The organism is Clostridium sp. CS001, assembly GCF_020443565.1.
GTDB lineage: Bacteria > Bacillota > Clostridia > Clostridiales > Clostridiaceae > Clostridium_AD.
Window position 1 is genome coordinate 1 of sequence record NZ_JAIZZN010000002.1, and the last position, 57671, is coordinate 57671.

Annotated in this window: 64 protein-coding genes and 5 pseudogenes (1 of these 69 running past the window's edge); 57 read left to right on the forward strand and 12 right to left on the reverse strand. The window is 32.5% G+C overall.

Going from position 1 to position 57671, the window contains the following annotated elements:
- Positions 1 to 226 (reverse strand): annotated as a pseudogene (locus LGK97_RS01680) (helix-turn-helix domain-containing protein); the annotation flags it as partial.
- A 121-nt stretch (positions 227 to 347) separates the two neighbouring features.
- Here LGK97_RS01680 and LGK97_RS01685 point away from each other — a divergent pair.
- Both LGK97_RS01685 and LGK97_RS01690 read left to right on the forward strand, forming a co-directional pair.
- On the forward strand, positions 348 to 635 hold the full coding sequence (locus LGK97_RS01685; RefSeq protein WP_226258216.1) for a winged helix-turn-helix transcriptional regulator: 288 nt from the start codon (positions 348 to 350) through the stop codon (positions 633 to 635).
- Positions 636 to 920: 285 nt separating this feature from the next.
- The gene (locus LGK97_RS01690; RefSeq protein WP_226258011.1) at positions 921 to 1265 is read left to right on the forward strand and encodes a hypothetical protein; all 345 of its coding nucleotides are present in this window, start codon (positions 921 to 923) and stop codon (positions 1263 to 1265) included.
- Between the two features lie 313 nt (positions 1266 to 1578).
- Here LGK97_RS01690 and LGK97_RS01695 read toward each other — a convergent pair whose 3' ends face one another.
- On the reverse strand, positions 1579 to 1818 hold the full coding sequence (locus LGK97_RS01695) for a hypothetical protein (protein ID WP_226258012.1): 240 nt from the start codon (positions 1816 to 1818) through the stop codon (positions 1579 to 1581).
- Positions 1819 to 1991: 173 nt separating this feature from the next.
- On the opposite strand from LGK97_RS01695, the gene LGK97_RS01700 reads away from it, so the two are divergent.
- The 28 genes and pseudogenes from LGK97_RS01700 to LGK97_RS01830 all read left to right on the forward strand — a co-directional run bounded on the left by LGK97_RS01700 (position 1992) and on the right by LGK97_RS01830 (position 25369).
- Positions 1992 to 2540: a hypothetical protein gene (locus LGK97_RS01700; RefSeq protein WP_226258013.1), complete on the forward strand. Its 549-nt coding sequence runs from the start codon at positions 1992 to 1994 to the stop codon at positions 2538 to 2540.
- A 38-nt stretch (positions 2541 to 2578) separates the two neighbouring features.
- Positions 2579 to 2635: pseudogene (locus LGK97_RS20010) on the forward strand (hypothetical protein); the annotation flags it as partial.
- A gap of 66 nt (positions 2636 to 2701) precedes the next feature.
- Entirely contained in the window at positions 2702 to 2995 is a 294-nt protein-coding gene (locus tag LGK97_RS01710; protein WP_226258014.1) for a hypothetical protein, read from the forward strand.
- Positions 2996 to 3318: 323 nt separating this feature from the next.
- On the forward strand, positions 3319 to 3765 hold the full coding sequence (locus LGK97_RS01715) for a hemerythrin domain-containing protein (RefSeq protein WP_226258015.1): 447 nt from the start codon (positions 3319 to 3321) through the stop codon (positions 3763 to 3765).
- 230 nt (positions 3766 to 3995) lie between these two features.
- On the forward strand, positions 3996 to 4475 hold the full coding sequence (locus tag LGK97_RS01720) for a hypothetical protein (protein ID WP_226258016.1): 480 nt from the start codon (positions 3996 to 3998) through the stop codon (positions 4473 to 4475).
- 125 nt (positions 4476 to 4600) lie between these two features.
- Positions 4601 to 4750 (forward strand): lmo0937 family membrane protein, encoded by a 150-nt coding sequence (locus LGK97_RS01725; protein WP_226258017.1) that lies wholly within the window; start codon positions 4601 to 4603, stop codon positions 4748 to 4750.
- Between the two features lie 350 nt (positions 4751 to 5100).
- Positions 5101 to 5595, forward strand: a complete 495-nt coding sequence (locus tag LGK97_RS01730) for a hypothetical protein (protein ID WP_226258018.1) — start codon at positions 5101 to 5103, stop codon at positions 5593 to 5595.
- Positions 5596 to 6254: 659 nt separating this feature from the next.
- On the forward strand, positions 6255 to 7907 hold the full coding sequence (locus LGK97_RS01735) for an ATP-dependent DNA helicase (RefSeq protein ID WP_226258019.1): 1653 nt from the start codon (positions 6255 to 6257) through the stop codon (positions 7905 to 7907).
- A gap of 93 nt (positions 7908 to 8000) precedes the next feature.
- Positions 8001 to 8261, forward strand: coding sequence for a hypothetical protein (locus LGK97_RS01740; RefSeq protein ID WP_226258020.1), 261 nt, complete (start codon positions 8001 to 8003; stop codon positions 8259 to 8261).
- A 183-nt stretch (positions 8262 to 8444) separates the two neighbouring features.
- Entirely contained in the window at positions 8445 to 8786 is a 342-nt protein-coding gene (locus tag LGK97_RS01745) for a hypothetical protein (protein WP_226258021.1), read from the forward strand.
- Between the two features lie 169 nt (positions 8787 to 8955).
- Positions 8956 to 9507 carry a Uma2 family endonuclease gene (locus tag LGK97_RS01750; RefSeq protein ID WP_226258022.1) on the forward strand — a complete coding sequence of 184 codons (552 nt, stop codon included), beginning with the start codon at positions 8956 to 8958 and terminating at the stop codon, positions 9505 to 9507.
- A 657-nt stretch (positions 9508 to 10164) separates the two neighbouring features.
- Complete coding sequence (locus LGK97_RS01755; protein ID WP_226258023.1) at positions 10165 to 10308, forward strand: hypothetical protein; 144 nt, start codon at positions 10165 to 10167, stop codon at positions 10306 to 10308.
- 333 nt (positions 10309 to 10641) lie between these two features.
- Positions 10642 to 10764: a hypothetical protein gene (locus LGK97_RS19730; protein ID WP_264174951.1), complete on the forward strand. Its 123-nt coding sequence runs from the start codon at positions 10642 to 10644 to the stop codon at positions 10762 to 10764.
- A 241-nt stretch (positions 10765 to 11005) separates the two neighbouring features.
- Positions 11006 to 11416 carry a peptide deformylase gene (locus tag LGK97_RS01760; protein WP_226258024.1) on the forward strand — a complete coding sequence of 137 codons (411 nt, stop codon included), beginning with the start codon at positions 11006 to 11008 and terminating at the stop codon, positions 11414 to 11416.
- An 84-nt stretch (positions 11417 to 11500) separates the two neighbouring features.
- Positions 11501 to 12055: a GH3 auxin-responsive promoter family protein gene (locus LGK97_RS01765; RefSeq protein WP_226258217.1), complete on the forward strand. Its 555-nt coding sequence runs from the start codon at positions 11501 to 11503 to the stop codon at positions 12053 to 12055.
- A gap of 184 nt (positions 12056 to 12239) precedes the next feature.
- The gene (locus tag LGK97_RS01770; protein ID WP_226258025.1) at positions 12240 to 13262 is read left to right on the forward strand and encodes a pirin family protein; all 1023 of its coding nucleotides are present in this window, start codon (positions 12240 to 12242) and stop codon (positions 13260 to 13262) included.
- 58 nt (positions 13263 to 13320) lie between these two features.
- Positions 13321 to 14427 carry an MBL fold metallo-hydrolase gene (locus LGK97_RS01775; protein WP_226258218.1) on the forward strand — a complete coding sequence of 369 codons (1107 nt, stop codon included), beginning with the start codon at positions 13321 to 13323 and terminating at the stop codon, positions 14425 to 14427.
- 931 nt (positions 14428 to 15358) lie between these two features.
- Positions 15359 to 16825: an Ig-like domain-containing protein gene (locus tag LGK97_RS01780; protein WP_226258026.1), complete on the forward strand. Its 1467-nt coding sequence runs from the start codon at positions 15359 to 15361 to the stop codon at positions 16823 to 16825.
- A gap of 256 nt (positions 16826 to 17081) precedes the next feature.
- Positions 17082 to 17324, forward strand: coding sequence for a hypothetical protein (locus LGK97_RS01785; protein ID WP_226258027.1), 243 nt, complete (start codon positions 17082 to 17084; stop codon positions 17322 to 17324).
- Between the two features lie 19 nt (positions 17325 to 17343).
- Positions 17344 to 18024, forward strand: a complete 681-nt coding sequence (locus LGK97_RS01790) for a response regulator transcription factor (protein WP_226258028.1) — start codon at positions 17344 to 17346, stop codon at positions 18022 to 18024.
- Entirely contained in the window at positions 18014 to 19057 is a 1044-nt protein-coding gene (locus LGK97_RS01795) for a sensor histidine kinase (protein WP_226258029.1), read from the forward strand. Before LGK97_RS01790 ends, LGK97_RS01795 begins: the two co-directional genes overlap by 11 nt.
- Positions 19058 to 19204: 147 nt before the next feature.
- Entirely contained in the window at positions 19205 to 20296 is a 1092-nt protein-coding gene (locus tag LGK97_RS01800; RefSeq protein ID WP_226258030.1) for an ABC transporter permease, read from the forward strand.
- Positions 20296 to 21048: an ABC transporter ATP-binding protein gene (locus LGK97_RS01805; protein ID WP_226258031.1), complete on the forward strand. Its 753-nt coding sequence runs from the start codon at positions 20296 to 20298 to the stop codon at positions 21046 to 21048. Before LGK97_RS01800 ends, LGK97_RS01805 begins: the two co-directional genes overlap by 1 nt.
- Before the next feature lie 181 nt (positions 21049 to 21229).
- Positions 21230 to 21550 carry a (2Fe-2S)-binding protein gene (locus LGK97_RS01810; RefSeq protein ID WP_226258032.1) on the forward strand — a complete coding sequence of 107 codons (321 nt, stop codon included), beginning with the start codon at positions 21230 to 21232 and terminating at the stop codon, positions 21548 to 21550.
- Between the two features lie 195 nt (positions 21551 to 21745).
- Entirely contained in the window at positions 21746 to 21910 is a 165-nt protein-coding gene (locus LGK97_RS01815; protein ID WP_226258033.1) for a hypothetical protein, read from the forward strand.
- Between the two features lie 376 nt (positions 21911 to 22286).
- Positions 22287 to 23147, forward strand: a complete 861-nt coding sequence (locus LGK97_RS01820; RefSeq protein ID WP_226258034.1) for a damage-control phosphatase ARMT1 family protein — start codon at positions 22287 to 22289, stop codon at positions 23145 to 23147.
- Positions 23148 to 23256: 109 nt separating this feature from the next.
- Positions 23257 to 23466, forward strand: a pseudogene (locus tag LGK97_RS01825) (peptide deformylase); the annotation flags it as partial.
- Positions 23467 to 23506: 40 nt separating this feature from the next.
- A complete protein-coding gene (locus LGK97_RS01830; RefSeq protein ID WP_319001542.1) occupies positions 23507 to 25369 on the forward strand; it encodes an ABC transporter ATP-binding protein in 1863 nt (620 codons plus the stop codon).
- Positions 25370 to 25420: 51 nt separating this feature from the next.
- Here the strand turns inward: LGK97_RS01830 and LGK97_RS01835 are convergent, their stop codons facing one another.
- Positions 25421 to 26356, reverse strand: coding sequence for an EamA family transporter (locus LGK97_RS01835; protein ID WP_226258035.1), 936 nt, complete (start codon positions 26354 to 26356; stop codon positions 25421 to 25423).
- A gap of 50 nt (positions 26357 to 26406) precedes the next feature.
- A complete protein-coding gene (locus LGK97_RS01840; protein WP_226258036.1) occupies positions 26407 to 26802 on the reverse strand; it encodes a hypothetical protein in 396 nt (131 codons plus the stop codon).
- 219 nt (positions 26803 to 27021) lie between these two features.
- On the opposite strand from LGK97_RS01840, the gene LGK97_RS01845 reads away from it, so the two are divergent.
- The 3 genes from LGK97_RS01845 to LGK97_RS01855 all read left to right on the forward strand — a co-directional run bounded on the left by LGK97_RS01845 (position 27022) and on the right by LGK97_RS01855 (position 30361).
- Positions 27022 to 29361 carry a YcdB/YcdC domain-containing protein gene (locus tag LGK97_RS01845; protein WP_226258037.1) on the forward strand — a complete coding sequence of 780 codons (2340 nt, stop codon included), beginning with the start codon at positions 27022 to 27024 and terminating at the stop codon, positions 29359 to 29361.
- A 504-nt stretch (positions 29362 to 29865) separates the two neighbouring features.
- Positions 29866 to 30120 carry a hypothetical protein gene (locus LGK97_RS01850; protein WP_226258038.1) on the forward strand — a complete coding sequence of 85 codons (255 nt, stop codon included), beginning with the start codon at positions 29866 to 29868 and terminating at the stop codon, positions 30118 to 30120.
- A gap of 13 nt (positions 30121 to 30133) precedes the next feature.
- Positions 30134 to 30361 carry a type II toxin-antitoxin system RelE family toxin gene (locus LGK97_RS01855; protein WP_264174952.1) on the forward strand — a complete coding sequence of 76 codons (228 nt, stop codon included), beginning with the start codon at positions 30134 to 30136 and terminating at the stop codon, positions 30359 to 30361.
- Positions 30362 to 30652: 291 nt separating this feature from the next.
- Here LGK97_RS01855 and LGK97_RS01860 read toward each other — a convergent pair whose 3' ends face one another.
- A complete protein-coding gene (locus LGK97_RS01860) occupies positions 30653 to 30919 on the reverse strand; it encodes an Ig-like domain-containing protein (RefSeq protein ID WP_226258040.1) in 267 nt (88 codons plus the stop codon).
- 421 nt (positions 30920 to 31340) lie between these two features.
- Here LGK97_RS01860 and LGK97_RS01865 point away from each other — a divergent pair, with 421 nt between their 5' ends.
- The 3 genes from LGK97_RS01865 (at position 31341) to LGK97_RS01875 (ending at position 33731) form a co-directional block, all read left to right on the forward strand.
- Positions 31341 to 32327, forward strand: coding sequence for an ASKHA domain-containing protein (locus tag LGK97_RS01865; RefSeq protein WP_413228411.1), 987 nt, complete (start codon positions 31341 to 31343; stop codon positions 32325 to 32327).
- Between the two features lie 178 nt (positions 32328 to 32505).
- Positions 32506 to 32856, forward strand: coding sequence for a DUF2200 domain-containing protein (locus LGK97_RS01870; RefSeq protein WP_226258041.1), 351 nt, complete (start codon positions 32506 to 32508; stop codon positions 32854 to 32856).
- A gap of 62 nt (positions 32857 to 32918) precedes the next feature.
- The gene (locus tag LGK97_RS01875; protein ID WP_226258042.1) at positions 32919 to 33731 is read left to right on the forward strand and encodes a DODA-type extradiol aromatic ring-opening family dioxygenase; all 813 of its coding nucleotides are present in this window, start codon (positions 32919 to 32921) and stop codon (positions 33729 to 33731) included.
- Positions 33732 to 33775: 44 nt separating this feature from the next.
- Here the strand turns inward: LGK97_RS01875 and LGK97_RS01880 are convergent, their stop codons facing one another.
- Positions 33776 to 35005, reverse strand: a complete 1230-nt coding sequence (locus LGK97_RS01880; RefSeq protein WP_319001543.1) for an MFS transporter — start codon at positions 35003 to 35005, stop codon at positions 33776 to 33778.
- Positions 35006 to 35214: 209 nt separating this feature from the next.
- Here LGK97_RS01880 and LGK97_RS01885 point away from each other — a divergent pair, with 209 nt between their 5' ends.
- The 5 genes from LGK97_RS01885 to LGK97_RS19905 are packed head-to-tail and all read left to right on the forward strand — an operon-like array spanning position 35215 to position 37143.
- Complete coding sequence (locus LGK97_RS01885; protein WP_226258043.1) at positions 35215 to 35763, forward strand: ribonuclease domain-containing protein; 549 nt, start codon at positions 35215 to 35217, stop codon at positions 35761 to 35763.
- Positions 35764 to 35776: 13 nt separating this feature from the next.
- The gene (locus LGK97_RS01890) at positions 35777 to 36061 is read left to right on the forward strand and encodes a barstar family protein (protein ID WP_226258044.1); all 285 of its coding nucleotides are present in this window, start codon (positions 35777 to 35779) and stop codon (positions 36059 to 36061) included.
- A 50-nt stretch (positions 36062 to 36111) separates the two neighbouring features.
- Positions 36112 to 36744, forward strand: coding sequence for a DsbA family protein (locus tag LGK97_RS01895; protein ID WP_226258045.1), 633 nt, complete (start codon positions 36112 to 36114; stop codon positions 36742 to 36744).
- 19 nt (positions 36745 to 36763) lie between these two features.
- Positions 36764 to 36934 (forward strand): response regulator, encoded by a 171-nt coding sequence (locus LGK97_RS19900; RefSeq protein ID WP_319001544.1) that lies wholly within the window; start codon positions 36764 to 36766, stop codon positions 36932 to 36934.
- Positions 36935 to 36942: 8 nt separating this feature from the next.
- Positions 36943 to 37143 carry a helix-turn-helix domain-containing protein gene (locus tag LGK97_RS19905; protein WP_319001545.1) on the forward strand — a complete coding sequence of 67 codons (201 nt, stop codon included), beginning with the start codon at positions 36943 to 36945 and terminating at the stop codon, positions 37141 to 37143.
- Positions 37144 to 37205: 62 nt separating this feature from the next.
- Here the strand turns inward: LGK97_RS19905 and LGK97_RS01905 are convergent, their stop codons facing one another.
- Complete coding sequence (locus LGK97_RS01905; protein WP_226258046.1) at positions 37206 to 38477, reverse strand: RidA family protein; 1272 nt, start codon at positions 38475 to 38477, stop codon at positions 37206 to 37208.
- Positions 38478 to 38961: 484 nt separating this feature from the next.
- Between LGK97_RS01905 and LGK97_RS01910 the strand changes: the two genes are divergently transcribed.
- From LGK97_RS01910 to LGK97_RS01930, 5 genes and pseudogenes are all read left to right on the forward strand, one after another.
- Positions 38962 to 39300 (forward strand): cupin domain-containing protein, encoded by a 339-nt coding sequence (locus tag LGK97_RS01910; RefSeq protein WP_226258047.1) that lies wholly within the window; start codon positions 38962 to 38964, stop codon positions 39298 to 39300.
- 3 nt (positions 39301 to 39303) lie between these two features.
- A complete protein-coding gene (locus tag LGK97_RS01915) occupies positions 39304 to 39639 on the forward strand; it encodes a cupin (protein WP_226258048.1) in 336 nt (111 codons plus the stop codon).
- Positions 39640 to 39915: 276 nt separating this feature from the next.
- Positions 39916 to 40137 carry a hypothetical protein gene (locus LGK97_RS01920; protein ID WP_226258049.1) on the forward strand — a complete coding sequence of 74 codons (222 nt, stop codon included), beginning with the start codon at positions 39916 to 39918 and terminating at the stop codon, positions 40135 to 40137.
- A gap of 152 nt (positions 40138 to 40289) precedes the next feature.
- Positions 40290 to 40454 (forward strand): annotated as a pseudogene (locus tag LGK97_RS20015) (FMN-dependent NADH-azoreductase); the annotation flags it as partial.
- A 203-nt stretch (positions 40455 to 40657) separates the two neighbouring features.
- On the forward strand, positions 40658 to 41530 hold the full coding sequence (locus tag LGK97_RS01930) for a DUF4351 domain-containing protein (RefSeq protein ID WP_226258050.1): 873 nt from the start codon (positions 40658 to 40660) through the stop codon (positions 41528 to 41530).
- A 274-nt stretch (positions 41531 to 41804) separates the two neighbouring features.
- On the opposite strand, the gene LGK97_RS01935 is transcribed toward LGK97_RS01930, so the two are convergent.
- Positions 41805 to 42305, reverse strand: coding sequence for a hypothetical protein (locus LGK97_RS01935; protein ID WP_226258051.1), 501 nt, complete (start codon positions 42303 to 42305; stop codon positions 41805 to 41807).
- Positions 42306 to 42470: 165 nt separating this feature from the next.
- On the opposite strand from LGK97_RS01935, the gene LGK97_RS01940 reads away from it, so the two are divergent.
- From LGK97_RS01940 to LGK97_RS01955, 4 genes and pseudogenes are all read left to right on the forward strand, one after another.
- Positions 42471 to 43877, forward strand: coding sequence for a PQQ-dependent sugar dehydrogenase (locus LGK97_RS01940; protein ID WP_226258052.1), 1407 nt, complete (start codon positions 42471 to 42473; stop codon positions 43875 to 43877).
- A 244-nt stretch (positions 43878 to 44121) separates the two neighbouring features.
- Positions 44122 to 44695 (forward strand): annotated as a pseudogene (locus LGK97_RS01945) (IS607 family transposase).
- A 45-nt stretch (positions 44696 to 44740) separates the two neighbouring features.
- A complete protein-coding gene (locus tag LGK97_RS01950) occupies positions 44741 to 46030 on the forward strand; it encodes an RNA-guided endonuclease InsQ/TnpB family protein (RefSeq protein ID WP_226258053.1) in 1290 nt (429 codons plus the stop codon).
- Between the two features lie 313 nt (positions 46031 to 46343).
- Entirely contained in the window at positions 46344 to 46811 is a 468-nt protein-coding gene (locus tag LGK97_RS01955; protein ID WP_226258054.1) for a ferritin family protein, read from the forward strand.
- A 185-nt stretch (positions 46812 to 46996) separates the two neighbouring features.
- Here LGK97_RS01955 and LGK97_RS01960 read toward each other — a convergent pair whose 3' ends face one another.
- Positions 46997 to 47704 (reverse strand): FTR1 family protein, encoded by a 708-nt coding sequence (locus tag LGK97_RS01960; protein ID WP_226258055.1) that lies wholly within the window; start codon positions 47702 to 47704, stop codon positions 46997 to 46999.
- Positions 47705 to 47952: 248 nt separating this feature from the next.
- On the opposite strand from LGK97_RS01960, the gene LGK97_RS01965 reads away from it, so the two are divergent.
- The 3 genes from LGK97_RS01965 (at position 47953) to LGK97_RS01975 (ending at position 50690) form a co-directional block, all read left to right on the forward strand.
- Positions 47953 to 48405: a MarR family winged helix-turn-helix transcriptional regulator gene (locus LGK97_RS01965; RefSeq protein ID WP_226258056.1), complete on the forward strand. Its 453-nt coding sequence runs from the start codon at positions 47953 to 47955 to the stop codon at positions 48403 to 48405.
- Positions 48406 to 48456: 51 nt separating this feature from the next.
- Positions 48457 to 49329, forward strand: coding sequence for a DUF6544 family protein (locus tag LGK97_RS01970; protein WP_226258057.1), 873 nt, complete (start codon positions 48457 to 48459; stop codon positions 49327 to 49329).
- A 179-nt stretch (positions 49330 to 49508) separates the two neighbouring features.
- Positions 49509 to 50690: a pyridoxal phosphate-dependent aminotransferase gene (locus tag LGK97_RS01975; protein WP_226258058.1), complete on the forward strand. Its 1182-nt coding sequence runs from the start codon at positions 49509 to 49511 to the stop codon at positions 50688 to 50690.
- A gap of 219 nt (positions 50691 to 50909) precedes the next feature.
- Here the strand turns inward: LGK97_RS01975 and LGK97_RS01980 are convergent, their stop codons facing one another.
- Positions 50910 to 51887 carry a diaminopimelate dehydrogenase gene (locus LGK97_RS01980; protein WP_226258059.1) on the reverse strand — a complete coding sequence of 326 codons (978 nt, stop codon included), beginning with the start codon at positions 51885 to 51887 and terminating at the stop codon, positions 50910 to 50912.
- A 277-nt stretch (positions 51888 to 52164) separates the two neighbouring features.
- On the opposite strand from LGK97_RS01980, the gene LGK97_RS01985 reads away from it, so the two are divergent.
- From LGK97_RS01985 to LGK97_RS01995, 3 genes are all read left to right on the forward strand, one after another.
- The gene (locus LGK97_RS01985; protein ID WP_226258060.1) at positions 52165 to 52911 is read left to right on the forward strand and encodes an NAD-dependent protein deacylase; all 747 of its coding nucleotides are present in this window, start codon (positions 52165 to 52167) and stop codon (positions 52909 to 52911) included.
- A gap of 246 nt (positions 52912 to 53157) precedes the next feature.
- Entirely contained in the window at positions 53158 to 54072 is a 915-nt protein-coding gene (locus tag LGK97_RS01990) for an ATP-binding cassette domain-containing protein (protein WP_226258061.1), read from the forward strand.
- Positions 54073 to 54079: 7 nt separating this feature from the next.
- Complete coding sequence (locus LGK97_RS01995; protein WP_226258062.1) at positions 54080 to 54916, forward strand: ABC transporter permease; 837 nt, start codon at positions 54080 to 54082, stop codon at positions 54914 to 54916.
- A 58-nt stretch (positions 54917 to 54974) separates the two neighbouring features.
- Here LGK97_RS01995 and LGK97_RS02000 read toward each other — a convergent pair whose 3' ends face one another.
- Entirely contained in the window at positions 54975 to 55910 is a 936-nt protein-coding gene (locus LGK97_RS02000; protein WP_226258063.1) for a GNAT family N-acetyltransferase, read from the reverse strand.
- 137 nt (positions 55911 to 56047) lie between these two features.
- The gene (locus tag LGK97_RS02005; RefSeq protein ID WP_226258064.1) at positions 56048 to 56317 is read right to left on the reverse strand and encodes a CD3324 family protein; all 270 of its coding nucleotides are present in this window, start codon (positions 56315 to 56317) and stop codon (positions 56048 to 56050) included.
- 506 nt (positions 56318 to 56823) lie between these two features.
- Between LGK97_RS02005 and LGK97_RS02010 the strand changes: the two genes are divergently transcribed.
- Positions 56824 to 57671 carry the 5' portion of a type II TA system antitoxin MqsA family protein gene (locus tag LGK97_RS02010; RefSeq protein WP_226258065.1) on the forward strand. Its footprint extends 157 nt past the window's final position, so only the first 848 of its 1005 coding nucleotides appear in the window; its start codon is at positions 56824 to 56826; its stop codon lies off the right edge, out of view.

Genomic DNA, 57671 nt, shown 5'->3' on the forward strand with positions numbered 1-57671 from the left:
TTAAACACTTATATTTAGGTCTCTCAACAATAATACTCTGAAGTTCCCTTATATCTTCAATTTGTCCTTCAAAGTTTAAAATCTCTTGTTTTGTCAATTCATATTCTTTAAGATATTTTCTAATAGTTTTTCTATCAATTCCAGTCTCTCTTGCTATGCACCTTTGAGACTTTCCGTTTAGATGTGCCGATATTATGATGTGCTGTTTTTCACTCAATTTGATCATCTCCATTCCCCCTCTTATGATGTTCTATCATAAGAAAGTTTACATTAAAGTGGAGGAGTTTTCAATTAGAATGGTGGGGTACTTTTAGATTAACATATACACTATATTCCGTGCATTAAAAATAGTAGGACCTAAGTGGAAGCTACCTATATTATGGAAATTAGCGAATACTGATGGACTGCATTATAATGAGTTAAAAAGAAAGGTAAATGGTATAACAAACACAATGCTTACAAAATGCTTAAAAGAATTGGAAAAGGATGGAATAGTATTACGTCATAATTTTAAAACAATTCCTCCCTCAGTAAAATATAATTTAACAAAATCAGGAGAAGAATTACTTCCAACTCTTAATGAATTGTATAAATGGGGAGAAAAACAAAAATGGAATAAGTTAGAAGAACTATAAACAATCTCCGGGGTCTGTGTGGTAGTGGAACAGAAAATTGCCCGGAGCTGAATGTGTTAAGCTAGTCATATTTTATGTCATTTTCCACTCTTCCTTTAATGTACCATAGCTAATAGAATCATATTATAGTTCTTCATTGCTAATTAGAGATATAAGGCCTATTAATGCTGTATTAATGGACTCTATAACTCAGGAGCAAGAAGAAACTGTTTCCAGTTTCTTCTATGGGGTCTGACCCAATTCCAAAGATAAATTAATTAATATAAATAAGGTGTGGATATATATATGCCAACTATTAAAACCATGATTGAAAAGTTTACTGAAAGCAATAAATATGATGGTGAGTATAAAAATCTTGAAAAGATTTTACTTGGAGATAAAAAATATTCCTTAGTTATGCAGGATGAAATGATTAAAATACTTGATAAGAATGTTATTAAGACCACTAATAAAACAGATTTAAATAGTATTATTTCCGAAGCAATAAATGTATCAATGGATAATATAAAAGTTTTTAATGATAAAGTTTCTGGTAAGAAAATTTATAAAGAGCTAGCTCTCAAGTTAAATACTGATTATGGTTTTAAAATTGATATAAGCAGCTTAGATAATGATGGCTATGGTACCTGAACCCTTACAAAAACTGGGACAGTTTTTGTTGCTATTCACCTGCTGCTTTTGCTGACATATCCCCTTTGTCCTTCATGAGAATGGCTTATCTACTAGGCTTCATGTGTTTTTGGGACAATGTGGACAAGATTCTCTTACGCGCTTATACGTATTAGGCATACACACCCTTATTATTCTACCTAATTTACATACCTCTATATACAATTTTTGTCCCGTTTGTCCCAATGGTGTCCTAAACCCTGTTTCCATAAGGGATTAGGTTGCGGGACAAGGTATAGGACAGGCATGGGACAACAATAATACTTGTCCCACACTATGCTACTGATTTCCTTATAAAAGCCCTTTGCCTTCCGTAAATAGGTAAGTAAACTCTACTGTTAGTGTTCTCCCACCCCTCAATTTTTCTCATTATTCCACCAATCTCATGAGAATCTATTTTTCTTATTGTACTTGCCTCTTTTTCAAAGAGTTCGCACCACACCTCTATTGTAGAAACCTGTTGCCGCATTTCTGTTCCAATGGCATTTGCACCTAATTCACCCTCGCCCCTCAAAAAATCTCTCCTATCATTTAAGCTCATATCCTTCCATCTACTCAGCAACAAAAATCGCTCACTACGTTTCCAATTTTTGAAAGGTGCCTGACCACTTATAAAAACTGGAACAGTTTTTGTTGCTTTTATCTAATTAACCCATTGGGGAATAAGAATTTATGGAGGTATGTTATATGTTAACTAAATTTCAAAGACCAGAAAAGTGTGCAAAGCATGGAAGAGTGTTAGGTGAATATATTATTAAAATGGAGGAAGTTTTAGATAAGTTATCCATAGGTACAGCAAATCTTGAAAAAGTAAAGGAGTTCATTTCTTCACTTATTAAAGAGCAGGATGAAAAAGGTTTTTTTGCTCTTATACCAAGTCCAGAAGTACCTTCAGATATTAGAGTTCTTTACTGGTACGAGCCAACCTATATAGGTGCAGCTATTATGATGAAGTTTTATATGCAGCATAAAAATGAATGCAGCACTATTGAAGGTTTTGACAATGCTTTGAAAATGGCATTAGTGGCCTCTACTGGAAGAGGGCTAAAGGGTCACGGCCATGATGATATAAAAGGAAGATTAAGCGCACTTCAAATATTTTCAAAAGGTGAAGTTATGGAGTTTGTTAGAAACTACCCTGAAATGTCACCTGAGTTCTCAAGAATGATTGGAGATATAACTACTTGGCTAGAGGATGCTGTAATGATAGATAAAACAAAGATAATAAAACCTTAAGGAAACTAGATAGGCTTGAGGGAGAAGAAAGTTTATATATAAGAAAGCTGATTAGTGTTGTTAATGATAGTAATGAGTTTCAAGATGCTTATACCTATATTTATAATCAAGAAGTTTCAAGAAAAGCTAAAATAGGATTTGAAAATCAACCTTGGGGTATTATGAAAAAAGCGGATTATGTTTGGTATGCTAGCTATGGATCTAACCTGCTTTATGAAAGGTTTATATCTTATATAAAGGGCGGTGAATGTAAATTTAACGGGGTGACGTATCCAGGCTGTAGGGATAAATCACTGCCAAAAGATAGTAGAGCTATAACTATTCCATATAAAATGTACTATAGTAACAAAAGCTCTTCTTGTGGAAATGCTGGGGTTTCAGGAGGGAATTTAAGTGAGGACCAAGATAAAAATGCTAATACAAATATTCACGACACTTACTTATATATTATATAAAGAAGATTTTGCTTTTAAAAACATAATAATAACATAGGAAACATAAACTTCCGATAGATCATCCTATATTTGTTTATTTATGTACTCTAAATTATTTAGACGCTATCCAAGTAGGAGGGCTATTAAGTGCATGTCAATTATAAGTGCATATCATTATAAATAGTGTGGATTTATTAAAATAATAAACAATATCACAGATGAATAGTCCATAAAATTTTTAACAATTACCAAAGAATAATATGTTAATTAACAGTAATTACCATTGACAGAATATTATGATATGGTAATATATAATAAAAAAATGTATAAGGAGGGAATTAAAAATGAATATTTTTGATATTATTATCGAAGAACATAAAAACTTTAGAAAAGTAGCTAATAAACTAGAGGAAATGACAAGTAGAGCAATAAAAACAAGAACAGAGTTGTTTACTTCCCTTAAGAAAGAATTAGAGTCTCATCATGAAGCAGAAGAAAAGTCATTATTTTCTGAATTGTACAAGCATAAGGAGACAAAAGAGTTATCTTTAGAATGTATTGAAGAACACAATGTTATAAAGTATTTAATAGGTGAGCTAGAATCTTTAAATGTTGACCATGAAAGTTGGGGACCTAAATTTAAAGTTTTTAAAGAGATGCTTGAACATCATCTTGATGAAGAAGAGAAAGAAGTATTTATTGAAGCCAGGAAAATCTTAGATAAAGATACTTGTGAAGAACTTGGAGAAAAATTTAAAAAAGTAGAGGAAGCTATTGAGAATTCAAATTAAACTAAAATTATATATAAAGCTAGATAAATATATTGTGATTAGAGAAGATGAGGACTCATTGAGAAGGGCTTTATATCTTAATACATGGAACAACTGCTGTTTAGCTATAAGGACAGAAAAATAAATAATTATTAATTAATAATTATTATCGAATAATAAAATATATTGTGTTATAATATAAATATTATAAAGCAGAAATTAAATTTATTAGAATATGGGAGGGTAAATATATGATTAAAGTTAAAGATGTATTTAAAACTATAAATAAGAAAAAACAAAAGGACAAAGTTAGAAATTTAACTTTAGCAACTACTCTAGGAGCAACTGCAGGAGCTGCAATGGCAATAGCTATTTCCCAAAACAGTGATAGTATTAATAATTCAATTAATAAAGCTAAAAAAAAGGTGTCAGAAGCTATAGAAACAAGTAAAGAAAAAGTATCAGATACTTTAGAAATAGGTAAAAAGAAAGTAGAAAAAGTTGTAGATACAGGTAAAGATAAAATAGAAGAAGCTATAGAAATAGGTAAAGATAAGGTAGAAGAGACTGTTATGGAAGGTAAATCCAAAGTGGAAGAAGTAAAAAGTGGTGTAGAAGATAACATAAAAGAGGGAAAGCAGAAATTAGAGGATGTTAAGATTGATATTAAGAAAGAAAAGGACAACCTTAAGGACACAAAAAATAATATAAAAAATAATCTCAAAGGATAGAAATTAGGAAATATTCTACCGTTTATGATTTTCATTATTGGTATAATTTCATTTGTGTATTTAAGTATTGTAATAAGTGATATAAATAATATATTAAAAGGAGAGGAAAGAAAGGAGAGATTTAAATGGGATTCTTAAGATGGTTAGGCGGAATAGTAGTATTTTTCTGGTTGTTAGGTTTTTTATTAAAAATAGGTGGCAATTTAGTGCATGTATTATTAATAGTAGCAGCAATTGTATTTATATTCGACTATGTTACTGGTAGAGGAAGATAAAATATAGAGGAAGATAGAATATAAAAGAAGTGGCGTAAGCTACTTCTTTTATTGCTCTAAGCATGGGGCATGATAAAGGGACTTTATCACTTGTCTTATATCCTTTGAATTAAAGATTACTTAGAATAGCTATTGGTACTCAATTTATTCAACGACCACAGGGTAACGTCACAGCCTTTATTTATTGAATAAATTCTGTTGTATGCATTTATAGCAACCACCTCATGGGTGCAAATTTTAGTAAGCATTGTCAGCAGTTTTACCAGATCAGTGAAATAGTTTTAAAGATGAAAGGTTTATAAATTCTAGAATCTGATAATAATTAAAGATAATAATAGGGTGGTGATAATATGGCTGGATTTTTAAATTTATGTATTTGTATGGATGGAAAAATAATAAAGGTTCCAAATGTAAAATGGGATAATATCAAACCTATACCTGAACTTTCACAGCAAGAGGTTCTTCATGTTCATATTGCTTATGAAATTAAAGAAAGAAATCCAAACATGATAATAGGTGTATGGTTTGATAGATTGCTGTTAGATGAGCTCGGTAGATATTCTATAAATAAAAACCACCCTTCATTGCAGAATTTTATACAATACGCATTTGTAAGTGCAGAGGAATTATGTGAGAGAGATGAACCATTAACTATCCCTGCAGCTCCTATTGTGCCTACTCAATTTGAAAAAGAAGCTTTAAATACATACTTGAAGAATAAATATCCTGTTCTTTTGAAAAATAGTCCTCAGGCAATAGAATTAACAATTAATAGGCTGAATGAACAACATAGGAAATACACTGATTTAATTAAAAAAGCAAATTCACTACGGAGAATAAAGTAAGAAGTTCCAAAACGCGGATAATTAACAAGCATCAGGACTCATAACGATAAATTTATCTCATTGTGTATTCAATGCGCATTTCTATTATCCCAGAGTATTAGTAATAAATACCTATTTCTTGTTTATGAAATTCTAGGAAATTGACTAGACTTTGTGTAATATAAATTAGAATTATTAAAAGATGTAATTTTTTTCTCCATTGTTAATGTTATAATACTTATTGAAAAAGTTTAAAATGTAAGGATGGTTATGTTTAGTGTATAAAGAAAAACTATGTGCATGTACATAACTGACAGTAAATTTTCGCATAACACTTTCTATGGTATTTCATAGGTTAACAGGAGGATAAAATTTTGTATAAGAAAATAGGGACCACCTTTGATTATAAAACAAAAAAAGAGTTTAAAGGTAAGTTGATGGATTGGATTGGTGATGTTTTTTACGATATTCTTCCAAAGCACGGATATGAGATACGTGATGAACAAATATATACTGCGTTTCAGCTTGCTGATGCTGTTTGTAATAAAAAAGTTCATCTGGCTGAGGCTGAGGTCGGTACCGGAAAGACCTTCGCCTACTTACTCACTGCAATTGCCTACGCTGGTTTTAGCGGAAAGCCTGTAGTAATTGCATGTGCAAAAGCAGCACTTCAGGAACAATTGGCAGGGGCAAAAGGAGATATTCAAACGCTTTCACGAATACTGGGACTTGAAATAGATGCGCCAATGGCAAAGGATCCTCGTCAGTATGTTTGTGATGAGAAAGTTAGTGGAATGGGTGGAGTATTTGGCGATAGAGCAGCCTCTGATGAGATTAATCAATGGTTAGCCAGGACTACAAAAGGTGAACGCTCAGAAATGCCGCATATATCCGATAGTGTGTGGAGACAGATTGGATGGGATGAGACTATGCCCTGTGATGCTTGTACCAGAAGAGGCTTTTGTAAGCTTGTTAAGGTGAGGGAACATTACAGATCTTCCAAGGATTTAATTATTGCTGATCATAGTATCTTTTTTCAGGACCTGTGGACAAGGGATGAAAGAATTGCAGATGGTAAAATGCCTATTCTTCCAGATTACTCGCTGGTGATTTTTGATGAAGGCCATAAAGTCATACTGCCAGCAGCAATGGGTGCTGGAAGACAAATTTATAAAGAGGATATTGATAATATTATCCTTTCCATGGAGGAAATTCAGGGAGCAAGAACTTCACTAGTTGTAAGTGTAATTGCCTTGGACCAGGCAACTTCCAACTTTTTCGAAAAACTTAATCAAAACGTAATAGATGATGAGCAATCAGAGCGTCTGGCGGTTCGCATCGATGATATACTTCTGAAAGCAGCAGATACTTTTCATAAGGCACTAGATCGCTTGCTCTTTGAGATTCAAATTGAGGAAGAGCTATACATAGACGGGCTACCGGAAAGCACGTTACATACTTTTGAAATTCAAATAGAACTATCAATTACAGCCTTAGCTAGGTTTGGTAGGAATAAAGGTAGAGAGGTTATTACTTGGGTAGATAGGGCAGACGGTAGCTTTTGTGTAGTTCCTCGGAATTTGAGCAATATGCTTGATAAACATTTATTTTCAAAAAAATTGCCTGTGGTGTTTACTTCAGGTACTTTAAGTGACGAGGGTGATTTTGGTTACCTTATGAGGACTCTTGGTTTAAAAGATCCATCAATATCAATGGTTGGAAGTCCATTTGATATTGAGCAGCAGGTGGTGGTTTATTTAAATGAGCCATCCTTTGAAGCTACTTCTAGTGCCAAGTTTTCACATAAAATTAAACAATTGATATGTTTGCTGAAAGAAAATGGAGGGAGAGCGCTGATACTTGCGAGCTCTTTGAAGGAAGTTAAAAAAATAAGAAAAGCAATTAGCGGATACGCGCTACCTTTTGAAGTTTTATGGGAGGATAAAGGTGAGCGAGGATATCTTGTCAAAAAGTTTCGTGCGGAAGTTACATCTGTATTAGTAGGTTCTACCTTTTGGGAGGGAATTGATGTGCCCGGGGAGTCTTTATCTCTCGTTGTAGTTTGGCAACTTCCCTTTCCTTCCCTAGACCCTTTGATTGAAATGAGGCGCAAAGAGGCAGAAGAAGAGGGGCTGAATCCACTTATAACCGTTGATTACCCTGAAATGGGATTGAAGTTAAAACAAGGTTGTGGCAGATTAATTAGAACAAAAGATGACCGTGGAGCAATAGCTGTCATGGATCAAGTAATAGGAACCCCATGGGAAAAGGTGGTTATGAGAGCTCTGCCTAGAGGAGCGAAAATCAAAACGTTGGAACATAGGGAGATTTAAAGTGAGGTTTTTAATGATTAAGGATACTGTTATTTAGAAGCATAGTATATACTTGGTTTGAAGATAAATAGATATTATATGGAGGGTGAAAAAATGCAGCAGTTTTATAAAGCAATAGATGAAAAGATAAGAAAGTCAGGATATCCTGGAGAAGTAAGTGGCGAAGAAATCTACGCTGAAATAAGTGATGAGGCCGAGGAGCAAGAGGAAGGAAGTTACTTATTCATGAAGAAGCAAAATGATGATATCATGTTCGAATACAGAGTGGATATTTTAGAGGAAAATATTAATTTAGCAACTCTCACCATACATACACCAGAGAGAAAGTACTTTATTGATTTTGATGCTAAGTAGATAGACATGCTGGGGATGAAGATGAAAATGGTAATTTTGAAGCAAAAAATTGAAATCTATAAATTTGATTATTAAATTTTCTAAATTATTTATGTGGGAATACATGCATTAAATTAGTTTCAAGTATATACTAAAATAGGACAAAGTGAACTGAGGCAGTTATTAATTAAGGGGGCTTTTATCGTGGCTAAAAGTGGGGGTAAATATAAACTCCAAGATATTATTCCATTACAAACTATCATAGATACTGTAAATTCTACTACAGATAATGTTCTTTTGGAAATAGGTAGAGCAGTTGCCTCAAAGGAATATGCAGTTAGATTTTTTAATGATAGGGAACAACCCAAATTTTATAAGAATGAAGTACGGCTTCTATATACAGTACAAAAGGCAATTCTTATAAGTTCATTCAAGCAATGGGATGATGTAATTGATATTCTTTACAAAAATAATGAACTAAAGCTAGATGAGGATCAATGCAGTTTACTTAATGAAAAATTATATGGCAATACTCCTGTGAGATAGTTATTCACTAACATAGAAATAGATTTATACTTAAATTATTTTCTTTCTGTTAAAAGGGAATTTACAGGTATTAAGATATGATATAATACTATTAAATAACTACATATCCTATATTCATAAGTATAAATTGTGAGGATAGCACATCTTATTATGAAAGGGAGAATAATATATGGAACCAAATAAACTAGAATTTATTACATGTGATGAATATGAGAAATTACAAAGTATATACGAATGTAAAACTGAATATAGTAATGGTATAATAATTATGCATTCAGATACCTCCATTGAACATAATGATATTGTTTTAAATATTGCTAGTTCCTTAAAACAGTTCCTAAAAGGTAGTAAATGTAAAGTTCAAACTGAGCAAATTGAGGTTATATTTGAAAATGATAAAGAAGAATTCAAGTATAAGCCTGATGTATTCATAATATGTGAAGACGCTACAAGAAAAGGTCAAAGTTATACATCTGCCCCTAAAATAATTTTTGAAGTGGTATCAAAAGGTACTTCTAGTCATGATTACATAACTAAATTAATTGTATATCAAAAATTTGGTGTTCTTGAATATAATATTGTTGAACCAAACGGACACATTGTTCAATATTCACTTCAAGATGGCCAACTTAGAATATCAAATACTTTTAAAGACAATGATAATTATATAAGCACAGTGTTTCCTGAATTGACAATAAAATTAAAAAATATATTTGATTAGAAGCAACAGGGCTTGTTTCTAGGGGAACTTTGACTTGTGAAGAATACTGAAAAAATTAGTTGGAATTTAAAATGAGCATCAGTGGCTGGAGTGATAGCTATTGGTGCTCATTTCAATAGCAAACAGAAGTTATTCCTTTAGAAAATGAAACATTTAATGTGAAAGAGGCATTTTATAATTTAACGGAGAAAGAGATTATTTAATAATGATAAAAAATAAGTATTGTTATAATTGCAAATAGAAACGCCTTCAGATCATCAACGACTTTTTTACGTTTTCTAATCTGCAGTTAATTAGCAAGGAGATGACTGGAAGTCATCTCCTAAGGGGTCGGTTCGACAACCTAAAAGAAGGGAGTTAAGCGACTAGCTAGGCGAAAATGAGACATTTGTTTGAATGGCTAAAAAGTAGCGTAAAGAAAAAATCAATGTGATATAATGAAACTAATTCAAGAATTATATAACTACAGGGAAGTGAATAAACTTTGGGAAAGAAACATGATTTTGATGCAGCATGGAAATCAATTTTGGAGGCCTTTGAAATTGAAATAGTAGAATTACTTTTTCCAGAGATATAAAAGATAATGATAAAATCAAAGATAATGATAAAATCAAAGATAATGATCAGATAAAAGCCTTAGTAGATTTTTTAGAATATTTGTTTTTAATTCAAAATCCGGAGTTAGAAAAAAGATATGAAGAGTATAAAAAGCTAAATGGAGGTGTTTTTAAAATGAGCATTGACGAGATTAGAAAGTTACACTATAAGGCAGAAGGAAAAGAAGAAGGAGAGGTAGAATAGTAAAAAGATTCCACCAAGTTAAATTAACTTGATGGAATCTTTTTTAGTTGGATATATAATGGGTGAATAACTTAAGTTTAAGAATAATTAACGTTGTAATCTAAGACAGCTTTCAGTACATGGTTATCCGTGCTTTGTATATATATTTTAAATAAATTAGGATCAAATAGCAAAGCAACAGCAAATAGATTAGCTTCATGCTCATTTAAATTTAATAGTGAATAACCATCAAAATGATTACATGCATTCTTATGTAAAATAAAAGCCTCAGCAGTATCTAGGAGCATATGAGGACTCGGGTATATTTCTTTTGAAACCTGATATAAAGTTAAAGTGTTTGATGAAGAGGTTAGTATAAGGGGAATAGAAGTGGATATTTTAAATGAAAATATTGAAGAGATAAGGGTGGGAGTTGAAGATGGAATACTGGGTATGGCACTGAGACACTTATTTTAAAACCCCAGGAAAGGATGATATGGTGAAGCATATCTCAGGAGAGCCAAAATTGAAAGATGTCTTTAAAATACTAAAATTTAAGCCAATGATATTAAAATTGTCATTGGTTTATGTTATAATTTTTTTGAGTTAAGTATGTGTATTAAGTGAAAGCAATGGCTAATGTTTATAATATAATGATATATTTTAAAATCATATATTATTTTTTATAAATAATATAACAGAAAAAGAGGTATAAACTATGATAAAAACAATCGTAAAAGATGTATTATTTTTAAGACAAAAATCTGAAGAGGCTACTAAAAATGATATGGCAGTAATTGATGATTTAACAGACACATTAAGAGCAAACTTAGAGCATTGTGTTGGACTAGCTGGAAACATGATTGGAGTAAAAAAATGTATATTGGTATTTACTGTAGGAAATCTTATTGTACCTATGGTAAATCCAGTTATATTAAAGAAAGAAAAACTTTATGAAACAGAAGAGAGTTGCTTATCTTTAATGGGGGTTAGAAAAACAAAGAGATATGAAATCATAGAAGTGGAATATCTGGATAGAAATTGTAAGAAGCAAAAGCAAGTGTTTACTGGATTTACCGCGCAGATAATTCAGCATGAAATGGATCATTTTGAAGGTATAATAATCTAATTGAATAATTAAAATATGAAGTAATTACTAGCCTAGAGGTCATTGAAAACCATGTTAGCTTGAATAACAATAAGATATGTAATTATCCCTGATACTGTTTTTTATGAATTTATTCCTATTGAAGAAACAGAGGAAGAAAATCAACATACACTTTGTTTAGATGAACTAAAAGTAGGTGGGAAATACGAAATAGTTATTACTAATTACGCAGGCCTTTATAGATATAGAATTGGTAATGTTATTAGGGTAGTTGATTTTTATAATAATTGTCCAGAAGTTGAATTTTTATATAGGAAAAATCAAGTGTTGAATATGGTGTCTGAAAAGACTAATGAAGAACATTTAACTAATTCAATAAGAAGTACAATAAGGAAATTGAACTTAAACTTAGTGGATTATACTACAAGGCCGGATAATTCAATTACACCTGGAAGATATATTTTTTATTTTGAATTTAAAAATAATATATCTAATTATAAACTTGAATCTTTGGAGGAAACATTGGATAGTGAAATTAGAAAGGCAAATCTAGCCTATGATAGAGCTAGAAATAACAAGAGAGTAGGAATGGTAAAAGTAATGCCATTAGCTCCAAATACTTTTGAGTTAATAAAGGAAGAAAGAGTATGGAAAATATAGTAACCTTTGGTCCTATATTTAAATGATAAGTGAGCAAAAGAGTAAAACTTGAAATGTTTTCGAAAAATCAATGGTAGTATTAACATAAGTCAAGGATATTAAAAATCTCCTTGGCTTATGTTATAATTGTATTAATTTTAAATATATGAAAGTATTTTCACAAGAATGTAAGGAGGTAAAAAATATGGGTAGTAAAGTAATACAAAAGGTTCAAAAAATAGGATTTCAGTGGGAGATGGAAAACCCCTTTATAGCATGTATGCATCATAAGGATGCTTTTCCAAAAGGAAATGAAAAGCAAGGTCCTGATGTGTCACTATCTGGAAGAAATCTTGGAAATGATTTTTCTGGGAAAGATGGGTTCAGTATGTATCATGGAGAAGCCGTACCTGGATTTCCCGTACATCCACACAGAGGCTTTGAAACTGTTACTATAGTTCTAAAGGGAGTTATTGATCACTTTGATTCAGTTGGTTCGAAGGGCCGCTATGGCAATGGTGATGTTCAGTGGCTTACTACAGGAAAAGGATGTCAGCATGTGGAGATGTTTCCTTTAGTTAATCAGGATAAAGAGAATCCAATGGAACTGTTTCAGATATGGCTAAACTTGTCTTCAAAAGATAAGTTTGTAGAACCAGACTATAAAATGCTTTGGTCTGAAGATATACCAGTTGTAGACAGTAATGATAAAAATGGAAATAAAGCAGCAGTTAAAATAATTACTGGAAGCTTCCAGCAAAAGGACGGTCTGGAGCCATGTCCTAACTCATGGGCAAATGATAGAACGAATAATGTAGGCATTTATCTTATCCAAATGGAACCCGGAGCCTCACTTACAATACCAGCTGTTTCAAAAACATTGCTAAGGAACCTGTATTTTTATCAAGGAAGCGGCGTTATTAACATAGAAGGTGAAGTAATTTCATCCTTAAACCGTGTGAAATTATCAGGTAATGATGAAATTATCATATCAAATGGAGATAAAGAGAGTTACATGATCCTTTTAGAAGGAGAACCAATTCAAGAGGCAGTAGTGCAATACGGACCCTTTGTTATGAATACAGAAAAGGAAATCAGTGAAGCATTCTCAGATTTTAATAAGACACAGTTTGGTGGATGGCCGTGGGATAGACCAGATCCTGTACATGAACGTAGCACAGGAAGGTTTGCACGTTATGCAGATGGGACTATTGAAACTAAACATTAATTCTTTGCTAATGAAGTGGCTATGAGTTGGTATGAGTATGGGAGGAAATATGAAAAAAATGATTATATATTTATTAATTTTTTTACTGATATTATCTGTTGCTATTGTGTTGTTCTTAAACTTAAATCCAGCCTTTGGGGGAAGCATAACTAAAGAACAGGAGAAGGCCTATAGCAAGTTTGATAATTATGCTGATGGAAAGTTTGTTAATACAGTGCCTACAAAGTTATTTATGGGTTCATCAAATTCTTCTGAAGACACTAGCAGTTCTAAAGAGGAGCCTACAGACAGTCGTCCTGCCACTGAAATTCCAATTGAACCCATTGACTGGAACAAAATTAATAGCGAAAAAGACAGTTTAACTTGGCTGGGGCACTCTACATTTTTAATTAGCATTGATAATAAGAAAATACTGTTAGACCCTATGCTTGGACCTATAGCCTCACCAGTTTCTTTTGTAGGAGTAAAAAGATATAAATACAGCAAAGATATGATGAATATTATTAATGACATGCCAAACATAGATGCAGTTTTTATTTCTCATGATCATTATGATCACTTGGATTATCAATCAATACTTAAGCTAAAGAGCAAAGTATCACACTTCTTTGTTCCTCTGGGAGTAAGTGCTCATTTGATTTCATGGGGTGTTCCTAAAGATAAGATTATAGAACTCAATTGGTGGGAGGAGAAATCCTATGAAGGGTTAACCCTTGCACTTACACCATCAAGGCATTTCTCAGGAAGAGGAATTTTAAATCTAAATACTACTCTATGGGGTGGTCTAGCGCTTATTGGAAAAGACACACGGTTATATTACAGCGGAGATGGTGGTTATGGTCCTCACTTTAAGGAAATCGGAAATAAATACGGGCCTTTTGATATTGCCCTAATTGAAGGTGCCCAATATGATAGACGGTGGGCCAATACCCATATGATGCCGGAACAATCTGTTCAAGCAAATTTAGATGTAAATGGTAAGAACATGATATTAATGCACTGGGGAGCATTTACATTAGCAAGACATGATTGGAAGGAACCTATACAGCGAGCATTAAAAGAGACTAAAAAAGCTGATGTTAATCTAATAGTCCCTAGAATTGGTGAAACTGTTATATTAGGTCCAGATATTCAAATCACGGATTCTTCATGGTGGGATTTTTAACAATATTTTGGAGGTTTTTCATAAAGTCCCCTGGGGGTCATGAACAAATTGTGAACACAATTTGTTTTCCAAATGCATCTGAGCTGCTGCTACTTGTGTTCTAAGTAAATTCTGTTCGTTTTGCATTATGAGCTGTTCACGGATTTATTTGAAGCAGCGAAAAATCTGAAAGTAAGCTGAAATGAATAAAAAGTGAGAATAGTTTCATAAAATATGCAAAACCAAAGTTTTGAAGAATAAGTACATCTCAAATCAACATTACAACTTCAAACATAATTAAGAGATAAAGATTCTTCTTGTTTTTGAAGGTACAATCTAAGAGCATATACATCAAATTAATAGCCAAAATAGTGTTAAGAAGAATCCTTATATAATCCAGCACGCTTTTTTACCTCCATTTAATCATCTTGAAAGGAATAATTTATATATGTCTGTTTTACCGCTTTAAAAATTATAGTCACAATTCAAAGTGGAAGTGAACCAGGTCTTGTCTACGATTACTCAGGATTTCCAGAAGCATCATATAATATTAAATATCCTTGCAAAGGAAATCCTGATTTAGCATTAAAAATATCTGGATTATTTAAGGAAAGTGGTATTGCACATCGCATGGACAACAACAGACCTTATGATCAGGTGCTTATATACCTTTGAAGATGATGTATCCAGATGCGGATATTCCTGTCTTACAGATTTCACTAAATCACAATCTTGATCCACTTACGCATTTTAATATTGGGAAAACATTCCTAGTGCCAGGTACTGTCATCCTCGGGAAGAACATTTATTACCCTTATTAGTTTGTGTTGGACTATCTAAAGATGTGGGGACTAAAGTATTTGACGATTACATTTTAGGAAAAAGAGCTACAGCATTTTTATGGGAATAGGTATATACTAAATGACAAGCAATAAAGAGGGGACAAATGCATATGAAACAATTTAAAAAAACACTTAACATATTTATGGCAGCAATATTTATAATTGTGGGAATAGTAAATAATGATACAGTGAAAGCTGCACAAGTAGTTAGTCCAATTATAAATTATGTTGGAGTAGAACATTCACCTCTAATAGTAGGAGATACAGAAAAATTTACAATAACTTCAAAGTATGAGGGCAAAGTGCAATACAGAGCATTTCTTTTTGATGGAAGTAAATGGAGTGAAGTAACAAGTGGATATGGTGTTGCGGTAGATGCTAAAACACCATATGTATTACCAGAAACTCCGGCTTTTAAATTGGGGAATTACAAACTTTCTGTTTGGGTAAAAAAAGCAGGGACAGCAGGTTATAACTCTAAGGGTTACGATACTTACTATGTGGCATACTTAAATTGCGTATCTAGAAATGATGCAAGCAGAGTATACGCTAGTGGTGCTCCAAAGATTTCCGCTAAAGGCCTCACTGTTAACTTTAATGGAATTGAAAACATAGGTGGAATTCAGGGGCCATATCTTTATAGATTACATGCATTTAATCCTAGAACCGGGGTATGGACAAGCGGAGCCAAAGAATATACGCAAACACCATCCTATACCTTTAAAGAAGAAGGAACTTATATGATGGTAGTCCATATAAACACTGTTAACTCAAAAACTTGGAAGAACTATATAGCTGGAAAAACGATGGGAGACTATGAAGCCTTTAAAACAATATTGGTTACGGTTAAAGATGATTCACCAGTTGAAGTTACGTCCGTTGAGGCTATTAATGGAAAACAAGTTGAAATTAAATTCAATAAAGCTATCAATGCCACATCGGTTAAAAATACGGACATTTTTAAAATATCCGATGAGTATGGAATAAACATGGACATTGGAAAGTTAGTGAATATAGATTCGAAGACTGTTAAAGCAACTTTAAATTTTGATTACTTAGGAACTGACATATTTTTTAAGAATTTTTCAAGCTATAAATTAACAGTATCTAAGGAACTTACTGATGCTAAGGGTTATAAGCAATTAGAAGACCTTACCAGTAACTTTACATTTACTGACACTAAAATTCCTGTAGTAACTAAAGCAGTTATAGTGGGAGCAAAAAGCGTAATGGTATATTTTGATGAACCAGTTAAGAATGCGGTTAATACTTATCGTTTTGTATTGAAACAACTAGATAAAAATGGACTGCCGATGGCAGGAAATTTATTTGAGAATGGAACATTATTAGATAATGGTGACGCAAGATGGGCTGATGATGAACATAAATCAGTATTACTTATAACGCATCTTAATACATATCCTATAGATAGGGGCGATCACTATCGTTTGTTAGTAAACTTTAATTCCGATAATAGTATAGAAGATATGGGAGAGAATAAATCATATACTGTTAAGGATTATGCAGATCATAATTTGATTTCAAATTCAATAGATTTAACTTATAAAATAAAATAAACTTGCCACTTGCCACTTGCCACGTGGGTGGCACTATATTTTTTTAAAAATAATGGTACGGTGGCAGAACCTGCACCTGTTAGTATATTTATCACTGAGTTAAATCTGCCTCTATGAGAACTTAGAATTTGCTATAACTGTCTTAAGATTGAAGGGGACAAGGTTATATAATACCTTGTCCCTAAAAATACAAAAATTTAATTCAAGGAGTGACTATAAATATGAAAACTAAAATATATTATGTTATGGATACAATGTGTGGATAGAGTATATCCATATTGCTAAAAGCTTTAATATATCAGGTGAGGAATTTGAAAAAGAGTTTAACTCAGAAGAAATAAGACTAGAAACTTTTAAATGCTTTGAAATGGCAAGAATCATGGGTGTAGAAGTATTTCCAACTGTTGTGGCAGAAGAACTGGGCACGGCTACTATAAAATCAAAAGGCTATAGTAATTTTGAGGAGCTGGACAGAATTTTTGCTTCTTTGAAGTCGTAGTACATAAGGAAGTGAAGGAATGTTTTCCATATTAGTGGTAGAAGACGATGAAAATTTAAATAAATTGATGGGTGAAAAACTAAAGAATGAGGCATATCAGGTATTTTCAGCCTTTGATGGAGAGGAAGCGTTGGAAGTATTAGATTTGCAGCACGTTGATTTGATTATCAGTGACATTATGATGCCAAATATGAACGGGTATGAACTTACAAAGCTGCTACGAGATGCCGCCTATACACTTCCTATTTTGATGATAACAGCCAAAGATCAAATGGATGATATGGAAAAAGGATTCAAGGCAGGAACAGATGATTATATGGTGAAGCCAATTAATCTGAAGGAAATGCTACTTAGGATAAAAGCACTTCTTAGAAGAGCACAGATAGCAGATGATCACAAACTTATAGTAGGAAATGTTATTTTGGATTATGATGCACTGACAGTGACAATGAAAGAGGAAATCCAGGAACTGCCACCAAAAGAATTTTATTTGCTCTTTAAACTACTTAGTTATCCCAACAAGATTTTTACAAGGCAAGAATTAATGGATGAAATTTGGGGGATGAATACAGATATTGACGACAGAACGGTTGATTCTCATATCAAGAAACTAAGGAGAAGATTTGAGAACTTAGATGATTTTGAAATTATAACGGTTCGTGGTCTTGGATATAAAGTGAGGAAAAACGATGATAAATAAGATAAGATTATCGGTGAGATGGAAAATAGCTATTATTTCAGTTGTAACTTTATGCAGTGCATTTTGTATTTCCTTTATTGTGCTACATGTATTATTTTTTATATGCGCTAACGGAGAATGGACTATAACGGAATTAGGACTCTTTATGATTTCCACCTGTGCTATGACGGTGCTTTTAGGTGGTAGTGCCTTGTGGTATGTTTCAAAATTTGTTACCGATCCCATTGTTAAAGTTAGTAAAGCTGTTAAAAAAATAGCAGAAGGGGATTTTAGTGCCCATATAGAAGTTCTGGGCAAGGATGAAATTGGTCAATTAGCGGTTAATGTTAATAAGATGATAAAAGAACTGAATGCAATGGAGTATATGAGCAAAGATTTCATGAGCAATGTATCTCATGAGATAAAAACCCCGGTATCAGCAATTACAGGTTTTTCAGAATTGCTCTTAGACGGCAATTTGTCAAAGGAAAAAGAGGCTGAGTATCTAAGCTGCCTTTATAGTGAATCTCTAAGGTTAAGCAGGCTTAGTGATAATATGCTAAAGATGTCTAGGCTAGATAATCAGGAAATTATTACTAGCAGAAGAGAGTTTTATTTAGATGAGCAAATACGAAAGTGCATGATTTTCTTATCAGATAAATTTGAAGAAAAAGAAATAGAATTTGAACTGGATTTAGTAAAGTGTAAGATTAATAATAATTTTGATTTGTTATATCAAGTTTGGATGAATCTAATTGAGAATGCAATAAAATTTTCAAATAATAAGGGTAAGATCTATGTTAGTGCAGCATATAACGAGGATAAGACTGAAATTCAGGTAATAATTAAGGATGAAGGACCTGGTATAAGAGCGGATAAATTGCCGAAGATTTTTGATAAGTTTTATCAGTGCGATGAGTCTCATAAAACAGAAGGACATGGACTCGGTTTGTCCATTGTTAAAAGGATTATCCAACTTACCGGTGGGAATATTGAGTGCAGGAGCCTGGAAAATGAGGGTTGTGAGTTTAAGGTAATATTAAGAAATACTTAAAGGTATATAAAGTTATAAGACTAAATAAAAAAATCTCTGAATAGTTTCAGGGATTTTTTATGACTTATTGGTCACATTCAAGTCATGAAACTATGTTATGCTAAGTAGAGTTAAAAGAATCATGATTAGAAAGAGGAGACGAGATATATGGTTTTAGGACTTAAAGAATTGAAACATAACAAATCTAAATACGCGCTTATTGTTGGGATATTAATATTATTGGTTTTCATGGTGCTTTTTTTATCAGGACTTGCAAATGGACTAGCTATGGCTACAAGTGGAGCAATTGAAGATGCAAAAGCAGAGTATTATGTTTTAAGTGAAGATGCAGATGATATAATAACAAGATCAACATTGTCTGAGCAGCAGTTTAAAGGGGTACGAGCTATGACCACAGATGATGTTACAGCAATTGATTTGCAGAGGACGAGCATAGAGCTAGAGGGCGATGAAACCAAGAGGGATATTACCTATATGGCAGTAGACCCAGATAGTTTTATGATGCCCAAAGTCATTGAAGGAAATACCTTGGAAAGTGCAGATACAGGATACTCAATAGTTCTTGATGATTCCTTTAAGGATGATGGGGTTGAAATTGGAGATAGTATTATTGACTCAAAAGCTGGTACAAAAATGAAAGTTGTGGGTTTTGCAAAAGATATATTATACGGACACTCATCTATGGGAATTATTTCAACGGATACATATACACAAATAAGAACCCTTATTACTCCAAGTTACAAAAAGGATTATAATGTATTTGCTATAAAAGGTAAGGATGTAGAAAATATACGTTTAAAGGGAGTAGAGGTCTTATCCAAAGCTTCTGTTATAAGCAAAATACCGGGATATGCTCAGGAGCAAACAACTATTAATATGATTTTATGGGTATTAGTTATTGTTTCAGCAGCTATTTTAGGAGTGTTCTTCTATGTAATTACCATCCAAAAACTTCAACAGTTTGGAGTGTTAAAAGCATTAGGTGCAGACATGAAAATGCTATCTGGAATGGTCATATTTCAAGTATTACTTTTAGCAGGGGGCAGTATGATAATTGGGAATATACTTACATTTATCATGGCAGGAATGCTTCCTAGTAGTATGCCTTTTTCATTAAAAGGTCCTTCAGCTATTTTGATATCTTTAGCATTTGTAGTAATTTCCGTATTATGCAGTTTGATATCATTAGTTAAAGTTGCAAAAGTTGATCCGCTTATTACAATTGGAGGTAAGGAATAATGGGAAAATATGCTTTAGAGATAAATAATATTACAAAGACTTATCAGGATGGTAGCAGTGAAAATACAGTTTTAAAACAGGTTTCCCTGAAAGTAAAACCAGGTGAATTTGTTGCAATTGTAGGCCCATCTGGTTCTGGAAAAAGCACACTTTTATCCATAGCAGGTGCACTACTATCAAGTGAACAAGGGGAAGTCATTATTGGTGATACCATTATAGATTCTTCTAAAAAGAAAGAGTGGACAAAAATTAGAAGACAGCAGATTGGATTTATATTTCAGTCCCATCAACTAATTCCCTATTTAAATGTACGAGATCAGTTAAGATTAATTACTAAAATTTCAAAGCAAAGGGATAAGGAAGCTTCTAATAAATATGTGGATGAGTTACTTGCGGATTTAGGTCTTTCAGACTTTGCATTGAAATTTCCAAACAAATTATCTGGTGGAGAAAAACAAAGAGTTGCCATTGCAAGGGCATTTATGAATAATCCTAATGTTATATTGGCAGATGAACCCACTGCCAGTCTTGATGGTGAACGAGGAAGACAAGTAGTGAAAATGATTAGTAAAGAAGTTAAGAAGCATAATAAAGCTGCTGTTATGGTAACGCATGATGAAAGAATCTTAGATTTGGTAGATTGTGTGTATCGCATAGAGAATGGTAGTATCTATAACATGAATAAGTATGACAGCAACTTGCCTTTTAAGGAAGCGAGCTTTGATTCTTCTTTATCTGATATAACTAAATAACTAGCAAACATAAACTTCCAGTTTATGTTGCGACCTCGGGGGGCATAACAATAACTGGAGGTTATTGTTTAACCATTGCGCACTTGGTGGAGCATATGATATACTTTAATTCTTGAAAAAGGTATTCAAAACTCAATTATTGGGTAAAAAAAATTTGTTAAATTGCGAGGGGATTTTAGAAATGGCAGCAAATAAAGCGATTTGTACAACAAATAATATTGATTACAGCACAATCAGAAAAGCTATGTGTACTGGCGCTCGAACAGTAAATGAGGTGGCTCAGATAACAGGAGTTTGCACCGTGTGTGAGGGATGTAAAAGTGAGCTTGACAAAATTCTTACTTCAGTATGTGGCTGCAAGAATGTTTCACTTAAAGATGTAGTTGATACTGTAAAAAATGGCGCTGATACTGTAGAAAAAGTTGGCCAAATTACAGGGGCAGGTACGGATTGTGGAAGATGTAAAGCACTTGTTCAAAATATAATTGAGCTTGGAAGATAAGCAAGTAGTAGATAAATATTTTAGAAAAGGGTGGAACTATTGGATATTATTCAATAGTTCTTTTTTATCAAATTGTAGCAAGAAGAAACTGTTTCCAGTTTATTCTATGGGGTCTGGACAGTCACCTAAGAAAAGGTAATGAAGCAGAGGCGTGGCTAGAATGAACTATTTGATTAAGATTTAAATGAGAATAAGTTGAGTAAGAATACAGCATTAGAGGATTTAGATTGTAGTAAAAATCAACTAACAAAACTTTTTTCTATTAAAAATACTTGGAATGCTAAATGTTATAGACCTCAATATACAGATTCAAAACATACAACTACTACAGATAATTTAGTTATAACGATTAAAAAGTAGGATTTTATAAATTATAGCTTAAGAAGGGTATTCATATTAAGTGGTATCCTCTTTTGTGTGTGCGTCTAACATGGAGTAATAGCTAAAATGAATATGTTATGACTTTGGGGATGTAACAATAAATGGAATTTATTGTTTTATATAAGGTATGAACAATTCGGGTTTGTAACCTCTATAGTATCACTAAATCCATTTGAATAATAATAGAGGATTGATATAGACACAAAACATATCTAAATATGAAATAAAATTTAGGATGATGAATGCTTAACCGTACCACAAGTAATAGCGTTTTTTCAGTCATAAATTAAGACGGTACAATTCTGAATATGCCAGTTTATAAATAAGATTATAGTACTCTTAAGGAGAAGATTATATGAAAATTTCACATGAGTGTATTCATTGTCTTGCTAGACAAGCAGTAGAAATAGCTGAAGAAGCTACAAGCAATGTAGCAATGCAAGAAGAAATAATAAAAAGGTCTTTGAAAGAATTGGGAGAAATGGACTTCAATGAAACAGCAGTGGAAATAGCTTTTAGGATGCATCAACATGCTAAAAATATTACTGGTGTTAATGACCCATATTTAAGATTGAAAAAGCAGTACAATGAAATTGCTGAGGAGATTTATGAGAAAATCATTGAAGAAGAATGGTTGGATAAGGCAGAAGATCGCTTCGATATGGCTTGTAGGCTGGCTATTGCTGGGAATATTATAGATTTTTCTGTTGGACTAAAACTTGAGAAGTCAGATATTGTTAAGTCTGTTAAGGAAAGCATCAAACGTGATATTTTTGGTGCTGGAACAGCTGCTCTAAGAGAAGCAGTTGAAAAGGCGAAGTATATTATGTATATTGGCGACAATTCTGGTGAAATCATATTTGATAAATTTTTATTAGAGAATCTTCCAATGGATAAGGTTACTTATGTAGTAAAGGGAGGCCCTATAGTTAATGATGCAACTATGGATGACGCAATAAGTACAGGTGTTATGGATTTAGTAAAAGTTATTGACAATGGACACTCTGCACAGGGCACCGTATTAAAAGATTGCTCAAACGCATTTAAAAGGGAATTTAATAAAGCGGATCTTATTATAAGTAAAGGGCAAGCAAATTTTGAAACATTGAGTGATATTAAAGATAAGACTATATTTTATCTACTGCGAGCAAAATGCAGTTCAGTTGCTTCTACTATTGGTTGTAAAAGAATGGATTATGTGCTTATAAGTTACTAGAATAAATTTCTTAACTTGATGCTTTATATATGATAATAGGTATAGCACTGAGACACTTATTTTAAAACCATGTCTTATTTTTTATAAATAATATAACAGAAAAAGAGGTGTAAATCATGATATATTAAAGAAGGAAAAGCTTTATGAAACAGAAGAGAGTTGTTTATCTTTAATGGGGGTTAGAAAAACAAAGAGATATGAAATCATAGAAGTAGAATATCTTGATAGAAGCTTTAGGAAGCAAAAGCAAGTGTTTACTAGATTCACAGCGCAGATAATTCAGCATGAAATGGATCATTTTGAAGGTGTAATAATCTAATGGAATAGATTAGATAGGCTTTAAGGAGGTCTATCTAATTTTGGTAGATGAGATGTTTGTAGATTTTAGATATGATAATTTAGCCTGTCCAGAAGATAAATATGTTATACTAAAAGAAAAACAAAGACGCATAAAAGAAAGGAAAATACCAAGAATGGATACAAAAGAATTTCAAAAAAGATCTCTAGCTTCAATATTCTTCTCATATTTTAAACCACACAAAAATTTATTCATATTAGATATGTCATGTGCATTATTAATTGCACTTATTGACTTATCATTCCCAGCAATAACCCGTTATTCTCTAAATAAGCTAATACCTAATAATGCTTATAAAACTTTTATAATTGTTATGTTGGTAATGATAGTTGCCTATACACTAAGAGCTTTTTTCTACTATATAATAAACTACTACGGTCACACTTTTGGAGTATTAGTAGAAGCAGATATAAGAAGCGATTTATTTCAGCATATGCAGGAATTGTCTTATGGATACTTTGATAAAAATCGTACAGGCCAACTACTTAGTAGACTTACAGCAGATTTATTTGATATAACTGAGCTTGCTCATCATGGTCCTGAAGATGTTTTTATATCCACCTTGACAATAATAGGGTCACTAGGCATCTTATTTACTATTCAGTGGAAATTAACTTTGGTTATTGCTTTGATTTTGCCTATATTCATATTAGTTGTATGGCATAGACGTTCCGAAATGTCAAAAGCTTCTCTAGAAGTGAAAGTAAAAACAGCTTCTATAAATGTAAATATTGAATCAGGGCTTTCGGGCATGAAAACGGCAAAAGCATTTGCAAATGAGAACTCAGAATTTGATAAGTTTATTGAATCAAATAATGCTTTCAAAACATCTAAAACTGAATTTTATAAGGCTATGGGACGTTTTAATGGTACAATGGAATTTTTCCTTTGTATTTTGCCAGCAACAGTTATCTTAGTAGGTGGTTTATTAATTATGAAAGGGCAGATGAATCAAATCGATTTAATAACTTTTACTTTATATATTGCTACTTTTATAACTCCAATTAGAAAACTTTCAAACTTTGCTGAACTATTTGCAACAGGTGGAGCCGGACTTGCACGTTTTGTAGGTATGATGCGTACTGAAACTGAAATGAAAGATGATCCTAATGCTGTAGAGATAGGCAGGGTAAGAGGAGAATTAGATATTGAAAATATTAGTTTTTCTTACAAAAAGGGGACTCAAGTATTACACAATATTTCTCTTCATGTGGATCCCGGCGAAACAATTGCGGTGGTAGGTCAATCAGGTGGAGGAAAATCAACACTATGTAAATTGATTCCAAGGTTTTATGATGTTGATGAAGGAAAAATTATGATTGACAATGTAGATATACGTAAAGTCACACAAGAATCTTTGCATAAAAATATTGGAGTTGTAGAACAAGATGTATTTCTTTTCGCTGATAGTATTCTCGAAAATATTAGATACGGTAGGCTTGATGCTACTCCTAAGGAAGTTGCAATAGCAGCAAAACAGGCAGAGATTTATGATGATATTATTGCTATGCCTGATGGATTCAATACTTTTGTTGGAGAACGTGGAGCAATGCTTTCTGGTGGACAGAAACAACGTATTTCTATAGCTCGTATATTTCTAAAAAACCCACCATTCCTAATTTTAGATGAAGCAACTTCTGCCCTTGATAGTGTTACTGAGGCTAAAATACAGGAAACTTTTGATAGTCTAATAGTAGGTAGAACAACTTTTGTCATTGCTCATAGATTATCTACGGTTAGAAAAGCAGATAGGATTCTTGTATTTGATAGTGGAAATATTATTGAAGATGGAAATCACGAATGTTTAATGGGAAAAGACGGTGTCTATGCTGAGCTTTATAAAACTCAACATATAAATAAATAGATGATTTCTGAATTTTAAACTAAAGCATTTTTTAGGGTGGATGTGCCAAAACTATTCCACCCTTTTTGTTTTAGTTTTATTAATCATATTTATAATCTGTTTAAAATCTAAATTTGTAACTATTAACCCAATTATTATAACAGAAACCCCTGTCCATTGTAGGCTTGAGAGCTTTTCCACCAAAACAATTCTAGCTGTAAGTAGTCCAGTTATTGGAACCAATAATGATAATGGTGAAATCTTATTAATTGGATATTTAGATATTAATATACTCCAAAATCCATATCCAAATAGCGTTGATCCAAAAGCTAAATAAAGGATTGCGAATATAGACATCATATTTAAATTAGACATTGAATTAATAAGAGTTTGTGGAGAGTCAATTAATAATGCTAGGATTAAAGTGGGAACTGGTGGTACAAGACTTCCCCATACAACTAAACTTAACATATCAAGTTGTTCACCTTTTTCTATTGATTTTTTTGATGCAGTTTTTGCTACAATATTTGAGATAGACCAAAATATAGGCGCGCATATTGTAAGTAAAAGAGCGAGAATAGGTATGGATGTTATTCCAATGGTACTTGAAGCAACTCCTATCACAAGAAGCCCCAAAGCGCCAATTAAAAAACCTACTAATTGTTTAGTTTTGAATTTTTCTTTTAATAATAAATATCCTAAAAGTGGAGATATAAATGCTTGTAATTGAACTATTATAGAGGCGATTCCAGCTGGCATTCCAATATGCATGGCATAAAACAAACAACCAAATTGACCTACCCCAACTGTAAATCCATAAAGTAGTAAATCTTTTAGTGGCATTTTAGGTGGTTTGATAAAAAATACGGCAGGAAATGCAACTAAAGTATACCTTAAAGTAACAAGTAGCATTGGAGGTACGCCTCCTAGGCCTAGTTTAATTACTGTAAAATTTGCACCCCAAACTATCACCACTAATATAGCGAGAATAAAATCTTTTCTTTTCATAGATGCCCCCTATCGGCTAACGGCCTATGTCTACAATATCATATTCAATTTTAAAACACAATAAGCATAGTGCCACCCACGTGGCAAGTGGCAAGTGGAGAGGCTGAAATTGATACAATGGCAAGCCGAATCTTCCAGCCATCTGCCTGGGTGAAATTAATAGATATTACTCCTGGAAGCTTATATTGCTTTGAATTTATCATACCCCAAATTTTCTCTTGAATCTTTGTATCCTTCATGAAAATTTCAACTTTATATTTCCCTATAAGTGTATCCATTGCCCTATATCCATTTTGCCAAATTTCTTCTCCTTGTTTTATGGTTTTAACCTTAAATTTTTCCTGTGCAGTTTCTTTTACAAATTTACTCAAGATAAATTTTCCGTCTGCAACCATATCATAGATCTGCTGCTTTCCACCAAGTTTATTAGCAAGTGAGTCCAACAAAGCATATCCTCACTAGAAACTCAGGGTGGAAGAAATTACTACCCTGGGTTCTTTGAGAGCGTGCCTGTGGCTAAGCTCACTTGCTACCTGTTAAATCATCATCTGACATACTGCAATATTAACTAGCTATTTACCAGGTTATGATATAAAATGTAGATAAAGGGATGGACAGCTAGCTTAAAAGTACCACCTACCTAAAAATTAAAAAGGGGACCAATTATGAGAAATAAAAGAATTTTTTCTATTGTACTAAGTGCTATGATTTCATTTGGCGCTACGTTGCCCAGTTATGCACAAAATGCTGAAGTTAAAAGCATTACTGCAAATTCTGCTAGTGTAGAGGGTAACCTAGCAAATGAAAATAATGCTAAAATTTCAAAGGATGACGCGAAAAAAATTGCAAAAAAGGCTTTAAGTGATTATTTGGATATTACAATTGATGAAACACAGTATCAAACTAATGTAAACTTTAGTCCTAATTATAGGTACGCGACTGCTAATAAAGATTACATTTGGCAGATATCTTGGAATTCAAACAGCCAAAACAAAAGTGTTAATATCAATATTTCAGTAGATGCTAATTCAGGAAAAATTATTAACATTGATAATTACACATATAATAATAGTCAGTCAGTGGCATCTGCAACATTAACAGAAGATAAAGCTAAAGAAATAGGTGAAAGTTTTTTAAACAAGATAAATTTACAAGAGTTTCCACAGTGCAAGCTGATAGAAAGTTCTGAGATCAATAACGGTATGAGAGGAGATCTAACAGGGTATAATTTCACTTACTATAGAACAGTAAATGGCATTCCTTTTTTAGGAAACTATTTAACTGTAGGCGTTGATGGAGTTACAGGTAAAATATCCTCATATAGTATTATGTGGAGTGATAGCCAGGTTCCCGAAATCCCAAAGGATGTTATTTTACCACAAGATAAAGCAAATCAGATTTTAAAGGATAATTTAAAGCTTCAACTCAAATATATACTTGTTAGAGATGAAAATGGAATGAGTGGTTCAACTCAGAATTTAAAGCTTGTATATATGATTGATTCATCAACAGGAACTAATATTGATGCAAAAGACGGAAAGATGTTAGATGTGTACAATACAGAATTGGCACAAAAAAAGGTAAGGAATTTAGATGCAACTCAGAAAAAAGCTTTTATAGATAGCTATAAACCACTACAGAAATTGTCTAAGGAATTGGACAATAATTCTGCTGAAGCAATAATGAAACAAATAGTTCAAGAGATATATGGGGATAGCTATGATATTCAATCTATAAATTATCAAAAAGGTAATATAGGCTTTGGACCTACTGTAAATTGTTGGTCAGGGCAATTTAATAAAAAGGGTGTAACTAACGGTTTTGGGGATCAAGGTAATGTACAGATAGACTCTTTAACAGGTCAACTTATGTCTTTATATAAATATAATCCTTATGGTGACATGACAGGTGCTAGTGATGTTACTGTGCAACCTAAACTTACTTGGGAACAGTCCTATGATAAGGCTATATCAATAGTTCAAAAGTATTTGCCAGATAAGGTGAAAGATATGAGTACTGAGCAAACTTATTTTCCAAGTACAAGTTATTATAATAACATAGCTCAAGTTGATAGAAATTATGGATTTTATTTTAATAGGTTAATTAATGGAATATCCTATCAAAACGATAATATCAGTATTCAGTTTGACACAATAACCGGTGAGATAACTAACCTAAATAGTTCATGGGCAGATAATTTTAAAATACCTTCAGCAGCTGGAATTATGAGCGCTGAGGATGCACAAAAAATATTTTTTGCAAAATATACTCCTAAACTTGCATATTTACTTATCAATACAAGTAAAGATCTAAAGAACCCAGTTATGGAAGCTAAACTTGTATACAGCCTAGAAAGTGGGATGCAATATAGCCAATTTAGTAACATAGACTCAACTACAAGAAACTTTGTAGATTATAATGGACAAGAAATCGATAATAACTTTACAGCTTTTAAAACAAAGATTAAAGGAAGCCCTCAAGAAAAAGAGTTAAATCTCTTAGCTTCCCAGAGAATAATTAGTACTAAGGATTTTGATTTAAGCAAGAAAGTCTCTAGACTTGACTTAATAAAGATGCTTGTTAATGTAAAAGGGTACAGATATTATATGTCAAATGATATAGAAGATCTTAAAATAAATTATGGTGGAGAAAAAGGCGATGAAACATATAATTATTTGCAGCAGGCAGTTTCCTATGGAATATTAGAAAACTCAGGGGACTTTAAGGGAGACGAAATAATTACAAGAGAAGAAATGATTAAATATATTGTAAAACTTGCAGGCTATGATAAGCTTGCTAAGGCAAAAGACACTTTTATAGTTAAATACAGTGACGCAAGTGATATAACTCCAGAAAATCTAGGCTATATAGCTATATCTAGAGCTTTAGGATTTGCTAATGCTACAGATAATAAATTTAAGCCAAAAGACAAAGTAATAATCTCAGATGCAGCTGTTTCTATATATAAAGTTTTAGATATCATAAGAAATAGCAGAGGAAATTAAGAATTCAATCGTTTAATCTATAAAATAAAAAAATATTGAGTTCTCAATGTATACACAAGAGAACTCAATATTTTTACTTAGACTTTGCTAATATTTCTTCCATACTTTTAAATCCCTTATTTATAGACTCTTCTGGTTTTTAGTTATAACGCCAATAACTACAACAGCCATGAGAGATAGCAAGAAGAAACTGTTTCCAGTTTCTTCTATGGGGTCTGGACAGCCATCTAAAGAAAGGAAATAAAATGGATGCATGGCTAGAATAACCTGGTTGATTAAGATTAAAATGAGAATAGATTGAGTAGGAATATTTATTGTGAAGCTTATTTTATTTAAATTTATTAGATTGAAGATGCGACCCCATTGTAAAATATGGAAGCGTATGCGGACAGATTTTACTTGCTAAAAAAGGTGGTGTAGGAACTACTACAATTTGCTATAATAGTATTAGGCAGATAAAGTTAGGTTATATATTATTTTAAAATTGAAATAGGGAGTGATTAAATGAGTCCATTAGCTAAAGAAATAATAGAAAAGTTAAATAAAGAAAAAGATTCACGAGTATTAGGAGAAGTATTGGACTTTTATGAGTATTTGAAGCAGAAAAAAGATAAAGAGTTACAAAAAAAATGGGCGGATATTGATGAAGATGAAGCAACTGAAGATGAGAAAAAATCATATCAACAATATAAAAATTTGAATGAACAAGTTATTCCTTTAGAAAATTTAATGAAAGAACTAAATTTAGATGAACAATAATTATAATATACAGTTGACCAAGAAAGCAGAAAAGTTTATTAACAAACAAGATAAAGATATACAGAAAAGAATTATTAAAGGAATTATTGAACTGCCTGAAGGGGACATAAAAAGATTAAAAGGTATGGTTGAAACATATAGATTAAGAATTGGAGATTTCAGAGTTTTATTTGAGAAGAATGACAAAGAAGTTGTAATTGTTGTAATTGATGTTGGAAATAGAGGACAGATTTACAAGTAGCTAACTTCCAGCATCGCAGATGATGATTTAATGAAAATTTATGGGAATTGAAACTTAGTTCAAAGATAGCGAGGAGAACTGCTGAAGTAATTCGGTGGTTTTTTCGTCGTTAAAATACAATTGATGAAATTACTAATAGCAAGTGAGTCCAGTAAAGCATGTCATCACTTGCTAGAATCATCATCTGCGAAGCTGTTCATCTTCCTCGAAGCTGAAATATTGACAACTTTGGAAGCAGATTTAGACTGTAACTAAAGTAACCTTTCTAGGATATTACAAGTCGATGATTTACTACTTTACAGTTACCTTACAGGTAGATGTTTTATCACTTCCATCGGATGCATTGCCTGTGATGGTTGATGTTCCTTTTGTCATAGCAGTTAACTTGCCATTTTTATCTACAGCTGCAATTTTTGTGTTGGAAGATTTCCAAGTCACGGTCTCTGCCGTAGCATTCGTAGGGGCTATCGTTACTTTTAAAACGTATGTTTTTCCTTTGACTAAGGGGAGTGAAGTTTTGTTTAGGGTAATGCCAGTTACTTTAACAGTAGTAGTCATAACGAGGATTTGGGCTGTTTGGTCGGGTCGGTTAATCTGGTTGGTACCAGCTATAAAAAGATTCTTCTCGGATAAACCATATTTTTTGAGCAGTGAATCGTATGCTGGCTTGGAGATTTTTTTCTTATTCTGATAATAATCGGGGTTCTCAGGGTCTTCATTATATGATAAAAATTAGATGATTCAATGATTTTTCCGTTTTTAATTTCTAGGATATGATACTCACTCGTTAAACCATGACTGTAATCTATCAAATTGTTATTTGATGAAAAAAAATGTATCCCTGTGCATACATTTTGTCGTATGTACGAAGTTTTTCCTGGTAAATGTAAAAGAACCGATAGATTTTCACTCCGTCTTCACGTATTTTTTCGGCGACCATTTTTTTGATACCCTCACCATTTATATCGTCTAAGAAAAGCTGCAATATGTAATTGTAAGTGCTATTAATGAGATGATTTCAGACATGTGTAATGATGCTCAAATTGACAGAAAAAACATTTATGAGATTTCTATTGCAGCAAATTGCACAATGATGCATTTTCTTTTAGGCGTTGATGCAACGTCTATTGGAAACTCGCCCTATGCACCAACATTTCTAAAATCCAAGAATATATTAGCCAAAGACATTGGGCTTAAAGCAGCTGAAGGCGCAAGGCTATATTGCCTTCCATCAGTTTCAGCCTACATAGGCGCAGATATTGTTGCCGGTGTATATGTTTGTCAGCTACATAAAGCAGAGGAAAACATTTTATTTATAGATATTGGAACCAATGGAGAAATAGTTTTATCAAACCATGGGAAGCTATTATCTTGTTCCTGCGCTGCTGGGCCAGCCTTAGAGGGCATGAATATTAGTTCAGGTATGAGAGCAGCGGAAGGCGCAATTGAAGATTTGTTGATCACTGAAAGTGGGATTGAAATTAAAGTTATAGGAAACCAGCAGCCCATAGGATTATGCGGAAGTGGTATATTAGCTGCTGTGAAAGAGTTGATTCGCACAGGCTTTGTGAAAAAGAATGGAGCATTCATAAAAAAAGAAGAATTACAGGTATCAGATTATCGCTATAATATGATACAATTAGCAAAAGGAGCTATTCTTTCTGGTTTTTATGCACTGATAAAGCAAGCTGACATTGATATGAGTAAACTTCATAAGGTTATGATTGCAGGACAATTTGGAGCTCATTTGCCAGCTGATAGTTTAGTGGGAACAGGTATTTTACCAGAAGAGATTAGAGAAAAATTAGTATATGTAGGAAACGCCTCTAAATCGGGAGCATATATGGCTTTTATGTCTTCTAAAGTAAAAGAGGAAATTGAAGAATTAGCTCATAAAATGGATTATATGGAACTAGGCGCATCAGAGGGGTATGAGAGACTTTTTGCGAAGTGCCTTCAATTCTAGGAATCCGGGGGTAGCTACCATCACAGATGACTATATAGAACCTGAAAATGATCCATGGATGCTATAAGAATATCAATATAAGAGAAATTTAGAAAACAACTCATTGCTAGGCTAGAGAATTTTTCTCTAGCCTAGCAATAAGTTATTTGCACAGTATTAGAGAATAAAGGAGGTCAATATGACAAAGCATAATATAAATTTTATGAGTTTTGAAAAAGTTTATCCATTGTATATAGCGAAAGCAGAGAGAAAAGGCCGTACAAAATCAGAAGTTGATGAAATTATCCTTTGGCTTACAAGATATACTAAAGAAGAATTGGAAATGCAATTGGAAAAAGAGGTAGACTTTGAGACCTTCTTTGCCCAGGCTCCACATATGAACCCATCAAGAGAGCTAATTAAAGGTGTAGTCTGTGGTGTAAGAATAGAAAATATAGAAGAACCAATTATGAAGGAAATTCGATATTTAGATAAATTAATAGATGAATTAGCAAAAGGAAAAACCATGGAGAAGATTTTAAGATACTAAATGCAACCTTAGAAATATTGCACCTTCATATGTTATACTAAATAGAGAGAGGGGTGTATTTTATGAATAAAGGCAATTTAAACCATAATGTCCAAGTTATATATTTTTCACATTGTGGAGGTCCTCTTCCAATGCTGGATGATCCCTCACATGAAAAAATGATTGAATTTATGAAAGATCTCCCACAAAAAATCACGAGACCGGATTCAATTGTTGTAATCAGTGCTCATTGGGAGGAAGATATAGTTACAATTCAAAGTGGAAATCAACCAGGTCTTGTCTACGATTACTCAGGATTTCCAGAAGCATCATATAGTATTAAATATCCATGCAAAGGAAATCCTGATTTAGCATTAAAAATATCTGGATTATTTAGGGAAAGTGGTATTGCACATCGCATGGACAACAACAGACCTTATGATCATGGTGCTTATATACCTTTGAAGATGATGTATCCAGATGCGGATATTCCTGTCTTACAGATTTCACTAAATCATAATCTTGATCCACTTATGCATCTTAATATTGGGAAAGCACTAAGACCTCTACTTGGAGAAAATATACTAATTATTGGTTCGGGCTTTTCATTTCATAATATGAGACGATTTGACTTCGATGGAAGGAGCATAGAAGATTCGTTTAATAACGAGTTTCAAGACAAACTCATTGAAATTTGCTGTAGTGAAAAAGATTATGAAAAAAGGATGGAGTACTTCATTAATTGGGAAAACATTCCTAGTGCCAGGTACTGTCATCCTCGGGAAGAACATTTATTACCCTTATTAGTTTGTGTTGGACTATCTAAAGATGTGGGGACTAAAGTATTTGACGACTATATTTTAGGGAAAAGAGCTACAGCATTTTTATGGCAATAGATATATACTAAATGACAAACAATGGTGGGGCCATACTCCCACCATTATTTATTTTCCTTTAAATGTAGAAGATAAATCATGAATGCAGATATCATGGTAACCGAAAATACTAGTGGCCATACAAATTTTACACCGAGATTTTCTATGTATCCACCCATAATTAATGGTCCGATAGCAGAACCTGCACCTGTTATTATATTTAACACTGAGTTAAATCTGCCTCTATGAGAACTTGGAGCATGGTCTGCGATGTATACACCCATATTTGTTGCATTAATGATTTCTCCAATTGTCCAAATAATAGTTGTAATTACAAATAGGGGATAAACCTTAATGAAAAAATTCAATCCAAAACCCACAGCAAAAAACACACCTGATATGGCTATGTTAAACAGCGGTTTATTTTTCTTCGTGAGATAGACGATTATGGTTGTCATTGTCACAACCATAATACCGTTTGTAAAATATAACCCTCCCATAAGCTGCGCTGCGCTGTCCCCGAAGAGCTCTTTTAGCTGAAGGGGTGTACTGAAATTTCCTTGGGAATATGCAAAGGAATATACCGAGGAGCATAGTGCAAAAGCCAAAACTGCAGGTTTTTTGAGGAGTATTGAAAACACACTTCCAACCTCTGCTCTTTCGTCTTCAGATATTTCTTCCTCATAAAGGATATTTGGTTTAGTTTCATCTACAAAAAAAATAACTAAGAGCATAGTTAGTAAGATTGCAGCAGAATTTCCAATGAAGGTCCATGAAAAATAGTTTTTATAAAGAAATGCAGCTAAAATAGGTCCAACTGAGAATCCAATATTTATCCCAAGATACAAAAGCGAAAAGGCAGCTTTTCTATTACTTGAGTCCGTCAAATCAGCAACCATGGCGCTATTTGCTGGTTGAACAGCACTAATTGCTACCCCTGCCAGAATTAAAAGCCATGGAATGATTATCGAGTTTCCTAGGAAGGCACAGGGCAAAAATAAAAGTGCGGCTATGGTTTGGAAAATAATCATGACCTTTTTTCTTCCTATAATATCACAGAGCTTTCCACCTAATAATCCACCAGGAATGTAGGATAAGGCAGAAAGTGAAACAAACATGCCAGCTTCTTTAGCTCCAAGGCCAAGCTTGTCCGTCAAAAACAGTGTTAATAGTGGGAAAACAAAACTACCCATACTATTTATTATTCTTACAAAAAATAAAATATATATTCCCCTTGGTAGCCCTGAGTAGGATCTTAGAACTCTTGGTAATTTCATATTTTTACCTTCTTTCACGTTACGTTAACCTAATGTTACCAAGGTATTTTCAAAGAGTCAACGAGATTTTTTTCAAGTATCACTTTACTTAGGAAATATTCACTCAATAAAAGAGGTTCCGACTTTTTAAATATACTTAAGGGATACAACACAAGAAGCAATTAGAATTTGCTATAATTGTCTTAAGTATGATAAAATCATGTCAATAAAACGTAGAGGAGATTACCATGCATAAAAATAATAAATGGAGCAATTGGTTAATAAAGATTTTTACAATTTTAACTTTATTCGTATTAACAGGATGTGAAGCAACTCAAATAATAACTCCATCTGAGATGCCTAATACAAATATATCAATTCCTAAAGAAGGGACACCTGTAAGTCCAGTTCAAAAGGAAGAAACGACGATTAAAACGCAGGCCACTTCAGTTCAAGTAAAGAGTGGACAAAATTATTCAACTAAGGATGAAGTTGCAGCGTATATTCATGAGTTCAAGGAGCTGCCACCTAATTTTATTACAAAGAAAGAAGCTGAAAAGCTAGGATGGGATAATTCAAAAGGAAACCTTTGGAAAGTAACTGACAAAAAGTCTATTGGTGGGGACAGTTTTGGTAACATGGAAGGTTTATTACCGAAAGCAAACGGCCGCAAATATTATGAATGTGATATCAATTATAAGGGGAGTTACCGTGGAGCAGAAAGAATAATATATTCGAGTGATGGTCTTATTTTCTACACTAAAGATCACTATAAAAGCTTCAAAAAGTTATATTAGAGAGGGATTAGATATGAAAGAAATTCGATTAAACGGAAATAAAATGCTAGATAAAGCATCAACTCATGATTATTTAAAACAAAAATTGGATTTACCTGATTACTATGGAGAAAATTTAGATGCTTTGTGGGACTTACTTGTAACAGATTTTTCCCCGAAAAAAATTACAATATATAGGCCGGCAGTTATAATAGAAAATTTAGGTCCTTACGGGGAAGCTATCATTAATTTGTTTCAAGAAGTAGTGAAAGAAAATGAGTATATTATAGTTGAAATAGAAGGGGACAAGGGGATATGATACCTTGTCCCTAAAAATACAAAAATTTAATTCAAGGAGTGACAATAAGCATGAAAACTAAGGTATATTATATAATGGATACAATGTGTGGATGGTGTTATGGAATGAGCGGTTTTATAACTGAAATACAAGAAAAGTATAAAGATGTTTATGATTTTAACCTATTGCCAGGGGGAATGCTTATTGGTGATGATGTTATAAAAGTGGACGCTAGTTTTAGTGATTTTCTGAAAGATAGCAATAAGAAAGTTGAGAAATTAACTGGTAAGAAATTTGGAAAGGCATATAATGAAAATGTCATAGAAAAAAAGTCTATTATTCTAGATAGTCTATCCGGTGCAAAAGCAGTGGTTATAATTCAAAAACTAAAGAAAGAAGTAGCCTTTAGTTTTCTGAAAAAAGTTCAAGAAGCGTTTTTTGTAGAGGGAAAAGATATGAATAATTTAGATGGGTACATGGAAATTGCTAAAAGCTTTAATATATCAGATGAGGAATTTGAAAAAGAATTTAACTCAGAAGAAATAAGACTAGAAACTTTTAAATGCTTTGAAATGGCAGGAACCATGGGTGTAGAAGTATTTCCAACTGTTGTGGTAGAAGAACTGGGCAAGGCTACTATAAAATCAAAAGGATATAGTAATTTTGAGGAGCTAGACAGAATTTTTGCTTCTTTGAAGTCGTAGTACATAAGGAAGTGAAGGAATGTTTTCCATATTAGTGGTAGAAGAAGGTAAAAATTTAAATAAATTGATGGGTGAAAAACTAAAGAATGAGGCCTATCAGGTATTTTCAGCCTTTGATGGCGAAGAAGCGTTGGAAGTATTAGATTTGAAGCACATCGATTTGATCATCAGTGAAATTATGATGCACTGACGGTGACAATGAAAGAGGAAATCCAGGAGCTGCCACCAAAAGAGTTTTATTTGATCTTTAAACTACTTAGTTATCCCAACAATATTTTTACAAGAAAAGAATTAATGGATGAAATTTGGGGTATGAATATAGAAATCGACGACAGAACGGTTGATTCTCATATCAAGAAACTAATAGCAAGAAGAAACTGTTTCCAGTTTCTTCTATAGGGCCTGGACAGGCGGCTAGAAAAAGGTAATAAAGAAAAGCGTGGCTAGGATTACATATTTGGTTAAGATATTGGAGGTGTTCCTTCTTCGTTTGCTACAACTACATCGATTTGGATTAGAGCTTCTTTTGGTAAAGCTGATACTCCAACTGTTCTTCTTGCTGGAACACCGCTTGGGAAGAATGCTTTGTAAGCTTCATCTACAGCATCAATGTCTGCGATGTTTTTAAGGAATACATTTACTTTAACCACATCTTCCATAGCGTGGCCGATACTTTCTACAATTGCCTTGATGTTTTTTAAGCACTGCGTAGCTTGCTCTTTTATACTAACAGCTACCATTTCACCAGTTTTTGAATCTATAGGTAATTGGGCTGAAATATGATTGTAATGAGAGAAAGCTACAGTTTGTGTAGATAGAGAACTTCTTGGTGCATTTTCTGTATTGTTTGCTTCTATTATAAGTCCATGCCTGTCTTCAACAGCTTGTGGAGGTGTACCATCTCCGTGTGATACCACTGCTTCAATTTGCACCAAAGCATCCATAAGTAAAGCTGAAGCTGCAATTATTGTCCTTGCAGGCATATAGGCTACAGCCCTTGCGATAGCTGAGTCTGGAAAAAATGTTGTATAAACTTCGTTTACGGCTTCAGTATCTGATAGATTTTTAAGGAAGATATTAATTTTAACGATATCATCAAAAGGAACATCGATACTTTCTAAAATTGCCTTGATATTCTTTAAGCATTGCGTCGCCTGCTCTTTTACGCCACCAGTTACCAGTCTACCAGACTTTGGATCAATAGGTAATTGAGCAGAAATATTATTGTAATGAGAAAAAGCTACAGCTTGAGTAGATAAAGCACATATTGGAGCATTTGCCGTGTTATTTGTAAGCTTTATGAGGTCGCCTGCTTGTGGTGCGTTTGGAATTGTACCTTCACCGTTTGAAATAAGCACTTCAATTTGCACCAAAGCATCCATAGGTAAAGCTGCAACTGCAACAACCGTCCGTGTAGGAACATAGCTTAGGAAAAATGTTTTATAAACTTCGTCTACAGCGTCAATATCTTTGATATTCGTAACAAATACAGTAATTCTAACAACGTCGTTCATAATATGGTCAATGCTGTCTAAAATTGCCTTAATATTTTTAAAGCACTGCTTGGCCTGCTCTTTTATACCACCATCTACTAATTTACCGGATTTTGGATCAATAGGTAATTGAGCTGAAAGATTGTTGTAATGAGAGAAAGCTACAGTTTGTGAATATGATCCGTTACCTTTTGGTGCATTTTCTGTATTTCTTGCTAATACTGCATTATAGTTGCTCATAATAACATTCCCCTTTTAAATAAATTCATTAATAGGAAAATTTTAATCTATGCTGCAAGAATTGTCAATAAATTTATAAGAAAATTTCAAATATTGAGAATTTATTCAATATTGTTTTCTCAATTATAAAACTTACCTCCTTTACATTTATTGATAAAGCTATGTTGAATTAGCGGAAGATATACCAGAGGGCACAGACAAACTTCAATGTTTAACTTTATTATATGTAGTGTTTAAGAAGTTTAAAGATAAATTATTAAGAATAACAATAAAGGAACTTGCTGATTATTTTAGCCAAGTGATTTAAATCACATATTTATGCATTTATAAAAGATATAATGAATGCATAGAAAGAACTTGATGAGACAATAATAGTTGTTAGTAAAAAATTATTTAAAAAAAACCAACAAAGGTTCTAAAGAAGTAATCTTAAACAAAAGTAATTTTAATAATATAAAAAATAAGTAGAGGAGAAGTGACAAATATGAAAGAATTAATAAAAAACATTGAAAAAGCGAAGGCGGTAGATTTTGATAGTTTAGTAAGTTGTAAAGAGGGACAAATAGAAACTGTTACACTGGCTCAAAAAAAGGGTATGGGACTTACAACTTTAGCATTTGGAAAAGGTGAAGGTGTTGGACCGCATGCTGCTAAAGGAGATGCTTTAATTTATATACATCAAGGTGTTGCAACTGTAAAAATTGGAGAAGAAACAATTGAAGCAACTAAAGGACAATTTGTATTAATGCCAGCTAATATTCCACATCAAGTAACAGCTAAAGAGGATATGAAAATGCTTTTAGTAGTTGTTAAGGAGGACTAACATATGAAATATTTCAGAAATATTAAACCATTTGAACCTATTGTTATGAGTGATATGATAGAACACACAGGTAACAAAATAGCAAGCAAAGCGCTAATAGATAATGAGCATACGGAAGTAAGATTTTTCTCATATCAAAAGGGTGAGAGCATAGATAAAGAATATTATGAGATGGAAACACTATTCATTATGATTGAAGGTACTGCAAAAATTTTATATAATGAAAACGATGAGATAATAATGAACAAAGGTGATATTGTGGCAATGGAGTCAGATATAAATTATGGAGTAGAAGCAGTCACTGATGTAAAATTATTTAATATATTAGTAAAAAATTAAATAGAATTATGATTATAATAAGGAACATCCATAGATTTGTGAAAATCATATCTATGGATGTTTTTTACTTTATTTTTGCTAGATAATAATGAAAGAAGTATCAAAATCAGGTATATTATTTATTATACTAAAATTGTATTTGGCCTATTATAGTATTGCAATAGAAAGAAATATGATATACAATTAGATTATATAGTAATACTAATGCGATAAATGTATAACACATTGCACTATAACTGTATATTATATTATAAAATGAATTATGGAGGCGTAATAATGAGCAATATTAAGGCTAATAGTTTTAGGGTTCAGGAATACGATGTAAAAAATTTTAAAGGGTTTGCAGAAGTAAATAATTTAAACCATGCTGAAATGGTTACAACTTTAGTAAATGCATTCGGCTTATCAACAATTAAAGATGAAATAGTTAATATCGCAAAAGAAGATAAAAGTGAATTGCAGTATGAATTAATTGAATACGAAAATAGTTTTATATAGTTAGTATATACTAAAGCATCAATGCATTTTATGTATTGATGCTTAAATTTTTTTCATTTCTCTTATCTACATTATCAAGATAGTTAAAATGTATAGACTTCATTGAAATATATATACTATAAAATAGATTGTATAAGAAGGAGGCAAAACAAATGAGTAAAGTACTATACATTAAAGCAAATGCAAAATTAGAGGGTGAGTCAAGAATCTTTAAAATCTCTGATAGTTTTATTGAGGCATATAAGCAGAGCCATCCTGCAGATGGACTAGATGTTATTGGTAATGATGTTAGTGCTATAGTAGGGAATGCAATCAAAGAAGCTAAGGAGAAAGCTAAGAGTTTTTAAAAATAGAGGCTACCTCATATATAAGGGATATAAATATGGATTTTATACAGATAAATATAGGGTTATAGGAATTAATCAAATCATCATCTAGTGATTTTAAACATACGTTCGTATAATAATATTATTTTGGTAAATAATATTATTATGTAAAACAGTAGAAAGGTAGGGTGTCTATGGACTATAATAAAATAGAAGACGCAGTGTTCAAGAAAGCCATGGAATTTTTCAAAGACAATGCAGTTAAATTTTTCGGCATCAATACAAAGATTCTAGCACCAGCAGAAACAGAAATTAAAAACATTGAAATTAAGACAAATCATACAGATTATTTGTTTTATACTGAAGATGGTGGCTATCTACATTTTGAATTTCAAACTACGGATAAAAGAGAAGATATAAAAAGATTTTTATATTACGATGCATCACTATTCTATAAGGAGAAAAGAAAAATAAGAACAGTTGTTATATATTCTGCCGACATAGATGACGTAGAAACCTTTATTGATGCAGGAAGTATAAAATATGAAGTGGAAGCTTTTTATATGAAAGATTTAAATGGTGATGAAAAACTGGAATTATTAAGAGGTAAGATTGAAAATAAAGAACATCTTACCGGTAATGATATTTTAACATTAAGCTTTATACCACTTATGAGTAGCAAGGAAAGTAGAAGCAAAAGGGCTCTTCAAAGTATTGAACTAGCAGATAACATACCCGAAGGTAAAGAGAAAATTCAGTGTCTAACGTTACTATATGCATTGTTTGAAAAATTTGGAGATAGAATGTCAAAAACAAAATTCAAGGAGGTGTTTGGTGTGACAGAGATAGGAAGAATGATTAGAGAAGATGGTATAAGAGAAGGTAAGGCAGAGGGCAGAGCTGAAGGAAATGCGGAATTAATAATTAAACAATTAACGAAAAGATTTAAGAAAGTACCTATGGAGTATGTAGAAAAAATAATGAAGTTACCTCAAATCACTATAGATATAATAGCTATAGATATATTTGATTTTGAAAGTATAAACGACTTAGAAAAATACCTTTAAAGAGCACTATCGACAAAAACTGTTTAAGAGGATGTATTGGGATAGAATTTTTATGAATATTAAGTGAGCGGCGATATATATATGCCAACCATAGCAAACATAAACTGGAAAGAAAAATGCTAAAACAGTTTACACTGATAGTAATGAAGTTGTAGTAGCATAAAAGATAGTGCCGAATTTAATTTCGGCACTATTTTTATGCGAAGTTCATAGGTTCATCTACCACTATTAATATAAAGAACGCCAAGTGATTGTCCCTTTGCTTAGAAATATATCAATAAACCTTAAATTTTTTAAGAAGGTTAAAAATGAAGTTTGAGAAATAATAATAGAAAATATTATAAATTGCTGAAATTAAAAATAATATTGCTATCTGAATTATTATTGCTCCTGGAATTTTACCGCCCAAAACAGGTATGCCTATGCCATAATTCATAATACTTAATGTGATTGTTAGAACAAGAGAACTTAAAAACCAAATAATAGGCTTAATTTTGGTATAATAACTACACATTCCAAGTGAAAGCCCAATAATTCCGTTGGTACATAAGAAAAACAGTCCTTCATGTATACTTAAAAGCATAACAAGCATACTTGCTACAAAATATGATAAAACACCAGCTTTAGGATTTATCCTTGAGACAATATAAATAGGTACAGCACTAAATATAGTCAAAAATACAAATACCTCCGAAAACAAAACAGGTAATGCTTGAAATAACGCTGCTAGTACTGCAAATAATGCTCCAATCACAACAGTCTTGGTGTTAATCATTATACTCCTCCAATAACTTAATCATATAATAAATAAAGCATTATGTATTATATGATTTTAAACTATTTTCCGTTACAGTTATTCACTTATTTTAGTTTGATGTGGAACCATCCTTATACTTTTAGAATATACTGTTATGTATACTAATCTTGAAGGAGCTTTTCAATGATAAAGGAAGAGCAGCAATCCATTCCACATATAACCACATCTTCTGGTGAAGCAAGTGTATCAGAGTCCTCTAGTGAGCACAAAGAAAAATATGAAAGAAAACTTAACCCTTCAGACATAAAATTACCCTTAGGATATGAAATTGATGTATTCGCACAAGATTTAGATACCCCAATAAGTATGGTCTTTACGGATAAGGGGGAAATGCTGGTTGCGGACGCTGGAGTTATTTCTGGAAGTGGTAAAGTTCTTCGCCATACAAGCGATGGTTTTAAAATAGTTGCAGAGGGCTTTAACCCTCCAGTAACAGGTATTAACTATCTTAATGGAAACATTTATGTATCTCACAGGGGATATATAACCATAGTTAAACCTGATGGCACGAAGCAAGATATAATTTCTGGTCTACCTAGTTTGGGTGATCATCATAACAATCAAGTAGTTTTTGGACCTGATGGGAAAATGTATTTCGGGCAAGGAACGGCAACAAATTCTGGTGTAGTAGGATTAGATAATAGTTGGGTCAAAAAGCATCCATTTTTTCATGATTACCCCGGGTCTAACTTAATTCTAAATGGTGAGAACTTTGTAACTGAAAATATTCAAACTGCATCACCAAATGATTATACTTATACTGGCGCATATTCTCCCTTTGGTGTACCAAGTATGCCATGCGAAGTAGAAAAAGGAATTACAAGAGCCAGCGGAAGCATACTTAGAGCAAATATTGATGGTTCAAACCTTGAACTTTTAGCCTTTGGGCTTAGAAATCCCTTCAGGTTAAAATTTGACAGGTTTAATAGATTATTTAGCACAAATCATGGTGCGGATGTTAGAGGAAGTAGACCTATTGACAATTCTCCAGATGAGTTCCAGTTAATTATGCCTGGAGTATGGTACGGCTGGCCAGATTACACAGGAGGGCTTCCAGTAATACTACCAATATTTAAAGCTGAAGGTAAAGCTCAACCTAGATTTTTAATTGCTAACCATCCAATGCTTCCTCCAAAACCCTTTGCACTGTTTACTGCACATGCTGCAATAATGGGTTTTGATTTTAATTATAATAATGAGTTTGGCCCTTATGGAGATGCTTATATTGCTGAATATGGCAGTGAAGCTCCAGAGACCACAGGAGGCAAACCACTTCCAGGAGTAGGTCATAGAATATCAAAAATTAATATGAGTACAGGACAAATATCTACATTTGCTATTAATAAATCTGGTTTTGCAGCTTCTTACACTGGTGCTGGAGGGTTTGAAAGGCCTATTGATGTAGTATTTGGACCTGATAAAGCTATGTATATATTAGATTTTGCGGTTACTCCTGAAGATGAGCCTGATGAGTTTCAACCAAAGACAGGGGTTATATGGAAAATACAAAAAACAGGGGTACCTATTTAGGTGCTCTTATTGCTTTATTGGTGCTACTTTAGGTACACTATAAATTTATAGTTATTATAGACAAGAATTAGTTGAAATATAATTAGTTCACTGTGGGGCTAAAAGTAGTTATAAAATAATTGATTAATGCTACTTCCATAGGCATAAAAATGAGCAAGATTATTCATAATATAGCTATGGAGGTGTTATCTTGAAATTATCAATACATGAGGCAAGTAAATTAATAGGTGTGGCTGTGTCAACTATGAGAAGATGGGAAAGTGAAGGTCGACTTATACCAGAAAGAACGAAAGGTGGTCATAGAAGGTATGATAGAGATGCTTTATTAAACTATAAATATCATAAGGAGAATATAAAACTTACAGTGGGTTACTGTAAAGTGTCATCTTCTGATCAAAGAGAAGATTTAAGTAGGCAGGTCAAAACTGTATCAGATTATTGCGCAGCAAAAGGATATCAGTTTAAAATTATACAAGACTTAGGTAGTGGTCTTAATTATAAGAAGAAAGGCTTAAAAGAGCTAATTGAATTAATCTGCCACAAGGAAATTGAAAAAAGTAGTTATAAATTATAAAGATAGACTTATAAGATTTGGTTACGAAATAATAGAACAGCTGTGTTTCATTAATGATGTAGATATTGAAATAATAAATTATAGTGAAGATAGGAATCATGAAGAAGAACTAGTAGAAGACGTATTATCTGTTATTACAGTATTTTCAGCAAGGCTCTATGGAAGTAGAAGTCATAAAACAAAGAAGATAACTGAAACTAATAAGAAACTGTTTAAAGAGGAATTGTTAGAAGAAGCCCAGTGATATTTATACATAGCTTTCTAAAAGGTATAACGGAGGTGAAGTGGAGTGATATTTAATCGTAGAGTTGAGGTTATATTTTCAAAAAAAGATATAGCAGTTTTAGACGGTCAGTCTAAGATATGTAACTGGCTCTATAATAAGCTGCTTGAAATATCTATAAAAGATTATACTGAAAATAATAATGGAAAAAACTTACTTCACGGAAGGAACCTCAGAGATTTAGTTCCAGTTTTAAAAAGAGAATGTAACTTTTTAAATACTGTTCATTCTTCACCTTTAAAAAATACTGCACTAAGGCTTAAGGATTCCTATATTAGCTTTTTTGATAGGGGTAAGGGTTTTCCACACTTTAAAGCATGGAAAGATAATTGGTTTTCATTGTTCTACGATGAACCTAATAAAGGGTTTAAAATATTAGATGGAAATAGCCTTCAAATTAGTCTTGGAGCGGATGAACTAAAAAATAGATTAAAGGTAATAGGGAAGTTAAAAGAAACCTTATCCCTAAGAAAAGAGGATAAAATTAAAAACTTTAGACTATGTAAACATCAGGGAGAACGATATTATGCTGTGTTTTGTGTAGAAAGGGAAGAGGTTAAACCTAAAGAGATTAATAGTTGGATTTCCATAGATCCAAATCATAAAAATTTATTTGTAGCAGTTGATAATAAAGGTGTAAGCTATGAATTCCGTAAGATAACACAATTAAAATATTGGGATGGAGTTATAGATAATATAAAGTCAAAAAGAGATCTATGCATGAAGAAGGCAAAAGTAAAGACTACAGAAAATGGGACTGAATATTTTATTCCTAGCACTCGATGGTCAAGGCTAAACAGAGCCTTAAACAGAGCATATAACAGCAGACGAGAACAAATTAAGTCAGCATGTTTTAGTATAGCAAACTGGTCAGCAAAGAATTATGATTACATAGCCTTCGGGGACTATACTCCTACTTTAGATAATGCCATAGAAAGTAATATGCATAGAAGTATGTTGAATCAAGAAGTTATAGGATCATTAAGAAATATAATGAAATGGGTAATGCAAAGAAGTGGTAAAAGATTTTCCATAGTAGATGAAAAAAACACTACAAGTACCTGCAGTATCTGTGGATATAAAGAAAAGAAAGATCCAAGTATACGAGAGTTCACTTGCCCAATGTGTAATCATACTTTCAATAGAGATATAAATAGTGGTATAAATATAGCTAAAAAAGATAGAATATTGTCTGGCTCGGACTATGTAGGTTGGAATTTATCAAAGCCTACATACACTGCTATGTGGAATTTTACAACTGGTAAAGTTCTATTTACGGGCTGCCTAACTAAGTAATTAGATAGGTAGATGAATTAAATTAGGAGGATGATACCTCCTAAGCAGAAGTTACTCAAATGACTAGCTTAAAGTATGTTTGAGTATATTTTGTAGAGCGGGTGTTCACCTATAATTAAAGTCTGATATAATAGTATTAGGTCAGGTGATACTATATAAAGGTATGGGAAATATTTTAATGAAGGGGATTAAGAGCACACATTAAGCATAGAAGATGCAGTAGATGAACCTGAAAGATTTAGTGCCACCCACGTGGCAAGTGGCATTTTTTAAAAAGATATTTAGATTTATATATAAAAAATAGGGGGAAATTATGTCTTATAGAATATCTGATTTAATAGAAAAACTTATAAAAATTGAGGAAGATGGAGTGGAACTGTATACTACTATTGAAAAACAGTTTCAAGGATCTTTTCCACAAATAAGTATAGTTGCTAAAATTTTAGCTAACCAAGAGAAGAAGCATATAATATATTACCAAGAGTTAATGAAAAATATTGAAGAAAAAATGAATTGTGAAATTGATTTTTTTCTATATGATAAAGCTGCAAAGCAATTGTTTGAATTTAGGAATCATATTCATATTCATAAATTAGGTGATGTTAAGGACTTAATACACTTTGCTGTAGATTTAGAAAAAAAGAATATTGGACTGCTTTTGGATATACAAGGAAAATTATTTGAAAAGTTAGAAGATGTATCCGATGAGGTATATAAAGTTTTAACAAAAATAATTGAAGAAGAAAAACACCATGAAAATATGTTGGAAAAGTTCAAATAAGCGGTAGCAAGAAGAAGCTGTTTCCAATTTTTCCTATGGTGTAATAGCACTTACAAAGATTGAAAGCAAAACTTTCAATCTTTGTTGCTAAGACAGGGAGCAGTTCATTTATATAAATATCCCCCACATCAATATCCATATTAAAGATTGATGTGGGGGATCAGTGTTAATTTATAAATAAACCTTTATTTGATTTTATTTGATTTCAAGTACATCTTCAAGTCATTCTTAAGCATTAGTAGATAGCTAGGAATTGCGTATAATAGTATACCCATCTTCAAAATATCTGGAACATAGCCGCCAAGTAATACTTCTAATCCATCACCAAAATAGTAAGCACCAAGTCCTACTAAAAATAGATTTAGGATATAAAATACTAAGCCTATATTAAGATGTGCAATTCCTTTAGATACAACGTAAACCAATAGGGCTGCACTCACTAAACCTAATAATGATGAAACTGCTATTAATAAAGTGGAGCCAGTTGAAGTACTAGTCAAAATAAATAATATTGCTTCTAATAATTCTCTAAAGAATGTTATAGCAGCAAGAATAAATACTCCCCTCTGACTTAACGAAACCAATTTTTCATTTGCAGTAGTGATAAAAATCTTATTTTTCCTTAAAAGTACCACGCTATATAGAATCAACCCAGCTAGTACTAATCCTAACATACCATCAAATAATTCTCCTGTGGGGCCATTTAATAAAGCAACTTGTGAAAATATTATAAAGCCAGTTATGGCTGCAATGAACGTTCCTAAAATTCCACCAAGGAGAGCGCTTTTGCTCATACCATATAGTTTATGTCTGTTGAAATAAACTACAAGGGGAATTATAACCAAGAAAATTTCTATACCTTCTCTTAAGCATATTATAAAAGGTGCAAACATTGTTAATCGCCTCCTATTGCCGACATTTAGTCTAGTTTGTACTATATGATATGATAAAATTGAATTTTAGTGTATTCATGCACAGATTTTATATCAACATAGCTTAAGGGAGTTTAAAGGAAGGTCAGCTTCTGATTTAATATACTTTTACTACCAGATTTTTATAAAAGTACATTGACATATAATAAAAGGTAATGTATTATCTAAATAGGTAACATGTTACCAGTATTTTGTTGGGAGGTAATATTTTGAGCAAAATTGAATCTTTGAAAGATCAAAAATTTGTTTTTGGATCAGTGCAAATAGTAGCAAATAAAATAGATACTTTATTAGAAAGAGAACTTAAAGAATATGATATTACATTTAAACAATGGTTTTTGACTATTGTTGTAGAAAATACCTTTGATACACCTCCCACAATAAAAGAAGCAGCAAAAGCAATGGGAAGTTCTCACCAAAATGTAAAGCAAATAGCGTTAAAGCTTGAGAAGAAGGGGCTAGTTGCTTTGGAAAAGGATAAAAAGGATGCTAGAGTTACAAGGATTAGACTGACAGAGCAAAGTTACAAGTTTTCTGAAAAAATACAAGCAAAAGCAGCAACTTTTACACAAGCATTATTTAAGGGGATTGAGAAAGAGGATATGTCAAAGGCAAGAGCTGTGCTGCAGAGTATGATGTCTAATTTAACTGGCATGGACTAAACTGAAAAGACAGAATAAGTTTTAAAGTGAAATAAGTTAAGGAGAATGAAAATGAAAAATAAGATGAGGAGTAAAAAAATTATGTGGATTACGTTGGTAATATTGGTTTTGATAATAATAAGCGTATTTATTTTTTTAAAAATCCCTTATTCTAAAATAAAAGCAGATTTTAATAGTGCATCCACTACCTTTATGAAGAAGGCAGTTCCTACCAATGAGATTTTTACAAAAGAAGATATTAAAGATTTACCTATACCTGTAAAAAAATATTTTAACTATTGCGGTTTCATAGGTACTAGAAAGATGTCCTATATGAAAGCAACATTCAAAAATGTAACTTTTAAAACGGGGAAAGATAAACCTACGCTGAGCATCGATTATACACAATACAACTTTGCAAGTAAACCAGACAGAATTGCTTTCATTGACAGTTCTATGTTTGGTATTCCGTTTCAAGGGTTTGACTCTTATTTAAACGGTGTTGGGAGCATGAAAGGTGTAGTTGCAAAGTTTTATACTATGTTTGATCAAAGAGGTGAAGCAATGGACAAGGCAAGTCTAGTAACCTATTTAGCGGAATGCTTTATTGTACCAAGTGTTGTTTTGCAGGATTATATTACATGGGAAGCTATTGATGAAACACATGCAAAAGCAACCATATCTTATTATGGAATTTCGGCAAGTGGTATTTTTACTTTTAATGATAATGGAGAAATGGTTTCTTTCACAACTAATGATAGAGTAGCGACAGAAACCGATGGAACAACAAAAAAAGTACAATGGACAGCGATTTGTAGTGATTATAAAGAGAGTAACGGCATAAAAAAACCAACAATTTTGAAAGCAATATGGCATTACAACGAGGGTGATCAAGTTTATTTTAACGGCGATGAAATTCAAATAGATTATGACTATAATATGTAAAGTTTTTTTGTACGTGTAATTCACATATTCAGAGTCAATGGTTTTTGTGAGTATATTGAGTCAATTCATATTATTTAGATTATTTTTAAGAAAATTATGGTGAATTTGATTATATTTTAGAAAAGTTTGATATAATGAGAATTGTAATACTAGATTTTAAAAAAGAGGGGGATTATATTATGTTTTCGGATAAAATAGTAAAGAATTTAAGCAACTCATCATGGATTAGAAAAATGTTTGAGGAGGGTGAAAAACTTTCTTCGATGTATGGCGCAGATAATGTTTATGACTATAGTCTTGGAAATCCTTATGCAGAACCTCCAGCAGAAGTATTAGAATCACTAAAAAAACATATTTTGGGTGATGAAAAAGGAATTCATAGATATATGAATAACGCTGGATATCCAGAGGTTAGAGAGAAAATAGCACAGTCACTAAAAAAAGAAAGTAATGTTGAGCTTAATGCAAATAACATTATAATGACGGTTGGAGCCGCTGGTGGATTAAATGTTGTATTAAAATCACTACTTAATCCTTTAGAGGAAGTTATTGTTTTTGCACCATATTTTGTAGAATACAATTTCTATGTTGATAATAATGGAGGAAAAACAGTAGTAGTACCTCCAGACACTTCAAATTTTGAACCGGATTTGGATATATTTGAAAAAAGTATTACAGCAAAAACAAAAGCCATAATAATAAATAACCCTAATAATCCAACAGGGGTAGTGTACCGCGTTGAAACTATTAAAAATATTGAGCAGATTATAACAACAAAAGAAAAGGAATATGGAACTACTATATTTGTTATTTCAGACCAACCATATGCTGAAATCGTTTACGATAATACTAAGGTTCCAGGACTACTTTCTATTTTTAAAAATGCTATTATAGTAAATTCTTTTAGTAAATCCTTAGGTCTTGCTGGTGAGAGAATAGGCTACATAGCTGCCAGTAGCAGAATTGAAAATGTAGAAATTCTTATAAATGCTTTAAGTTTTTGCAATCGTACTCTTGGTTTTGTAAATGCTCCAGGATTATTTCAAATGGTTGTTGGAGATTCAATAAATGCTAAGATAGATGTTACAGAATATGAAAAGAGAAGAAATTTTCTTTATGAAAAACTAACAGGATTAGGCTTTGAATGTGTAAAACCTCAAGGAGCTTTCTATCTTTTCCCAAAAGCATTAATTGAGGATGATATAGAATTTGTTAAAGCAGCTCTTAAGTACAACCTATTACTTGTTCCAGGAAGTGGGTTTGGATGTCCAGGATATTTTAGAATGTCTTATTGTGTAAAATTTGATATGATTGAAAAATCCATTGCTGCTTTTGAGAAATTAGTTGAGGAATTCAAATAAGAATATAGTGCCACCCAGGTGGCAAGTGGCAAGTTGAAGTTGTAAGTTGTAAGCTGAAAATGAAACAAAATATATATTCATACAAAATTATTATTTTGTATGAATATATGTTTATAAAATAGTAAAAAGCTGATTTGAATTTTGTTTAATTTAAGTCAAACGCTCCATCTTCATATCTAATAGTTAAATTTTATATACTAGACGGTTGACACAATCCCTTTATAACAACTCTTTTCTTAATTGTTCTCCTGATTTTGGAGATAAATAACTAAATGGTATATCTAATACGCTGCGAGCTCCTCTTTGGCCTTCATTATGTAATCTGTAAACTGCTCTTGCATAAGCAACTAGAACACTAGCAGTAAACTCAGGGTTACTATCAAGCTTTAAACTAAACTCCATTTTCTGATTTGAATCCTCTCCTGTAACTCCTGTTCGAATAGAAAATCCACCATGAGGCATACCCGTGTGATTCATTTTCAGTTCTTCTTCAGTTATAAAATTTACTGTTGTGTTATAGTCCTTAAAATAATTTGGCATGCATTTAATTTCACTTTTAATATCATCTAAATCTGCTGCAACTTCTGGTACAACATAGCAAACTCTTTCATGTTTATCCTTAGTTAAAAGCTCTACATCTTTTCCGCTACGCACTATATCAATAGCACTTTCAACAGGCACTGTATACTGAATGGCATCTTTAACGCCATCTACTCTTCTAATAGCATCTGAATGTCCTTGGCTTACACCTGTTCCCCAAAAGGTATGAGTTTTCCCAATGGGAAGTACTACCTCTCCTAGAAGACGATTTAATGAAAATACTCCTGGATCCCAACCAACAGATATAAGTCCTATAGTACCAGCACTTTTAGCTACCTCGTCTACTTTATTAAAATAATCTGGTATCTTTGCATGGGTATCGAAACTATCTACTGTATTAAACATTGATGCAATCTCCGGTGTCTGATCTGGTAAATCAGTAGAAGAACCGCCACAAAGAATCATAACATCAATTTTTCCTTTATAACTTGCAACTTCTGAAATATGTATCACTTTTGATGGGGCTATTACTATATCAGGATTTCTTCTTGTAAAAATAGCCTCTAATTGAAAATCAGGATTTTGTGCTAAAGATAGTTCTACACCTTTTCCAAGATTTCCATACCCTATAATACCCACTCTAATCTTATTGCACATTCAAGTCTCTCCCTTATGTAAATCAATTTTAATTTTATAATAAGGTTATCATATTTTATGGCTTTTCACACTATTTTTTTATAATTAATAAGCTTATTATTATCAATGTTTTAAAGGACATATTGTAGGAACTCTTAGCTTTAATATTCTTTTGGTGTTATATAGTCTAATAAACTACGAATTCTATGGATATTATGACAGTTTATAAAAAATAAAGAATAGTTAGAATCTCTTCGGTTGGCCTTTGGTTATGTTATAATATACCTAAGGTGATAATATGAGTAAAAACATTTTAAAAAGTATAATATCTCAGTCAAATAACATAGTGTTCTTCGGCGGTGCAGGTGTGTCTACTGAGTCAGAAATACCGGACTTTAGATCTGCAACTGGGTTATACACCACAAGTGCCAAAGGGAGTTATTCTCCTAAAGAAATATTAAGTTATTCATTTTTTATTAATCATACAGAAGAATTTTTTAAGTTTTATAAAGAAAAAATGATATATCCACAGGCTAAACCCAATGCAGCTCATTATGCGGTTGCTAAATTGGAAGAGCGTGGAAAGCTACAAGCAGTTATAACTCAAAATATTGATGGTCTCCACCAGATGGCCGGTAGCAAGAAAGTACTTGAGTTGCATGGAGCAGTTCACCGCAACTATTGCATGAAATGCGGGGAAAATTACAACGTTAATTTTGTGCTAGAGTCCGATGAAGTTGTACCAAAGTGCACTAAATGCAAAGGCATAATAAGACCCAACGTCACACTTTATGAAGAATCTTTAGATAATATTGTTTTAGAAGATTCTATAGAATACATATCAAAAGCTGAAACACTAATAGTTGCTGGAACCTCATTACTAGTATATCCTGCGGCAAGTTTAATTCGTTTCTTTAATGGTAAAAACTTGGTGCTAATTAATAAATCTGCTACAAAATATGATAATATTGCTAATGTAGTAATAAACGATAGTGTTGGAAAAATTCTATATAGTGCCAGCCACATGGCAAGTGGCAATTTATAACTTGCCACTTGTCACGTGGGTGGAACTAGCTAAGGCGGCTGTCATAGAGGGGAGCTAAAGAATATTCCGGAGACCCCTTTTTTTGAAGAGCTAAAACAAGGATTTACTAATGTTCCGATCTTAAAGCGATAACTATTGGTATAATTGTATATAAAAAAAATTCATTGAGAAAGTTAAGTTAGTTTATATTGAATATAAAGCAAGGAAAATGTGAAAAATTAGAAGATAGTTGATAGGAGTGATACCATGAGAAACATAATAGAGGTCCGGAATTTTGTAAAAAAATACGATGAATTTACAGCAGTGGACAATGTGAGCTTTGAGGTAGAAGAAGGCAGTATTTTTGCATTTTTGGGACCTAATGGAGCAGGTAAAAGCACTACCATTAATACACTGTGTACCATATTTAATAAGACTTCAGGAACGTTAATCATTGATGGGAAAGATATTTCAAAGGATAAAGATTATGTTAGAAGTGTTATTGGGGTTGTTTTTCAGGAACCAACATTGGACAATAAAATGACCGTTGTAGAAAATTTAATTATGCATTGTCGCTTTTATGCTATCCCCAAAAGTGAAGCAGATGAACGTATCCAATTTGTATTAGAGTTAGTAGATTTACTGGATTGGAAAAAAGCAATGGTAAGCAGTCTTTCCGGCGGTATGAAACGTCGTGTGGAAATAGCTAGAGCACTACTTCATTATCCAAAAGTATTATTTTTAGATGAGCCTACTACAGGGCTTGACCCCCAAACTAGGGCTCATATGTGGGATTATATAGTAAAACTTCAAAAGGAGAAAAATATTACCATTTTTCTAACAACACATTACATGGAAGAGGCCGAGATTTGTAGCAAAGTTGCAATTATGGATGCTGGAAAAATTGTTGCACTGGACTCCCCATATCACTTGAAGCAACAACATACAAAAGATAGGGCAAATATTACAACCACCGATGAGGCAGGACTTGAGGAACTTCTTAGCGCAGCAGGTTTTATATACGAGAAAAAAACTGGTTATTACTGCGTCGAAGTTAATGATCTACAAAAGCTTATGGAGATAATAAGTGAGCAAAAGGCTTCCATAACAGATTTGGAGATTAAAAAAGGTACATTGAATGATGTGTTTTTAGAAATTACTGGAAAGGATATAAGAAAGTGAGGAATTTATGGATATTATAGTAGCATTATGGTTTAGAAACATTAAAATTTTTGTGCGTAATCGTGTTCAACTGGTTTTCACTATTGTCATGCCCTTTTTCTTTTTATTTGTGTTTAGCTCCATATTTAAAAATCAAAATATAGAAAATCCAGTAAACTATATGCTAGCTGGTATTGTTATAACCACAGTATTTCAGACCTCTCTTACCGTTGCCTCTAGTACAATTGAAGATATTGTTTCGGGATTTATGAAAGAGGTGCTAGTAAGCCCCGTTAAACGAATCCAAATAGCGGCAGGTCAACTATTATCAGCAGCAACTATAGCAACCTTGCAGGGTATTATTATTTTATTTATAGGCTATTTTATAGGACTTAAGTTTACATCTTGGGTAACGCCATTTGTGGTAATAGGTGTAATGATTTTAGTTGGACTTGTATTCTCAGGCCTAGGACTCTACATAGCTACTCTCGTAAAGAATTCACAAACCTTTCAAGTTGTGATAACTGCTATTACAATGCCACTTACATTTCTTTGTGGCGCATATATACCGCTTTCATTGTTACCAAAGATTTTGCAATATATTGCTTATCTAAACCCAATGACCTATACAACAGCATTTTTTAGAACCATTATACTAGAAAAGACTTCTTTAACAACAGAACAATTAATATCAGAGCAGCTTGCTTTTAAAATAGGAAGTTTTGTAATTACCCCTCCTATTAGCATGGCAATTGTAATAATTTTCGGAATGATATTTTTACTGTTGTCCACCTATGTTTTCTCAAGGGTAGATTTTTCAAGAATTAATCGATCAAAGAGTAAGGAAGGGGATGTATGGAGCTAGTGCCATCCACGTGGCAAGTGGCAAGTTTAACTTGCCACTTGTCACGTTGAAGCACTACCTAAAATTTTCTACACCAATTCCAAACTTCGTTAACAGTTTCAACTTTAAAACCTAAATCTAAGTAAAACTTCTGGTCTCCTCCAAGCATTCCTCTGCACTTAGGTGCCATCTTCATAACACGGTTGGCAGCCTCACATATCAATGCTTTTGCTATTCCTTCACGTCTACACCACCATACAACTCCAAGTGGTTCTAGTTCACAATAAGGCATTTTTTCATTGTACCAGATGATAGCAAATCCCACTGGTTTTCCTTCCTTATCTAATATGCACAAATCAAGTTCTGGCTTGTACCCTGGCATTGTTCTCAAATCATGAAAGCCTATTTCACCAGTTTCATATGTTGGAAGTGTATAGTTGAAAGAAAACATATGGGAATTTGAAAGGAAAAAATCTGGTGTTTGGTTTCCATCCGCTATGGTATATCCCTCTGGAAGCACAATATCAAATTTCTTTTCTGGAAAGGGAAGTATAAGTGCCCTATTCGCATCCTCAGATAATGTATACCCTCTTTCATTAACCATCTTTTTCACCAAATCATATTCTGGTGGAATCACTAGATGTAAACGTCTGGTCTTATTTTCATAGTCTTTTGTACCTCTTGTAAAACATGACAAATGTGTTTCTGCATGATGAAACATACTCTCAAGTAGGTCTCTATCACGTTGCCTTTCTATAGAATCAAAAAGGAAAAATCCATCAGCGTTCCATACTCCTTCGCAGATAACTGCTGCTATAATATCACCATCGTCATGCCATATCCCAACAGTATGTCTCCAATTACCAACTATATTTGCCCAGGCACTATGAACTCCACGGGAAAACTCATGATGACTTAAACCCCAGGGTGGATTACCCCATTGATAACTTGTTAAAATAAGTTTTTCTAATTTTAAAAAATCTTCATCCCTATAATATCTAAAAGAAATACTCAAAATATCTACCCCCATATCCTTAAATAAGTGCTTTATATAATTTTAATATTTCACCTATTAAAATGAAAGATAATAAATATTTCTATATCATTCTTTATACAAAAGCTACTATCCGTTAAGCAGATAGTAGCTTAAATCTATATACCTTTTTTATATACAATTTTTTTAATACTACTCTCTGAAAGAAAATATTCTTCAGCTAGATTACTAATGGTGCATTTGCTAATAAACTTACTGAGTATTTCCGCATTTCTGCTGTGTATATAATCGAGGCTTTTAGATTTCTCTCCCCACTTTTTCCTTATTTCAGGCGGAGAAGGGATGTATATGTACTCACCTTGAATGTATTTTTGAATTTCTTTAATTAAATTATCTGGTAAAATTGTATCAACTCTTAAATAGTTCATAAAGCTCAGCTCCTTAATTTATTGTTTAAGCTAAGGAAGCAAAGCCTGTTTATGTATGAATTTACTTAAGTAAAGCGACTAAATAGTCATCTCTGTGCAAATTGTCGCCAAAGTCATACCTACAGACTTTGCACAGAGTTTTTTGAGCATTTCCTTATTCATGAGATACATGTCCATGTTATCACACTCCAAATTAGAATTAATTGAGTTTTTTCTTATATGCTAGTTCAGAACACTTTATTAGTTTGTCCTTATTTGATTATAGTATATAATAATGTAATTATTCAAGTATTTTACTGTATATCAATGTAAACTATAAAATGAACTATAAAATAATATAGTATTAAATTATTGTAAAATAAAATGTTATCATGTGATAACATTTATTGTATTTGGTTACAATATATAGTATACTTATCGTATACTATATTAATTTATAGAAGGGAAGGAAAAAATATAATGGCAGTAAAATCTACAATTGATGAAATAAAAGGAAGGTGTTTGTTTTGAAAAAAGAACTGTTTTGTCATGTATGTGATGATTACAAAGTCATTGATGTAGTTAGAAAAAATGAAGTATATATGGTTAGAGATGAAGAGATTGAGATACAATCAGAGGTAAGCACTTGTGTTTGCTGTGGTGAAGAATTATTTGATAAAGAATTAGATGAAGCTAATATAGAGAGAGCATTTGAAAAATACAGAAAAAATCATGGGTTATTAACCTCTAATGAAATAAAAACAATTAGAGATACTTATGGATTAAGTCAAAGAGCTTTTTCTAGGTTGTTAAAGTGGGGAGAAGTCACTATGCATAGGTATGAAATGGGTGCTATTCAAGACAAAGCCCATAATAATATTCTCATGCTTTTAAAGAATCCAGAGAATATGTTGAATATATTAAATAATAATCTAGGTGTTTTATCTTGTTCAAAAGAAAAGAAATTAAGAGAAAGGATAGATCTGCTGTTATCAGAAAATGCAGTAACTGAGCTAGAACACAATGTGATAGAGAATGTTAAAAGTAGAAATGATATTTTTAGCGGGTTTAAATACTTCGACTATGAAAAATTTAAAAGCTTAGTCATTTATTTCGCACTTAATGAAACAAAACTTTTTAAAACAAAACTTATGAAGCTACTATGGTATGCTGATAATATATTTTTTAAGGAGAAGACAACTTCCATAACTGGTATGCAATATGCATCCTTGCCTAGGGGACCTGTAATTGAAAATAGAAATTTACTATTAGGACTTCTTGAAAAACAAGGTGTTATTTCTATAGTTGAAGATGAAGATACTAATGGCGAATACATCCTTTCTGAAACTGATAGTTGTGATATATTTCTTGAGCA

What these genes read in the sequence shown, in the direction of transcription:
- LGK97_RS01690 (WP_226258011.1), top strand. Translation starts at nt 921, where the DNA reads ATGCCAACTATTAAAACCATGATTGAAAAGTTTACTGAAAGCAATAAA.
- LGK97_RS01700 (WP_226258013.1), top strand. Translation starts at nt 1,992, where the DNA reads ATGTTAACTAAATTTCAAAGACCAGAAAAGTGTGCAAAGCATGGAAGA.
- LGK97_RS01710 (WP_226258014.1), top strand. Translation starts at nt 2,702, where the DNA reads ATGAAAAAAGCGGATTATGTTTGGTATGCTAGCTATGGATCTAACCTG.
- LGK97_RS01715 (WP_226258015.1), top strand. Translation starts at nt 3,319, where the DNA reads ATGAATATTTTTGATATTATTATCGAAGAACATAAAAACTTTAGAAAA.
- LGK97_RS01720 (WP_226258016.1), top strand. Translation starts at nt 3,996, where the DNA reads ATGATTAAAGTTAAAGATGTATTTAAAACTATAAATAAGAAAAAACAA.
- LGK97_RS01725 (WP_226258017.1), top strand. Translation starts at nt 4,601, where the DNA reads ATGGGATTCTTAAGATGGTTAGGCGGAATAGTAGTATTTTTCTGGTTG.
- LGK97_RS01730 (WP_226258018.1), top strand. Translation starts at nt 5,101, where the DNA reads ATGGCTGGATTTTTAAATTTATGTATTTGTATGGATGGAAAAATAATA.
- LGK97_RS01740 (WP_226258020.1), top strand. Translation starts at nt 8,001, where the DNA reads ATGCAGCAGTTTTATAAAGCAATAGATGAAAAGATAAGAAAGTCAGGA.
- LGK97_RS01750 (WP_226258022.1), top strand. Translation starts at nt 8,956, where the DNA reads ATGGAACCAAATAAACTAGAATTTATTACATGTGATGAATATGAGAAA.
- LGK97_RS01760 (WP_226258024.1), top strand. Translation starts at nt 11,006, where the DNA reads ATGATAAAAACAATCGTAAAAGATGTATTATTTTTAAGACAAAAATCT.
- LGK97_RS01770 (WP_226258025.1), top strand. Translation starts at nt 12,240, where the DNA reads ATGGGTAGTAAAGTAATACAAAAGGTTCAAAAAATAGGATTTCAGTGG.
- LGK97_RS01775 (WP_226258218.1), top strand. Translation starts at nt 13,321, where the DNA reads ATGATTATATATTTATTAATTTTTTTACTGATATTATCTGTTGCTATT.
- LGK97_RS01780 (WP_226258026.1), top strand. Translation starts at nt 15,359, where the DNA reads ATGAAACAATTTAAAAAAACACTTAACATATTTATGGCAGCAATATTT.
- LGK97_RS01790 (WP_226258028.1), top strand. Translation starts at nt 17,344, where the DNA reads ATGTTTTCCATATTAGTGGTAGAAGACGATGAAAATTTAAATAAATTG.
- LGK97_RS01795 (WP_226258029.1), top strand. Translation starts at nt 18,014, where the DNA reads ATGATAAATAAGATAAGATTATCGGTGAGATGGAAAATAGCTATTATT.
- LGK97_RS01800 (WP_226258030.1), top strand. Translation starts at nt 19,205, where the DNA reads ATGGTTTTAGGACTTAAAGAATTGAAACATAACAAATCTAAATACGCG.
- LGK97_RS01805 (WP_226258031.1), top strand. Translation starts at nt 20,296, where the DNA reads ATGGGAAAATATGCTTTAGAGATAAATAATATTACAAAGACTTATCAG.
- LGK97_RS01810 (WP_226258032.1), top strand. Translation starts at nt 21,230, where the DNA reads ATGGCAGCAAATAAAGCGATTTGTACAACAAATAATATTGATTACAGC.
- LGK97_RS01820 (WP_226258034.1), top strand. Translation starts at nt 22,287, where the DNA reads ATGAAAATTTCACATGAGTGTATTCATTGTCTTGCTAGACAAGCAGTA.
- LGK97_RS01835 (WP_226258035.1), bottom strand. Translation starts at nt 26,356, where the DNA reads ATGAAAAGAAAAGATTTTATTCTCGCTATATTAGTGGTGATAGTTTGG.
- LGK97_RS01845 (WP_226258037.1), top strand. Translation starts at nt 27,022, where the DNA reads ATGAGAAATAAAAGAATTTTTTCTATTGTACTAAGTGCTATGATTTCA.
- LGK97_RS01850 (WP_226258038.1), top strand. Translation starts at nt 29,866, where the DNA reads ATGAGTCCATTAGCTAAAGAAATAATAGAAAAGTTAAATAAAGAAAAA.
- LGK97_RS01860 (WP_226258040.1), bottom strand. Translation starts at nt 30,919, where the DNA reads ATGACTACTACTGTTAAAGTAACTGGCATTACCCTAAACAAAACTTCA.
- LGK97_RS01870 (WP_226258041.1), top strand. Translation starts at nt 32,506, where the DNA reads ATGACAAAGCATAATATAAATTTTATGAGTTTTGAAAAAGTTTATCCA.
- LGK97_RS01875 (WP_226258042.1), top strand. Translation starts at nt 32,919, where the DNA reads ATGAATAAAGGCAATTTAAACCATAATGTCCAAGTTATATATTTTTCA.
- LGK97_RS01885 (WP_226258043.1), top strand. Translation starts at nt 35,215, where the DNA reads ATGCATAAAAATAATAAATGGAGCAATTGGTTAATAAAGATTTTTACA.
- LGK97_RS01890 (WP_226258044.1), top strand. Translation starts at nt 35,777, where the DNA reads ATGAAAGAAATTCGATTAAACGGAAATAAAATGCTAGATAAAGCATCA.
- LGK97_RS01895 (WP_226258045.1), top strand. Translation starts at nt 36,112, where the DNA reads ATGAAAACTAAGGTATATTATATAATGGATACAATGTGTGGATGGTGT.
- LGK97_RS19900 (WP_319001544.1), top strand. Translation starts at nt 36,764, where the DNA reads ATGTTTTCCATATTAGTGGTAGAAGAAGGTAAAAATTTAAATAAATTG.
- LGK97_RS19905 (WP_319001545.1), top strand. Translation starts at nt 36,943, where the DNA reads ATGAAAGAGGAAATCCAGGAGCTGCCACCAAAAGAGTTTTATTTGATC.
- LGK97_RS01905 (WP_226258046.1), bottom strand. Translation starts at nt 38,477, where the DNA reads ATGAGCAACTATAATGCAGTATTAGCAAGAAATACAGAAAATGCACCA.
- LGK97_RS01910 (WP_226258047.1), top strand. Translation starts at nt 38,962, where the DNA reads ATGAAAGAATTAATAAAAAACATTGAAAAAGCGAAGGCGGTAGATTTT.
- LGK97_RS01915 (WP_226258048.1), top strand. Translation starts at nt 39,304, where the DNA reads ATGAAATATTTCAGAAATATTAAACCATTTGAACCTATTGTTATGAGT.
- LGK97_RS01920 (WP_226258049.1), top strand. Translation starts at nt 39,916, where the DNA reads ATGAGCAATATTAAGGCTAATAGTTTTAGGGTTCAGGAATACGATGTA.
- LGK97_RS01930 (WP_226258050.1), top strand. Translation starts at nt 40,658, where the DNA reads ATGGACTATAATAAAATAGAAGACGCAGTGTTCAAGAAAGCCATGGAA.
- LGK97_RS01935 (WP_226258051.1), bottom strand. Translation starts at nt 42,305, where the DNA reads ATGATTAACACCAAGACTGTTGTGATTGGAGCATTATTTGCAGTACTA.
- LGK97_RS01940 (WP_226258052.1), top strand. Translation starts at nt 42,471, where the DNA reads ATGATAAAGGAAGAGCAGCAATCCATTCCACATATAACCACATCTTCT.
- LGK97_RS01955 (WP_226258054.1), top strand. Translation starts at nt 46,344, where the DNA reads ATGTCTTATAGAATATCTGATTTAATAGAAAAACTTATAAAAATTGAG.
- LGK97_RS01960 (WP_226258055.1), bottom strand. Translation starts at nt 47,704, where the DNA reads ATGTTTGCACCTTTTATAATATGCTTAAGAGAAGGTATAGAAATTTTC.
- LGK97_RS01970 (WP_226258057.1), top strand. Translation starts at nt 48,457, where the DNA reads ATGAAAAATAAGATGAGGAGTAAAAAAATTATGTGGATTACGTTGGTA.
- LGK97_RS01975 (WP_226258058.1), top strand. Translation starts at nt 49,509, where the DNA reads ATGTTTTCGGATAAAATAGTAAAGAATTTAAGCAACTCATCATGGATT.
- LGK97_RS01980 (WP_226258059.1), bottom strand. Translation starts at nt 51,887, where the DNA reads ATGTGCAATAAGATTAGAGTGGGTATTATAGGGTATGGAAATCTTGGA.
- LGK97_RS01985 (WP_226258060.1), top strand. Translation starts at nt 52,165, where the DNA reads ATGAGTAAAAACATTTTAAAAAGTATAATATCTCAGTCAAATAACATA.
- LGK97_RS01990 (WP_226258061.1), top strand. Translation starts at nt 53,158, where the DNA reads ATGAGAAACATAATAGAGGTCCGGAATTTTGTAAAAAAATACGATGAA.
- LGK97_RS01995 (WP_226258062.1), top strand. Translation starts at nt 54,080, where the DNA reads ATGGATATTATAGTAGCATTATGGTTTAGAAACATTAAAATTTTTGTG.
- LGK97_RS02005 (WP_226258064.1), bottom strand. Translation starts at nt 56,317, where the DNA reads ATGAACTATTTAAGAGTTGATACAATTTTACCAGATAATTTAATTAAA.